Annotated in this window: 54 protein-coding genes and 1 tRNA gene (1 of these 55 only partly in view); 19 read left to right on the forward strand and 36 right to left on the reverse strand. The window is 60.9% G+C overall.

Annotation, left to right across the window (positions count from 1 at the left end; all coding sequences use genetic code 11):
* Nucleotides 1-335 precede the first annotated feature (335 nt).
* The 5 genes from lon (at nt 336) to cmoB (ending at nt 5,899) form a co-directional block, all read left to right on the forward strand.
* On the forward strand, nt 336-2,753 hold the full coding sequence (gene lon, locus KVQ74_RS24320; RefSeq protein WP_225930165.1) for an endopeptidase La: 2,418 nt from the start codon (nt 336-338) through the stop codon (nt 2,751-2,753).
* Between the two features lie 281 nt (nt 2,754-3,034).
* Nucleotides 3,035-3,427 carry a protease inhibitor I42 family protein gene (locus KVQ74_RS24325; protein ID WP_217833914.1) on the forward strand — a complete coding sequence of 131 codons (393 nt, stop codon included), beginning with the start codon at nt 3,035-3,037 and terminating at the stop codon, nt 3,425-3,427.
* Nucleotides 3,428-3,429: 2 nt separating this feature from the next.
* Entirely contained in the window at nt 3,430-4,074 is a 645-nt protein-coding gene (locus KVQ74_RS24330; protein ID WP_217833915.1) for a lysoplasmalogenase, read from the forward strand.
* 92 nt (nt 4,075-4,166) lie between these two features.
* Nucleotides 4,167-4,946 (forward strand): carboxy-S-adenosyl-L-methionine synthase CmoA, encoded by a 780-nt coding sequence (cmoA, locus tag KVQ74_RS24335; RefSeq protein ID WP_217833916.1) that lies wholly within the window; start codon nt 4,167-4,169, stop codon nt 4,944-4,946.
* Nucleotides 4,943-5,899: a tRNA 5-methoxyuridine(34)/uridine 5-oxyacetic acid(34) synthase CmoB gene (gene cmoB, locus KVQ74_RS24340; protein WP_217833917.1), complete on the forward strand. Its 957-nt coding sequence runs from the start codon at nt 4,943-4,945 to the stop codon at nt 5,897-5,899. The genes cmoA and cmoB overlap by 4 nt, the downstream gene beginning before the upstream one ends.
* A 52-nt stretch (nt 5,900-5,951) precedes the next feature.
* On the opposite strand, the gene tadA is transcribed toward cmoB, so the two are convergent.
* Together tadA and KVQ74_RS24350 are read right to left on the reverse strand one after the other, a co-directional pair.
* Nucleotides 5,952-6,449 (reverse strand): tRNA adenosine(34) deaminase TadA, encoded by a 498-nt coding sequence (tadA, locus tag KVQ74_RS24345; protein ID WP_217833918.1) that lies wholly within the window; start codon nt 6,447-6,449, stop codon nt 5,952-5,954.
* Nucleotides 6,449-7,825 (reverse strand): multicopper oxidase family protein, encoded by a 1,377-nt coding sequence (locus KVQ74_RS24350; protein ID WP_217833919.1) that lies wholly within the window; start codon nt 7,823-7,825, stop codon nt 6,449-6,451. The genes tadA and KVQ74_RS24350 overlap by 1 nt, the downstream gene beginning before the upstream one ends.
* A gap of 398 nt (nt 7,826-8,223) precedes the next feature.
* Here KVQ74_RS24350 and KVQ74_RS24355 point away from each other — a divergent pair, with 398 nt between their 5' ends.
* A complete protein-coding gene (locus KVQ74_RS24355) occupies nt 8,224-12,525 on the forward strand; it encodes a membrane-targeted effector domain-containing toxin (RefSeq protein WP_217833920.1) in 4,302 nt (1,433 codons plus the stop codon).
* An 82-nt stretch (nt 12,526-12,607) separates the two neighbouring features.
* Here the strand turns inward: KVQ74_RS24355 and guaA are convergent, their stop codons facing one another.
* The 4 genes from guaA to KVQ74_RS24375 form a co-directional block, all read right to left on the reverse strand.
* The gene (guaA, locus tag KVQ74_RS24360) at nt 12,608-14,185 is read right to left on the reverse strand and encodes a glutamine-hydrolyzing GMP synthase (RefSeq protein WP_217833921.1); all 1,578 of its coding nucleotides are present in this window, start codon (nt 14,183-14,185) and stop codon (nt 12,608-12,610) included.
* Nucleotides 14,186-14,283: 98 nt separating this feature from the next.
* Nucleotides 14,284-15,753, reverse strand: coding sequence for an IMP dehydrogenase (guaB, locus tag KVQ74_RS24365; RefSeq protein ID WP_217833922.1), 1,470 nt, complete (start codon nt 15,751-15,753; stop codon nt 14,284-14,286).
* Between the two features lie 116 nt (nt 15,754-15,869).
* The gene (locus tag KVQ74_RS24370; RefSeq protein WP_217833923.1) at nt 15,870-16,418 is read right to left on the reverse strand and encodes a sugar ABC transporter ATPase; all 549 of its coding nucleotides are present in this window, start codon (nt 16,416-16,418) and stop codon (nt 15,870-15,872) included.
* Nucleotides 16,419-16,509: 91 nt separating this feature from the next.
* Nucleotides 16,510-17,277, reverse strand: coding sequence for a sulfite exporter TauE/SafE family protein (locus KVQ74_RS24375; RefSeq protein ID WP_217833924.1), 768 nt, complete (start codon nt 17,275-17,277; stop codon nt 16,510-16,512).
* 100 nt (nt 17,278-17,377) lie between these two features.
* Between KVQ74_RS24375 and KVQ74_RS24380 the strand changes: the two genes are divergently transcribed.
* The 4 genes from KVQ74_RS24380 to leuA all read left to right on the forward strand — a co-directional run bounded on the left by KVQ74_RS24380 (nt 17,378) and on the right by leuA (nt 22,680).
* The gene (locus tag KVQ74_RS24380; RefSeq protein ID WP_217833925.1) at nt 17,378-18,274 is read left to right on the forward strand and encodes a LysR family transcriptional regulator; all 897 of its coding nucleotides are present in this window, start codon (nt 17,378-17,380) and stop codon (nt 18,272-18,274) included.
* A gap of 41 nt (nt 18,275-18,315) precedes the next feature.
* Nucleotides 18,316-19,695, forward strand: coding sequence for an exodeoxyribonuclease VII large subunit (xseA, locus tag KVQ74_RS24385; protein WP_217833926.1), 1,380 nt, complete (start codon nt 18,316-18,318; stop codon nt 19,693-19,695).
* A 3-nt stretch (nt 19,696-19,698) separates the two neighbouring features.
* Nucleotides 19,699-20,520 carry a M23 family metallopeptidase gene (locus KVQ74_RS24390; RefSeq protein WP_217833927.1) on the forward strand — a complete coding sequence of 274 codons (822 nt, stop codon included), beginning with the start codon at nt 19,699-19,701 and terminating at the stop codon, nt 20,518-20,520.
* 480 nt (nt 20,521-21,000) lie between these two features.
* The gene (gene leuA / locus KVQ74_RS24395) at nt 21,001-22,680 is read left to right on the forward strand and encodes a 2-isopropylmalate synthase (protein WP_217833928.1); all 1,680 of its coding nucleotides are present in this window, start codon (nt 21,001-21,003) and stop codon (nt 22,678-22,680) included.
* A 100-nt stretch (nt 22,681-22,780) separates the two neighbouring features.
* Here leuA and KVQ74_RS24400 read toward each other — a convergent pair whose 3' ends face one another.
* The 21 genes from KVQ74_RS24400 to trmJ all read right to left on the reverse strand — a co-directional run bounded on the left by KVQ74_RS24400 (nt 22,781) and on the right by trmJ (nt 41,646).
* On the reverse strand, nt 22,781-23,572 hold the full coding sequence (locus KVQ74_RS24400; RefSeq protein ID WP_217833929.1) for an amidohydrolase: 792 nt from the start codon (nt 23,570-23,572) through the stop codon (nt 22,781-22,783).
* Nucleotides 23,560-24,708 carry a pyridoxal phosphate-dependent aminotransferase gene (locus KVQ74_RS24405; protein ID WP_217833930.1) on the reverse strand — a complete coding sequence of 383 codons (1,149 nt, stop codon included), beginning with the start codon at nt 24,706-24,708 and terminating at the stop codon, nt 23,560-23,562. Before KVQ74_RS24405 ends, KVQ74_RS24400 begins: the two co-directional genes overlap by 13 nt.
* A 222-nt stretch (nt 24,709-24,930) precedes the next feature.
* Nucleotides 24,931-26,403, reverse strand: coding sequence for a ribosome biogenesis GTPase Der (gene der / locus KVQ74_RS24410; RefSeq protein WP_217833931.1), 1,473 nt, complete (start codon nt 26,401-26,403; stop codon nt 24,931-24,933).
* Nucleotides 26,404-26,538: 135 nt separating this feature from the next.
* On the reverse strand, nt 26,539-27,690 hold the full coding sequence (gene bamB / locus KVQ74_RS24415; RefSeq protein WP_217833932.1) for an outer membrane protein assembly factor BamB: 1,152 nt from the start codon (nt 27,688-27,690) through the stop codon (nt 26,539-26,541).
* Nucleotides 27,683-28,324: a tetratricopeptide repeat protein gene (locus KVQ74_RS24420; RefSeq protein WP_217833933.1), complete on the reverse strand. Its 642-nt coding sequence runs from the start codon at nt 28,322-28,324 to the stop codon at nt 27,683-27,685. The genes bamB and KVQ74_RS24420 overlap by 8 nt, the downstream gene beginning before the upstream one ends.
* Nucleotides 28,325-28,364: 40 nt before the next feature.
* Complete coding sequence (gene hisS, locus KVQ74_RS24425; protein WP_217833934.1) at nt 28,365-29,654, reverse strand: histidine--tRNA ligase; 1,290 nt, start codon at nt 29,652-29,654, stop codon at nt 28,365-28,367.
* A 38-nt stretch (nt 29,655-29,692) separates the two neighbouring features.
* A complete protein-coding gene (gene ispG / locus KVQ74_RS24430) occupies nt 29,693-30,802 on the reverse strand; it encodes a flavodoxin-dependent (E)-4-hydroxy-3-methylbut-2-enyl-diphosphate synthase (protein WP_053152544.1) in 1,110 nt (369 codons plus the stop codon).
* Nucleotides 30,803-30,805: 3 nt separating this feature from the next.
* Complete coding sequence (locus KVQ74_RS24435; RefSeq protein WP_217833935.1) at nt 30,806-31,852, reverse strand: RodZ domain-containing protein; 1,047 nt, start codon at nt 31,850-31,852, stop codon at nt 30,806-30,808.
* Complete coding sequence (pilW, locus tag KVQ74_RS24440) at nt 31,852-32,610, reverse strand: type IV pilus biogenesis/stability protein PilW (protein ID WP_217833936.1); 759 nt, start codon at nt 32,608-32,610, stop codon at nt 31,852-31,854. Before pilW ends, KVQ74_RS24435 begins: the two co-directional genes overlap by 1 nt.
* Nucleotides 32,611-32,622: 12 nt before the next feature.
* Complete coding sequence (rlmN, locus tag KVQ74_RS24445; RefSeq protein ID WP_217833937.1) at nt 32,623-33,771, reverse strand: 23S rRNA (adenine(2503)-C(2))-methyltransferase RlmN; 1,149 nt, start codon at nt 33,769-33,771, stop codon at nt 32,623-32,625.
* 29 nt (nt 33,772-33,800) lie between these two features.
* Nucleotides 33,801-34,226, reverse strand: coding sequence for a nucleoside-diphosphate kinase (gene ndk / locus KVQ74_RS24450; protein ID WP_217833938.1), 426 nt, complete (start codon nt 34,224-34,226; stop codon nt 33,801-33,803).
* A gap of 88 nt (nt 34,227-34,314) precedes the next feature.
* On the reverse strand, nt 34,315-34,515 hold the full coding sequence (iscX, locus tag KVQ74_RS24455) for a Fe-S cluster assembly protein IscX (RefSeq protein ID WP_217833939.1): 201 nt from the start codon (nt 34,513-34,515) through the stop codon (nt 34,315-34,317).
* Between the two features lie 14 nt (nt 34,516-34,529).
* The gene (fdx, locus tag KVQ74_RS24460; protein ID WP_041071821.1) at nt 34,530-34,871 is read right to left on the reverse strand and encodes an ISC system 2Fe-2S type ferredoxin; all 342 of its coding nucleotides are present in this window, start codon (nt 34,869-34,871) and stop codon (nt 34,530-34,532) included.
* A complete protein-coding gene (gene hscA, locus KVQ74_RS24465; protein WP_217833940.1) occupies nt 34,871-36,736 on the reverse strand; it encodes a Fe-S protein assembly chaperone HscA in 1,866 nt (621 codons plus the stop codon). Before hscA ends, fdx begins: the two co-directional genes overlap by 1 nt.
* Nucleotides 36,737-36,787: 51 nt before the next feature.
* Nucleotides 36,788-37,309, reverse strand: coding sequence for a co-chaperone HscB (gene hscB / locus KVQ74_RS24470; RefSeq protein WP_217833941.1), 522 nt, complete (start codon nt 37,307-37,309; stop codon nt 36,788-36,790).
* A gap of 8 nt (nt 37,310-37,317) precedes the next feature.
* Nucleotides 37,318-37,641: an iron-sulfur cluster assembly protein IscA gene (gene iscA, locus KVQ74_RS24475; RefSeq protein ID WP_217833942.1), complete on the reverse strand. Its 324-nt coding sequence runs from the start codon at nt 37,639-37,641 to the stop codon at nt 37,318-37,320.
* A 34-nt stretch (nt 37,642-37,675) separates the two neighbouring features.
* A complete protein-coding gene (gene iscU / locus KVQ74_RS24480) occupies nt 37,676-38,062 on the reverse strand; it encodes a Fe-S cluster assembly scaffold IscU (RefSeq protein ID WP_003248539.1) in 387 nt (128 codons plus the stop codon).
* A gap of 96 nt (nt 38,063-38,158) precedes the next feature.
* Nucleotides 38,159-39,373 carry an IscS subfamily cysteine desulfurase gene (locus tag KVQ74_RS24485; protein ID WP_217833943.1) on the reverse strand — a complete coding sequence of 405 codons (1,215 nt, stop codon included), beginning with the start codon at nt 39,371-39,373 and terminating at the stop codon, nt 38,159-38,161.
* A gap of 50 nt (nt 39,374-39,423) precedes the next feature.
* A complete protein-coding gene (iscR, locus tag KVQ74_RS24490; protein ID WP_007956690.1) occupies nt 39,424-39,915 on the reverse strand; it encodes a Fe-S cluster assembly transcriptional regulator IscR in 492 nt (163 codons plus the stop codon).
* Nucleotides 39,916-40,096: 181 nt separating this feature from the next.
* Nucleotides 40,097-40,873, reverse strand: coding sequence for a serine O-acetyltransferase (gene cysE / locus KVQ74_RS24495; protein ID WP_217833944.1), 777 nt, complete (start codon nt 40,871-40,873; stop codon nt 40,097-40,099).
* 2 nt (nt 40,874-40,875) lie between these two features.
* The gene (gene trmJ / locus KVQ74_RS24500) at nt 40,876-41,646 is read right to left on the reverse strand and encodes a tRNA (cytosine(32)/uridine(32)-2'-O)-methyltransferase TrmJ (RefSeq protein ID WP_217833945.1); all 771 of its coding nucleotides are present in this window, start codon (nt 41,644-41,646) and stop codon (nt 40,876-40,878) included.
* Between the two features lie 145 nt (nt 41,647-41,791).
* Between trmJ and suhB the strand changes: the two genes are divergently transcribed.
* A complete protein-coding gene (suhB, locus tag KVQ74_RS24505) occupies nt 41,792-42,610 on the forward strand; it encodes a type III secretion system regulator SuhB (protein ID WP_085709393.1) in 819 nt (272 codons plus the stop codon).
* 134 nt (nt 42,611-42,744) lie between these two features.
* On the opposite strand, the gene KVQ74_RS24510 is transcribed toward suhB, so the two are convergent.
* The 6 genes from KVQ74_RS24510 to queA form a co-directional block, all read right to left on the reverse strand.
* Complete coding sequence (locus KVQ74_RS24510) at nt 42,745-43,293, reverse strand: glycine zipper 2TM domain-containing protein (RefSeq protein ID WP_217833946.1); 549 nt, start codon at nt 43,291-43,293, stop codon at nt 42,745-42,747.
* 119 nt (nt 43,294-43,412) lie between these two features.
* The gene (gene secF / locus KVQ74_RS24515) at nt 43,413-44,327 is read right to left on the reverse strand and encodes a protein translocase subunit SecF (RefSeq protein WP_217833947.1); all 915 of its coding nucleotides are present in this window, start codon (nt 44,325-44,327) and stop codon (nt 43,413-43,415) included.
* A gap of 9 nt (nt 44,328-44,336) precedes the next feature.
* Nucleotides 44,337-46,205 (reverse strand): protein translocase subunit SecD, encoded by a 1,869-nt coding sequence (secD, locus tag KVQ74_RS24520; RefSeq protein WP_217833948.1) that lies wholly within the window; start codon nt 46,203-46,205, stop codon nt 44,337-44,339.
* Between the two features lie 63 nt (nt 46,206-46,268).
* Nucleotides 46,269-46,604: a preprotein translocase subunit YajC gene (yajC, locus tag KVQ74_RS24525; RefSeq protein WP_217833949.1), complete on the reverse strand. Its 336-nt coding sequence runs from the start codon at nt 46,602-46,604 to the stop codon at nt 46,269-46,271.
* Nucleotides 46,605-46,647: 43 nt separating this feature from the next.
* Complete coding sequence (tgt, locus tag KVQ74_RS24530; protein ID WP_162803510.1) at nt 46,648-47,763, reverse strand: tRNA guanosine(34) transglycosylase Tgt; 1,116 nt, start codon at nt 47,761-47,763, stop codon at nt 46,648-46,650.
* A gap of 14 nt (nt 47,764-47,777) precedes the next feature.
* Nucleotides 47,778-48,827: a tRNA preQ1(34) S-adenosylmethionine ribosyltransferase-isomerase QueA gene (gene queA / locus KVQ74_RS24535; RefSeq protein ID WP_217833950.1), complete on the reverse strand. Its 1,050-nt coding sequence runs from the start codon at nt 48,825-48,827 to the stop codon at nt 47,778-47,780.
* Nucleotides 48,828-48,935: 108 nt separating this feature from the next.
* Here queA and KVQ74_RS24540 point away from each other — a divergent pair.
* Both KVQ74_RS24540 and KVQ74_RS24545 read left to right on the forward strand, forming a co-directional pair.
* Nucleotides 48,936-49,020, forward strand: a tRNA-Leu gene (locus KVQ74_RS24540).
* Between the two features lie 93 nt (nt 49,021-49,113).
* Nucleotides 49,114-49,443: a hypothetical protein gene (locus KVQ74_RS24545; protein ID WP_217833951.1), complete on the forward strand. Its 330-nt coding sequence runs from the start codon at nt 49,114-49,116 to the stop codon at nt 49,441-49,443.
* A gap of 4 nt (nt 49,444-49,447) precedes the next feature.
* Here KVQ74_RS24545 and KVQ74_RS24550 read toward each other — a convergent pair whose 3' ends face one another.
* Together KVQ74_RS24550 and KVQ74_RS24555 are read right to left on the reverse strand one after the other, a co-directional pair.
* A complete protein-coding gene (locus KVQ74_RS24550) occupies nt 49,448-49,816 on the reverse strand; it encodes a PH domain-containing protein (RefSeq protein WP_217833952.1) in 369 nt (122 codons plus the stop codon).
* Between the two features lie 36 nt (nt 49,817-49,852).
* Nucleotides 49,853-50,602, reverse strand: a complete 750-nt coding sequence (locus KVQ74_RS24555) for a hypothetical protein (RefSeq protein ID WP_217833953.1) — start codon at nt 50,600-50,602, stop codon at nt 49,853-49,855.
* A gap of 334 nt (nt 50,603-50,936) precedes the next feature.
* On the opposite strand from KVQ74_RS24555, the gene KVQ74_RS24560 reads away from it, so the two are divergent.
* From KVQ74_RS24560 to KVQ74_RS24575, 4 genes are all read left to right on the forward strand, one after another.
* A complete protein-coding gene (locus KVQ74_RS24560; RefSeq protein WP_217833954.1) occupies nt 50,937-51,689 on the forward strand; it encodes a hypothetical protein in 753 nt (250 codons plus the stop codon).
* Nucleotides 51,690-51,761: 72 nt separating this feature from the next.
* The gene (locus KVQ74_RS24565; RefSeq protein ID WP_217833955.1) at nt 51,762-53,681 is read left to right on the forward strand and encodes an alkaline phosphatase D family protein; all 1,920 of its coding nucleotides are present in this window, start codon (nt 51,762-51,764) and stop codon (nt 53,679-53,681) included.
* 200 nt (nt 53,682-53,881) lie between these two features.
* On the forward strand, nt 53,882-54,136 hold the full coding sequence (locus KVQ74_RS24570; protein ID WP_217833956.1) for a type II toxin-antitoxin system prevent-host-death family antitoxin: 255 nt from the start codon (nt 53,882-53,884) through the stop codon (nt 54,134-54,136).
* Nucleotides 54,133-54,387 (forward strand): Txe/YoeB family addiction module toxin, encoded by a 255-nt coding sequence (locus KVQ74_RS24575; RefSeq protein ID WP_217833957.1) that lies wholly within the window; start codon nt 54,133-54,135, stop codon nt 54,385-54,387. The genes KVQ74_RS24570 and KVQ74_RS24575 overlap by 4 nt, the downstream gene beginning before the upstream one ends.
* 7 nt (nt 54,388-54,394) lie before the next feature.
* Here the strand turns inward: KVQ74_RS24575 and KVQ74_RS24580 are convergent, their stop codons facing one another.
* Nucleotides 54,395-55,567 (reverse strand): aspartate aminotransferase family protein, encoded by a 1,173-nt coding sequence (locus KVQ74_RS24580; protein WP_217833958.1) that lies wholly within the window; start codon nt 55,565-55,567, stop codon nt 54,395-54,397.
* Nucleotides 55,568-55,669: 102 nt separating this feature from the next.
* Between KVQ74_RS24580 and KVQ74_RS24585 the strand changes: the two genes are divergently transcribed.
* Both KVQ74_RS24585 and KVQ74_RS24590 read left to right on the forward strand, forming a co-directional pair.
* Nucleotides 55,670-56,632 carry a LysR family transcriptional regulator gene (locus KVQ74_RS24585; RefSeq protein ID WP_217833959.1) on the forward strand — a complete coding sequence of 321 codons (963 nt, stop codon included), beginning with the start codon at nt 55,670-55,672 and terminating at the stop codon, nt 56,630-56,632.
* Nucleotides 56,629-56,772: the start of a GNAT family N-acetyltransferase gene (locus tag KVQ74_RS24590; protein WP_217833960.1), read on the forward strand. 261 nt of this gene lie beyond the right edge of the window; only the first 144 of its 405 coding nucleotides appear in the window; the start codon lies at nt 56,629-56,631; its stop codon lies beyond the right edge, outside the window. The genes KVQ74_RS24585 and KVQ74_RS24590 overlap by 4 nt, the downstream gene beginning before the upstream one ends.

The following is a 56,772-nucleotide window of genomic DNA, read 5'->3' on the forward strand; positions in this document are numbered from 1 at the left end:
AGCAAACCGTAGGCGATGCCCCCGGATGAATCCCGTAACGAAGGAACCCCGAGCCTAGGCGAGGGGCCGTACGCCGGGGCAAAGCCTTTTGGGTTACCTTTTTGGCGTCTGAAAAAGGTGACTCGCCGTAAGGGCGAAACCGCCAGCAAAAACACCCGCAGAAACGGATATTCACCCCAACCCCCAGAGCCTGGTCGGCCCAGAGGCCGCCAAGCCCAAAGCAAAAGCCCAAAAACTGTCAAAACCCTGAACACACAACCAGAAACACCCAGCCCCATTGAAACCACCAAACCCGCGCCCCATCTAAGACCCATACCCCATTGCGCAGGTGCCCCATGAGCGACCAGCAAGAATTCCCGGACAGCCCCGACGACTACACCCAGACCGACCACATCGAACACCACTCCACCGGCAAAGGCCTGGCCCTGCCCGGCCAGAACCTGCCGGACAAGGTCTACGTCATCCCGATCCACAACCGCCCGTTCTTCCCGGCCCAGGTCCTGCCGGTCATCGTCAACGAAGAACCCTGGGCCGAAACCCTCGAACTGGTCAGCAAATCCGAACACCACTCCCTGGCGCTGTTCTTCATGGACACGCCCCAGGAAGACCCGCGCCACTTCGACACCAAAGCACTCCCGCAGTACGGCACCCTGGTCAAGGTCCACCACGCCAGCCGTGAAAACGGCAAACTGCAATTCGTCGCCCAGGGCCTGAGCCGCGTGCGCATCAAGACCTGGCTCAAGCACCACCGTCCGCCGTATCTGGTGGAAGTCGAATACCCGCACCAGCCGACCGAGCCGACCGACGAGGTCAAGGCCTACGGCATGGCGCTGATCAACGCGATCAAGGAACTGCTGCCGCTCAACCCGCTGTACAGCGAGGAGCTGAAGAACTACCTCAACCGCTTCAGCCCCAACGATCCGTCGCCGCTGACCGATTTCGCCGCCGCCCTGACCTCCGCCACCGGCCCCGAGCTGCAAGGCGTACTCGACTGCGTGCCAATGCTCAAGCGCATGGAAAAAGTCCTGCCGATGCTGCGCAAGGAAGTCGAAGTCGCGCGGCTGCAGAAAGAAATCTCCGCAGAAGTGAACCGCAAGATCGGCGAACACCAGCGCGAGTTCTTCCTCAAGGAACAGCTCAAGGTTATCCAGCAGGAACTCGGTCTGACCAAGGACGATCGCAGCGCCGACCTCGAACAGTTCGAGCAGCGTCTGGAAGGCAAGGTCCTGCCGGCGCAGGTGCAGAAACGCCTCGAAGAAGAAATGAACAAGCTGTCGATCCTCGAGACCGGCTCGCCGGAATACGCGGTCACCCGCAACTACCTCGACTGGACGACCTCGGTGCCCTGGGGCGTGTATGGCGAGGACAAGCTCGACCTCAAGCACGCACGCAAGGTGCTGGACAAACACCACGCCGGCCTCGACGACATCAAGGACCGAATCCTGGAATTCCTCGCGGTCGGTGCCTACAAAGGCGAGATCAGCGGCTCGATCGTGCTGCTGGTCGGCCCGCCGGGCGTGGGCAAGACCAGCGTCGGTAAATCCATCGCCGAATCCCTCGGCCGGCCGTTCTACCGCTTCAGCCTTGGCGGCATGCGTGACGAGGCCGAGATCAAGGGTCACCGCCGCACCTACATCGGGGCCCAGCCGGGCAAACTGGTGCAGGCGTTGAAAGACGTCGAGGTGATGAACCCGGTGATCATGCTCGACGAGATCGACAAGATGGGCCAGAGCTATCAGGGCGACCCGGCCTCGGCGCTGCTGGAAACCCTCGATCCGGAGCAGAACGTCGAATTCCTCGACCACTACCTCGACCTGCGCATGGACCTGTCGAAAGTCCTGTTCGTCTGCACCGCCAACACCTTGGATTCGATTCCCGGCCCGTTGCTGGACCGGATGGAAGTGATTCGCCTGGCGGGCTACATCACCGAAGAAAAAGTCGCCATCGCCAAGCGCCACCTGTGGCCGAAGCTGTTGGAGAAGGCCGGCGTGTCCAAGGGCAGCCTGAGCATCAGCGACAGCGCCCTCAAGGCTTTGATCGACGGTTATGCCCGTGAAGCCGGGGTGCGCCAGCTGGAAAAACAGATGGGCAAACTGGTGCGCAAAGCGGTGATGAAGCTGATCGACGACCCGAAAGCGGTGATCAAGCTCGGCCCGAAAGACCTCGAAGCGTCCCTCGGTCATCCGGTGTTCCGTAACGAGCAAGTGCTGTCCGGCACCGGCGTCATCACCGGGCTGGCCTGGACCAGCATGGGCGGCGCGACATTGCCGATCGAAGCGACGCGGATCCACACGTTGAATCGCGGTTTCAAACTCACCGGGCAACTGGGTGACGTGATGAAAGAATCGGCGGAGATCGCCTACAGCTACGTCAGCTCGCACCTGAAGTCGTTTGGCGGTGATCCGAAATTCTTCGACGAAGCCTTCGTCCACCTGCATGTGCCGGAAGGCGCGACACCGAAGGACGGCCCGAGCGCCGGGGTGACCATGGCCAGCGCCCTGCTCTCCCTGGCCCGCAACCAGCCGCCGAAAAAAGGCGTGGCGATGACCGGCGAACTGACGCTGACCGGGCATGTGCTGCCGATTGGCGGGGTGCGCGAGAAGGTGATCGCGGCGCGGCGGCAGAAGCTTTTCGAGCTGATCCTGCCGGAAGCGAACCGGGGCAACTTCGAGGAGTTGCCGGATTACCTGAAAGAAGGCATCACCGCGCATTTTGCCAAGCGCTTTGCGGATGTGGCTAAGGTGCTTTTCTGATGACGGCTTGAGCGATCAGGGGCTTCGACATCGTCTCCCCAGCCCTCTCCCAAAGGGAGAGGGCGCCGATTGTGCGATGCTTCAGAGATGCGTCGACCTGAAAGCTCTTCGCTGAATCCATAATCCACTCGATCTTCCAGGTCGATGTATAACGCCAGACACCTTGGTCAGTCCCCTCTCCCTCCGGGAGAGGGTCAGGGTGAGGGGCTTGGCGTTGTCACACTTTGTCTCATCTTCAGTTATGCTCGCCGTTCGTCGCCAACGTCGGAGCTGCTGCCCCCATGTCCCCCATTCGCCTGCTTGTCCCCCTGTCCCTCGCCCTGCTGGCCGCCTGCGCCACGCAACCGAAAACCAACCTGACGGTGGAAAAACAGAGCGAATGCCCGGTGCGGCTGGTCAATGGGCAAAACCTGATCGTCACTCTGCCGAGCAATCCCACCACCGGTTACCGCTGGGCGATCCAGGATTCCGCTGGCGGCGTGTTGCGCGCCCTGAGTCCCGAGGTCTACAGCAATCCAGAGGACGCCGGTGTGGTCGGTGCCGCCGGCCTTTCGACCTGGCGCTTCCAGGCTTTCGCCACCGGCACCGGGCGCCTGCGCCTGACCTCGCAGCAGCCGTGGGCGCCGGAAGTGCTGCCGGTGGAAACCTTTGACTGCGCCATTACGGTGAACTGAGCATGGGCTGGCTGATTCTGGCGCTGATGGGCGCGGTGACGTTTCTCTACGGATTGAGCACCCACGCGGCGCTGCTCTGCCTGCTGGTCAAACCGTTGCCGGTGCTGGCGCTGCTCGGCTGGCTGCATGATGCTCCGGCCAGCGACTATCGGCGCTGGATCAGCCTCGGCCTGATTTTTTCCCTGGTCGGCGATGTATTGCTGGCGTGGCCGGGGGATTTGTTCGTGTTTGGCCTCGGCGCGTTTCTGGTTGCCCATCTGGCCTACCTCAAAGCCTATCTCAGCGATTGCCGGCGCCTGGCACTGCTGCCGCTGATGCTCGCGATTGCGTTGGGTGCCGTTCTGCTGGGGATTCTGATTTCCCATGGTCTGGGTCCATTGCTGGTGCCGGTGATCGTCTACGGCACCGCCATCAGCGCGATGCTCTGGCGCGCCCTCGCCCGACTCGGTAGCGGCGTGCCGCAGCGTTCGGCGTTGCTGGCGGCGGCCGGTGCGGTGGCGTTCGTGTTCTCCGACAGCGTGATCGGCATCAACCGCTTCGTGGCACCGTTCAATGCCGCGCCCTACGTCATCATCCTCAGCTACTGGCTCGGCCAGTGGGGGATCACCGCTTCGGCGTTCTCGCAGAGCAAACGCGCGACCCCATAAAGGGCGATGCTCGCTCCCGCCCGAGGGAGGCGAGCATCGCCAGAAAGCGCTTTATCCGCCAACCCGCGCATCCCCGCGTCAATTTGGCTAAAATGCCGGCCCTCTCCACCGACACCGCCGGAACCGCCGTGAGCAAAGAACCCGATCGCATTTTCGCCCAGCCCCTGGCCCAGGTGCCCGACTTCGCCTTCAACGAGGACGTGGTGCGGGTGTTCCCGGACATGATCAAGCGCTCGGTGCCGGGTTACCCGACCATTGTCGAAAACCTCGGCGTACTCGCGGCGCAGTTCGCTCAACCCGACAGCGTGCTTTACGACCTCGGTGCGTCCCTCGGCGCCGTGACCCAGGCCTTGCGCCGGCACGTACGCAGCGACGGCTGCCGGGTGATCGCGGTGGACAACTCGGCGGCGATGGTCGAGCGCTGCCGCGAATACCTCAACGCGCAGAACTCGATGTTCCAGGAGCTGCTGCCGGTCGAGGTGATCGAGGGCGATATCCTGGCCCTGGAATTTCAACCGGCCTCCGTGGTGGCGTTGAACTTCACCCTGCAATTCATCGCCCCGGAGCAACGCACCGCGCTGCTCTCGCGCATCCGCCAGTCGTTGTTGCCGGGCGGCGCCCTGATTCTCTCGGAGAAGCTGCGTTTCAACGACGCCGAAGAACACGCGCTGCTCACCGACCTGCACGTTGCGTTCAAGCGCGCCAACGGCTACAGCGAACTGGAAATCGCCCAGAAGCGCAGCGCCATCGAAAACGTCATGAAGCCCGACAGCCTCGAAGAACACCGCGAACGCCTGTTGGCCGCCGGGTTCTCGAAAGTCGTGCCGTGGTTCCAGTGTCTTAACTTTGCTTCGTTGATTGCCTTGCCATGATTGATCTGTCCCCCCTCGCCCGCCGCCTGGCCGGCACCCCGCTGGCCGAATGGGCCAACACCCTGCAAGTGCAGCTCGACAAGAAAATGGAGAAAGGTCACGGCGACCTGGAGCGCTGGCAAAGTGCGCTGGACGCCCTGCCGAAGATCCAGCCGAGCGAAGTCGATCTGCTCGACGGCCTGAAACTGGACACCGACTGCGACGAAGCCACCCGCGCACAGATGCACACCGCGCTGATGGGCCTGTCGCCGTGGCGCAAAGGGCCGTTCGATCTGTTCGGCGTACATGTCGACACCGAATGGCGCTCGGACTGGAAATGGTCGCGGGTCGCCCCGCACCTGGACCTCAAGGGCAAGCGCATCCTCGATGTCGGCTGCGGCAACGGCTACTACATGTGGCGCATGCTCGGCGCCGGCGCGGACAGCGTGATTGGCGTCGATCCGAACTGGCTGTTCTTCTGCCAGTTCCAGGCCGTGCAGCGTTACCTGTCGGAACCGAACGCCTGGCACCTGCCCTTCCCGTTCGAAGACCTGCCGCCGAACCTCGAAGGCTTCGACACGGTGTTTTCCATGGGAGTTTTCTACCACCGTCGCTCGCCGATCGAGCATCTGCTGGCGCTCAAGGACTGCCTGGTCAAGGGCGGCGAACTGGTGCTGGAGACGTTGGTGGTCGAAGGCGATCAACAGCAGGTGCTGGTGCCGGAAGATCGTTACGCGCAGATGCGCAACGTGTGGTTCCTGCCTTCGGTGCCGGCGCTGGAGTTGTGGCTGCGCCGCGCCGGTTTCACCGACGTGCGTTGCGTGGACGTGAGCTTCACCACCGTCGAGGAACAGCGCAGCACCGAGTGGATGAAGTATCAATCGCTGAGCGACTTCCTCGACCCCGAGGATCACAGCAAGACCATTGAAGGGTTGCCGGCGCCGATGCGCGCGGTGATCGTCGCGAAGAAATAATCCGGGTTACCTTGTGGGAGCGGGCTGCCCGCTCCCACATTGAGTTTTGTATTCAGTCAGAAGACTTGGCGCGCCTTGCTCTGAAGAACTCGGTCAGCACCGCCCCGCACTCCTCCGCCAGCACGCCCCCCTCATACAACACCCGATGGTTGAGAAAGCCCTGGGTGAAGAACTGCCCCTGGCTCTGCACGATCCCCGCCTTGGGCTCCAGCGCACCGTAGACCACCCGCGCGATGCGCGAATGGACGATCAAACCGGCGCACATGCTGCACGGCTCCAGGGTCACGTAAAGGGTGCTGCCGGGCAGACGATAGTTGCTGACCGCCTGGGCGGCCGCGCGGATCGCAACCATCTCGGCGTGGGCGCTGGGGTCGTTGCCGCTGATCGGGCAATTGAACCCGCGCCCGATGATCTCGCCATCCTGCACCAGCACCGCGCCCACCGGCACCTCGCCAAGCGCCGCGCCTTGCGCCGCGAGGGCCAGGGCTTCGTGCATGAAGTCGCGGTCGCGGCTGCGGTCGATGATCGCCGCCGGGCGAATCTGGCGCATCACTTCACCTCGATGGCGGCCATCAGGCCGGTTTCCATGTGGTCGATCACATGGCAATGGAACATCCACACCCCAGGGTTATCCGCCACCAGCGCCACTTGCGCGCGCTCGTTCTTGCCCAGCAGATAGGTGTCGGTGAAATACGGCACGATCTTGTGCCGGTTCGAGGCGATCACCTTGAAACTCATGCCGTGCAGGTGGATCGGGTGCTGGTACTGGGTCATGTTCTTCAGTTCGAAAATGTAGCTCTGGCCCAGCTTCAGGCTGGCGATCGGCCGGTCGGCGCAGGTCTTGTCGGTGATGTCCCAGGCCTTGCCGTTGATCTGCCACAGGCTCGGCGGCTTGCCGTTGTCGACATTGACCGACACCGAACCGACCCATTCGAAATTGAAGTTGAGTTTCTCGGCATTCGCCAGATCCGGCTCGGCCACCGGGTTGGCGGGCAACGCAGGGGGCCAGTCCGTCGGTGCATCCGTGTTGGCCACCGAACGCAACGTCCCCAGGCGTACCGGGCCGTTGCGCAGCGACAGCTCTTCGCCCACCGCCGGAGCCTTGATCGCCAGGCAGATGCGCATGCCCGGCCCGAGCCAGTATTCCTTGCCCAGCGGGCGCGGCTGCACCGGGTTGCCGTCCAGCGCGTAGATCTGCGCTTCGACTCCAGGAATGTTGATGCGATAGGTCAGGGTGTTGTCGAGGTTGAGCAGCCGCACCCGGGTGATCTGCCCGGCCGGCAATTCGATCACCGGTGACGGCACACCATTGATCGTCGACAGACGCCCCGCCGTACCGCCACGGGCCGCTTCACGGGGGATGCTGAACTCGACGAAATTACCTTCGTCGTCGATGTGCCAGTTCTTCAGGCTCAGGGTCTTTTCGTATTTGAAGCCGGTGGGCTCGCGCTCTTCGACAATCAGCGGCCCGACCAGCCCGCGCCCCAGCTCTTCGCTGCTGCTGACGTGCGGGTGATACCAATAGCTGCCGGCATCCGGCACGCGGAATTTGTAGTCGAAGTATTCGCCCGGCAGCACCGGCAGTTGCGAGACGTAAGGCACGCCGTCCATTTCCAGCGGTAGACGGATGCCATGCCAATGGATGGTGGTGGCGACCGGCAGATGGTTGATGAAGCGCACCCGCAGCCATTCACCCTGGCGCACGCGCAATTCGGTGCCCGGCGCCGAGGGGCCGAAAGCCCAGGCTTCGGTCTTGTGCCCCGGCACCAGCTCAACGTCCAGGGGTGCCGCGATCAGCTCGTAGTCATGACCCGCGTTGGCATCGGCCATTTTACCGAGCCAGTAACGCGAAGCGCCCCCTGCGCCAACACCTACGACAACAAGACCGGCCAGGCCTCCGAGAATTTGGCGACGGGTAAAGGACATGAACTCAACTACCTCACGAATCAGCCGCAGGCCTGGGCGCCCGCAAAAGGCGAATACGATACACCTGCGCTTGCGAAACAGTAAGGGCAGCGCGGCGGATGGCCGCAGCGACCCGTCCGCCCATAGCTCGGGAACGCGCCTGGCAGGTAGTACATATGCACCGCACTTCGAGCACGCCAGCGGGCAATGATCGGCTATCAGGTCGCCAGTGAGTTGCCCCCCCGGGCGGAACACTCAGGCTCCGCCCGGGTGCTGGTTTCGTTCGCTGGCAGCGGAGTTTTCCTATGCACCCCATCACCTCATACGACAACACGTCGTCCTGCGGTCTGACAGACGTATCACCCGCCACCCTGAAATGATCGTCGCTGCGTTCAACCACCCACGATCAAGGAAAGACTGTGGACACCCTTCAAGACAGCAAACTACCCAACACCGGTGACCGAGAGGCACTCAAGTTATTGGTCCCGAACCTGGTCGAAGCCTGCCCCGACCTGTATGAAATGGCCTGCGCGATCGCCCGGGAGATTCTTGCCAGCCATGACCTCGCCCATCTGGAACCGGAACAGGTCTATTTCCACCGTTTTCACTCGGCTCAGAGCAGTTCGCGAACCTTCACCGGTTGGGAACATCGGCTGGAAACCCCACGCCTGTCGATGACCCTGCCGCAACTGGTCATTCAGCGTTTCAGTGTGCACGACCAGGACAACGCCGATCTGCTCGACGCCGATGCCGGGTTCTACACCGCCGGCCCGAACGCTGGAAATTACGACGAAAGCAACGAAGTACGGCTGCACGCCAATGACGTGCTGAAGGCGTTCTGGGCCATCAACTTTTCCGATCGCTACCAGAAAAAGATCAAGTCGTTCTGGAACAAACACAGCAAGACCTTCCGTGCGCTAGCCAAATGCACCTTCCTCGCCAAGGCCATGGAAGACCGCGAAAGCGGCCGGCTCTCGGATGAAAACTTCAAGACCGTGGTCAAGGCCGTGGCCGGCAATGTCAGCTGGCCGGTGCCCCGCCAGATGCTCGAAGACGAGGTTCCGCCAGCCAGGGAAATTCGCGTCAGCCTGCTGAAGATCGGCGGATTCGTGGCGACCGACATCCTGTGCATCATCGATGCCCAGGGCCGAAAAATGATCTATGTCCCCGGAGAAGCCTGGGGCGTGCATGCCTTGCAGTCCGACCGCCATGTGCACTGGTGGGTGCTGTCGAAAATCAGGAAGCCTGATGACCGCAAACGCTTCATGGCGCATTTTCAGGTCGCCGACCACGACATCATGGAGGACACCGCCTGGCGACAGAACGCCAAGAAACAATGGCTCGAAGCGTTGAATCCCGGGGCAAACCTGGCCTCAATGTTTTTCCGTGAACCGCATATCGAGAACGTCGGGCTCAATCACGTCCTCGACCTGCTGGTGACCACTTGGGACAGCAACGATCACAAACTGGTCGAGAGCACCGCCGAAACCCTGACCGGTGACGCCTTCACCTTCCTCGCCAGCGCCACCCACGCGCGCATGCTCAGCGACGCCACGTTCATGATGCATACCAACGGCGATCTGCGTAAAAAGCTGTGGATCGGCTACCTCAACGCCTTCAACCGGATGTTCGGCCCCATGGCAGCCGTGGGTTGGCCGGTGGCGCTGGCGGTGGTCGGTGCGGGCATCGCCAACGTCGGCCTGCAGATCGATCAGGCGGTCAACGGCAAAACCCCGCAAGCCCGCAAGTCGGCGGTGACCGCTGCGATCTTCACGGCCATCGATACCCTGTTCAACGCAACGTTCCTCAGGGGGGAAGGCGCACTTCCGGAAATTGCCGAAACCTCCATGGTCATCGAGGAAGAAGAACATCTCGTCGGCACGACACCGACTCGCACGCCATTGCCGCCGCTGGAGGAAATCGCGCCGAAACAGGTGCTCCCGGCTGCACCGGAGGATTTTCTCGAATCGTTCAAGACCACCATCAACGAACCCACGCTCATCGACCCCGAACATCCGAAGCTTCAGGAGATCATTCAGACCCCTTCGGGCAAGCGTTACATTTACATGCGGCGCGCCGGTGGCGACGGTTTCTATGAAGTCCGTTATGTCGAGCAGATGCGCAGTTGGGTCATCATCGATCCGGTTCATCCTTACTCGTTCTATCGCAACGTGCCGGTACGCCTGAACGAGGCACTGAAATGGGAACCGGCTGCCCGCCCCGGCCTGCGGGGCGGCATGAAAATCTTCGGCGAATGGCCCTGGGGACACACGTCCAGCCCGCTGCCGGAGCTTGCGAGCGAACCGCTGCCGTATGACGTTGCGCAAACGTCGGCAACGGAACTGCGACCACTGGCCGAAAACCGCCTCGATGACTTTCCGCTGGACCGCGTGGAGCACAGCGACAGCCTCTATCAGGACTTCAAGACGCTGCGGCGCAGCCTGTATGACGACGCCATCGACTTCTATTCCACCCCAAGCCTGCCCTCACGCCCGATGGTGCCAACCTTCAAGCCCTCGACTTCGTTCGCCGACATGAGCAAACGACTGCTCAAGGAGATACCCGGTCTGGTGATCGGCCAGGAAAACGCTACCACCGGCGCCCGGCAACTGCTGATCGACAACTTCAAGACACTGAACAAGCAGAAAGTCAGAACCTTGTACCTGGACCAGTTGCTGACCGACTTCCATCAGGCCGACCTCGATGTGTTCCACCGGACCGGGAAGCTGCCGACTTCTCTGGAAGAATCCCTGAAAGCCATCGATATCCACCTGGGCACTGATCCGACAGGTCCCCACAGTTATCTGGAACTGGTGAAGGCCGCACAGAAAAATCATATCCGCGTACAAGCCATCGACTGCATGGCCAGTCGCCGCTTCCCGACCATGGAGCACACTTCGCAGGTCAGCAGCCGCAAGATGCTGAACTACTTTTCCGACACCGCGATCCGCGCCGACCAGGCTGCCCACGGCGCCAACCCCTGGGTGGCATTGGTCGACGAAGAACGGGCCAGCGTTCTTGAAGGTGTTCCCGGCCTCGGCGAGCAGCAAGGTGTCGTTGCGATTCGGGTAGAAGAAGTGCCGGTGGGCAAGGCTGGTGGAGTGTCGACCGATCCGGGCAAAAAGGTCCACGACCTGCTGGGCCAGACCGTTGATCTGATCAAGAGCGACCTGCGCCTGCAACTGGAGGCCTCGCCAACGATCACGGCCCGCAACATCGAGGAGGCCTTGCCCAGAGGTGGCATGTTCATGATCGAGGAATCCACCACGCTGATTCATCGCAGCGGCGACGGCACACTGGTTCGCACACCGATCCAGCACGATGCCGGCGGTTTTTCCATCGTTCGCCCGCGCTGGACTTCGGTCAGCGGACGCCACTTCGACAGCGTGCATGAACTCGCCATCGCGCTGGAAGATGAAGGTCTGTCGCTGAGACGCGTGCGCATCGATCCAAAGGCAGGCCAGTCGCCGGTCATCGAGACGTCCGCCACCGCTACCGCCACGAGTGCGACCGCCGACCCGGAGTCCATGATGCCCGACAAGGCGCTGTTCGATTCGCCGTATGAAATTCCACAAGCGTTTCGCGGGGAATTAAAGCCGTCGGCCTTGAACCCTGACAGCCGCACACTCGGCGATCAATTCGTCAGCCTGGACGAAGACACCGGCATGGAAACCTTCCGGGCCCTGCGCCAAAAACTGCATCAGGAGGCCACACGTTTTTACGCCGAACTGGAACTCCCGCCCCGTCGGGCAGTGCCGCCAGTCGACCCGGCCGCCGACCCCGAGGCGTTCATCGACTGGTGGATCAATCACTACGACGGATTGGCCATCGGAGAGAGCCACGGCGATGTCGGCAGCAAACGCTGGCTGATCGAAAACATGCCGGAACTCAGCCGCCGGGGCGTGCAGACGCTGTATCTGGAACACCTGATGACCGATTTCCACCAGGTATCGCTGAACAACTATTACCGCACCGGCGTCATGCCCCGGGATCTGGAGCGTTACCTGCAATTGCTGGATCAGGGCCACATGACCGATCCGATGGGGCGCTACACCTTCCTTGAGCTGGTAAAGACCGCGCGCAACAAAGGCGTGCGGATTCAGGCAATCGACTGCATGGCCAGTTATCGTCTGAGCGGCATGAAAGGCCTACAGCGCACGACCCGCCAGAAAATGATGAACTACTACGCCCACACGATCATCGAGGCCGACCGCGCTGCGAGGGGGCCACAAAAGTGGATCGCGCTGATGGGTAACTCCCATGCCAACACCTATGAAGGCGCCATCGGCGTCAGCGAAACGGAAGGCGCTCTCGGGCTGCGAATAGAGGACGTGCCCAAGAGCCAGGCCAGCGGATACCAGCCAGACCCAGGCCGAACGTTCGTTTACCAGGACGGCAGGCCCACGGGCGTGGTCAAGAGCGATCTGCGCCTGCAAATGGAAACCCCGTGGGCTGCCCGGTCGATCGAGAACACCGAGAAACTGCTGACCCGTCCGGGGATGTACACCCTGACGAGAGAGCCTGGCGGTACATCGCTGCTGCATCGCGGGCGCGACAACCTCATCGTCAAGACACGCATCAACCACGAATCCGGCCGCTACTTCATCGAGCGCCCGGCCTGGCCGACGCTGCATGAAAAACGCTTCGACAGCATGCTCGGCTTGATTGATGCGCTGAATGGCCGGGGCCTGACCCTGGCCGGCTGGTCGGGCGCGTTGTAACCGCCAACAAAAAGGCCGCGTGAACAGTGTTCACGCGGCCTTTTGCGATACCTGCAGTTACGCCGTCAAGACGTGGGCAGGATCATTCCCACTCAATGGTCGCCGGCGGCTTGCTCGACACGTCGTAGGTGACGCGGGAGATGCCTTCGATTTCATTGATGATGCGGCCGGAAACGGTTTCCAGCAGTTCGTAAGGCAGGTGTGCCCAACGCGCGGTCATGAAGTCGATGGTTTCCACCGCACGCAGGGCCACGACCCAGGCGTAACGACGACCATCGCCCACCACGCCAACCGACTTCACTGGCTGGAACACCACGAATGCCTGGCTGACCTTGTGATACCAGTCGGCCTTGCGCAGTTCTTCGATGAAGATGTGGTCGGCACGACGCAGCAGGTCGGCGTATTCCTTCTTCACTTCACCGAGGATCCGCACACCCAGGCCTGGGCCCGGGAACGGGTGACGGTAGACCATGTCGTACGGCAGGCCCAGCTCCAGGCCCAGACGACGGACTTCGTCCTTGAACAGTTCGCGCAGTGGCTCGACCAGTTTCAGGTTCATTTCTTCCGGCAGGCCGCCCACGTTGTGGTGCGACTTGATCACATGAGCCTTGCCGCTTTTCGCGCCAGCCGATTCGATCACGTCCGGGTAGATGGTGCCCTGGGCCAGGTACTTGATGTTTTCCAGCTTGCAGGATTCGGCGTCGAACACGTCGATGAAGGTACGGCCGATGATCTTGCGCTTCTTCTCCGGGTCGGCTTCGCCGGCCAGGTTGCCGAGGAACTGGTCTTCAGCGTTGGCGCGGATCACCTTGACGCCCATGTTCTCGGCGAACATGGCCATCACTTGCTCGCCTTCGTGCAGACGCAGCAGGCCGTTGTCGACGAATACGCAGGTCAGTTGGTCGCCGATGGCCTTGTGCAGCAGCGCCGCAACCACCGAGGAGTCGACACCGCCGGACAGACCCAGCAGCACGTTGTCGGTGCCGACCTGGGCACGGATGTTGGCGATGGCGTCTTCGGCAATCTTCGACGGCGTCCACAGGGCTTCGCAACCGCAGATGTCGAGGATGAAGCGCGACAGGATGCGACCGCCCTGCTTGGTGTGGGTCACTTCCGGGTGGAACTGCACGCCGTAGTAGGCCAGATCGTCGTTGAACATGCCGGCGATCGGGCAGCTCGGGGTGCTGGCCAGAACATGGAAGTCGCCCGGCATCTTGGTGACCTTGTCACCGTGGCTCATCCAGACGTCGAGGCCGAATACGCCGTCGGCATCGACGTGGTCTTCGATGCCATCGAGCAGACGGCTCTTGCCAACCACGTCAACGCGGGCATAACCGAACTCACGCAGCTCGGAACCTTCGACCTTGCCGCCCAGTTGCTCGGCCATGGTCTGCATGCCGTAGCAGATACCGAAGACCGGTACGCCCAGATCGAACACGGCCTGTGGGCAGCGCGGGCTATTGGCTTCGTGCACGGACTCGGGGCCGCCGGCGAGGATGACGCCTTTTGGAGCGAACTCACGGATCGCATCTTCGTCCATGTCGAACGGGTGCAGTTCGCAGTACACGCCGATCTCGCGCACGCGGCGGGCGATCAGTTGGGTGTACTGGGAGCCGAAGTCGAGGATCAGGATGCGGTGAGCGTGAATGTCGAGGGCCATGATTCAGTCTCGTCTAAGTAATTCAGAAACAGTCTTGATTCAGAAACAACTCGGGGCTGAATAAAACAGCCCCGGTCGTTAACTTTTTGCTTGAAGGCTCAACCTACGCGGTAGTTTGGCGCTTCCTTGGTGATCTGCACGTCGTGAACGTGGGATTCGGCCATGCCGGCACCGGTGATCCGCACGAACTCAGGCTTGGTGCGCATCTCTTCGATGTTGGCGCTACCGGTGTAGCCCATCGAGGAGCGCAGGCCGCCCATCAACTGGTGGATGATCGCGGTCAGGGTGCCCTTGTACGGAACACGCCCTTCGATGCCTTCCGGAACCAGTTTCTCGGCACCCGCCGAGGAGTCCTGGAAGTAACGGTCGGAAGAGCCTTGCGCCTGGGACATTGCCCCCAGCGAGCCCATGCCGCGATAAGCCTTGTACGAACGGCCCTGGAACAGTTCGATTTCGCCCGGCGCTTCTTCAGTACCGGCGAACATCGAGCCCATCATCACTGCCGAGGCACCGGCCACGATGGCCTTGGACAGGTCACCGGAGAAACGGATGCCGCCGTCGGCGATCAACGGAACACCGGTGCCTTCGAGGGCGGCGGCGACGTTGGCGATGGCGCTGATTTGCGGCACGCCGACACCGGCGACGATACGGGTGGTGCAGATCGAGCCAGGGCCGATACCGACCTTGACGGCGTCGGCGCCGGCTTCGGCCAGCGCCTTGGCGGCTGCGCCGGTGGCGATGTTGCCGCCGATCACCTGCACTTCAGGGAAGTTCTGCTTGACCCAGCGAACGCGGTCGATCACACCTTTGGAGTGACCGTGCGCGGTGTCGACCACCACCACGTCCACGCCGGCATTGACCAGGGCGGCGACGCGGTCACCGGTGTCTTTACCGGTGCCGACCGCAGCGCCGACGCGCAGACGACCTTGATCGTCCTTGCTCGCCAGCGGGTAAGCCTTGGCTTTTTCGATGTCGTTGACGGTCATCATGCCCTTGAGGGCGAATTTGTCGTCGACGATCAGCACGCGCTCGATGCGGTGCTTGTGCAGCAGTTCGCGGGCTTCGTTCTTGTTGGCGCCTTCCTTGACGGTGACCAGACGCTCTTTCGGCGTCATCACGTCGCGGACCAAGGCGTCCAGACGGTTTTCGAAACGCACGTCACGGGAAGTGACGATGCCGACCAGGTCGCCATCGTGCAGTACCGGAACGCCGGAAATGTTGTGCATGCGGGTCAGTTCGAACAGATCACGCACCGTGGCATCGGCCTCGATGGTGATAGGGTCCTTGACCACACCGGCTTCGAACTTCTTGACCTTGCGCACTTCGGCAGCTTGCTGCTCGATGGTCATGTTCTTGTGGATGATGCCGATGCCACCTTCCTGAGCCATGGCGATTGCCAGACGGGCTTCAGTAACGGTGTCCATGGCGGCAGAAACCAGAGGAATGTTCAGCTCGATGCCACGGGTAAGGCGGGTCTTCAGACTGACTTCGTTAGGAAGAACCTCGGAATAACCGGGCACTAGGAGAATGTCGTCGAATGTCAGAGCTTCTTGGCTGATACGCAGCATCGCGGGGGCTCCCGAGCGGGAAAATGGAAGCGCGCCATTATACTCAGACACCCCACCGGGCTCAATGTAAAACTCTGTCGAATATCAATGTTGCTGATGTACGGGAATGAGCGCCCTCACAACTCCACTTTCACCCAGCTCACCGGCTGGTCGAGCCAGTCGGCGAATTCGTCGATAAAACTCTGCTTGAACCCCGCTTCCAGCCAGTTATTGAAGATGAACCCGAGGTTGGAAAACGCACACGGCTGCAAATACAGAAAGCCATTGATGTCGTCTTCGTGCCCGCATTCGGGGCAGGTGAAGTTGTCGGTGCGCCCCGGCATCCAGTCTTCGAGGCTTTCGAACAGCGCCTCTCCCACCTCCTGCCGACACTCGGCGCAACCGGCCTCTTCGAGAAAGCCCTTGGCCGGGGTGTAGATGCAACGTTTTACGATGATCTCCAGACCATTGACCGGCTCACCGAACGGCAGCGCTTCGGGATGCAGCACCACGGCACGCGCGCCCTCGGCCAGGGCATGACCCATGCGGTTGCCGGTGCGCCCGCAGGTGGTCAACTCTTCCTGCACGATGTTCTTGCGCACCAGCCAGCGCACGATCGCCCGCGCCCGGGGTTCGTGGACCGGCAGCGTGGAGATTTTCGGGACGAGGATGCTTTGCGAATTCATGGATAGTCCTGCGGCATGGCTTCTGACGTCTTTGCGGGCTTGCCCGCGAAGCGTCTTGACGGCCGGCAGCTTAATCCCTGACGCAATCCGGTCAAGTACTCAAATAGCGACCGATCAGCGCAATCCCGCTCGCCAGCACCAGCCAGGTCACCAGCCGCACGAAAGCCTCGCGGGACAGGCGCATGGTCAGCCGCCGTCCGATCCACAAGCCCAGCGCCATCGCCGGCAGCAAACACAGCGCGAGCATCAACAAGGGCAGCTCGGCATAAACGCCGGCGATGGCGAACAGACTCAAGCGCACCACCGTGCTGCAACTGATCAGCGCACTCTGCGTCGCCCGGGCCGCGTCCTTGGGCAGACGACTGTTGAGATAGATCGCGTATAAAAAGCCGCCGCTGCCGAACAACGCACCGAACAACCCGCCCACGGTGCCCATCGGCACTGCCCATGCGGCAGATAACTGCGCCGGCCGGGTTTTGACCCACAGGCTATAAACCGCATAGGCGCTGATGAACAACCCCATCAACAGCAGCAACAGATCCGACTTGAGGTTGAGCAGAAATATCACGCCCAGCGTGCAGCCCACCGCCATGCACGGCAGCAGTCGCAGCAGTTCGGGCCTGGCGACGTCTCGCCGCGATGGCAGCAGATTGCCGAACGCCGCGACGAAATCCAGTAACACCAGCAGCGGCACGATCTTCGACAGCGGCATGAACAGAATCAGGATCGGCCCCGCCACCAGCGCCGTGCCAAAACCGGCAATGCCAAACACGATGTAGGCCAGCGCGATACCGAGCCCGACCACCGCCCAGCCGCCTGCGCCCCACGACCACTCACTCAACAAACCCGCCACGCTCATCAATCCGCTTCCTTTATAAGCCTGCGATGACTTTAGCCAGCGCCGAAGGTTGCGACTAATATCTTCAAGGCCGACTACTCATCTCGAAAAGGCATACCTCGTGCTTTCAACCCGTCAATTGCGTTACTTCGTGGAAATCGCCGAGTCCGGCAGCTTCAGCGCGGCGGCCGAACGCCTGTTCATCGCGCAATCGGCACTGAGCCGGCAGATCAAGGACATGGAAACCCGCCTGCAAACGCCACTGTTCGAACGCACCGCCCGCCAGCCCCGTCTCACGGCAGCAGGCGAAGCCTTTCTGCCACGGGCGAGGAATCTGCTCAATGAACTGACCCAGGCCAGCGCCATGGCCACCGACATCGGCCACGGCCAGCTCGGCACCTTGCGCCTGAGCCATTCCAGCACCGTGCCGATCAGCGGGCGTCTTTTGACCGATATCAGCACCTATCTCGAGCGCCAGCCCGGCGTGTCGCTGGACATCGGCAAACTGTCCTCGGAAGCGCAACTGGAGGAACTGGCCGAGGGCCGTCTCGACCTTGGCCTGCTGCGTCTGCCGGTATTGCGTCAACGCGAAGGCGTGCAGATCGTGCCGCTGTTCACCGAACGCCTGTTGCTCGCGCTGCCGGCCAGTCATCGGCTGGCCGGCGCGCGCACTGTCGAACTGGCGCAATTGCAAGACGAAGCGTTCATTTCCATTCCCCATCCGCAACGGGGCGGCCTGAGCTATTTATGCGCGGACTTGTGCATGCGTCAGGGCTTCTTTCCGAAAGCGGCGCGAGTGATGTCGCGCAAGACCACTCAGTTGCAATTGATCCAGGCTGGATTCGGCATCGCCCTGCTGCCGGAGTCGATGCAGGACATCGCACCGTCCGGCGTACGCTTTCTGCCGCTGGCCGACGCCGACTGCCAGAGCACCGTCGCCCTCGCCTATCGCCAGTCACCCTCGGCCCTGCTCCAGCAGTTCATCCAGGCCCTCACACGAAAAAGCGATTTGTGCTGACTCATGGAGATTGATCGCCGAATGCCTTTAAACTGCGCCCCATGATTAAAGATCCCTTTTCAAGACTCGGCCTGGACCGTGAAGTCCTGACCGTCAGCCAGCTCAACGGCCGCGCGCGGGTGTTGCTCGAAGACGTGTTCAGCAACATCTGGGTCGAAGGCGAAATCTCCAACCTCGCCCGCCCGGCGTCCGGCCATGTGTATTTCACCCTGAAGGACAGCGGCGCCCAGGTGCGTTGCGCGCTGTTCCGCCAGAATGCGGCGCGGGTGCGCCAGGCGCTCAAGGACGGCCTGGCGGTCAAGGTGCGCGGCAAAGTCTCGCTGTTCGAAGGACGCGGCGACTATCAGCTGATTCTCGACACCGTTGAACCTGCCGGCGACGGTGCGCTGCGCCTGGCCTTCGATGCCCTGAAGGAAAAGCTCAGCGCCGAAGGCCTGTTCAGCGCCGAACGCAAAGTGCCGCTGCCGGCGCATCCGCAGCGCATCGGTATCATCAGTTCGCCGACCGGCGCGGTGATCCGCGACATCATCAGCGTATTCCGCCGCCGCGCGCCGCAGGTGCAGTTGACCCTGATCCCGACAGCGGTGCAGGGCCGCGAGGCCACGGCACAAATCGTCCGCGCGCTGAAACTGGCGGACGCCCGGGGCTTCGATGCGCTGATCCTGGCCCGTGGCGGTGGCTCGCTGGAGGACCTCTGGTGCTTCAACGAAGAAGCCGTGGCACGGGCCGTGGACGCCTGCGTGACGCCGATTGTCAGCGCGGTCGGCCATGAAACCGACGTCTCGATCAGCGACTTCGTGGCCGACGTGCGTGCGCCAACCCCCTCCGCCGCTGCCGAGCTGCTGGCGCCCGACTCCAGCCACCTGATCCGCCAGGTCGAAAGCCTGCACCGGCGTCTGGTGATGCGCATGCGCGACCGCTTGATGCGTGACCGTCTGCGTCTTGAAGGCATGGCCCGTCGTCTGCGCCATCCAGGTGAGCGTCTGCGTCAGCAGGCACAACGTCTGGATGACCTGGACATGCGCCTGCGCCGGGCGTTCGAGCGTCAGCTCAATACCCGCCGCGAACGGCTGATCCGCCTGGAAACCCGTCTCGCCGGGCAACATCCCGGCCGGCAACTGGCCCTGTTGCGCCAACGTCTCGACAGCCTCGCCGAACGCCTGCCACGGGCCATGCGCGAAGGTTTGAAAAGCCGTCGCCTGCAACTGCACAGCCAGATGCAGACCCTGCATGTGGTCAGCCCGCTGGCGACCCTCGGCCGGGGCTACAGCATTCTGCTGGACGAGCGCGGCAACGCGATCCGCAGCGCCGAACAGACCCACACCGGCCAGCGTCTCAAGGCCAGGCTGGGCGAAGGCGAACTGCAAGTGCGCGTCGAGGACAACCACCTGACGCCCGTCACCCTCTCTTTACTGGACTGATCCATGCCGCGTTTTCTCGCTCCGCTGCTGTTGCTGTGCCTGACCTTCAATGCCCACGCCGACAGTTACATCACCCGGCTGCTGAACAAACCGGTGCCGGGCGGCGTGGCGGTGGTCGATCTGGGCACCGCCGCCCAGGCGCCGAAAGCCACGTATCAGGGCAAACCGGTGCTGGTGGTCAAGGAACAGAACAACTGGCTGGCGATTGTCGGCGTGCCGCTGACGGTCAAACCCGGCGTTCAGCAGATCAGCAGCACCGGCCGTACCTTGAGTTTCAACGTCGGCAACAAGAAGTACCCGGAACAGCACATCACCCTGAAGAACACGCAGCAGGTCAACCCGAACCCGGCGAACCTCAAGCGCATCGAGGGTGAACTGGCCGAGCAGATCAAGGCCTACCGCAGCTTCAGCCCCAACACCCCAAGCAACCTGCTGCTGGACAAACCGGTCAACGGACCGCTGTCGAGCAAGTTCGGCGTGCGCCGCTTCTTCAACGGTGAAGAGCGCAATCCTCACGCGGGCCTCGATTTCGCGGTGCCGGCCGGCACGCCGATCAAGACCCCGGCGGCGGGCAAGGTGATTCTGATCGGCAATTACTTCTTCAATGGCAACACGGTGTTTGTCGACCATGGCCAGGGCTTCATCAGCATGTTCTGCCACATGTCGAAAATCGACGTGCAAAATGGCCAGCAACTGGCCCGTGGCGCCGTGGTGGGCCGGGTGGGCGCCACCGGTCGCGCGACCGGCCCGCACATGCACTGGAACGTCAGCCTGAATGATGCACGGGTGGATCCGGCGATTTTCATTGGAGCCTTCCAGCCCTGAGTCATCGGCGGCGGCCACCGGCCTCTTCGCGAGCAAGCCCGCTCTCACGGTTGGAATGCGTACTCCCTGTGGGAGTGGGCTTGCCCACGAATACGGCCTCAAGGTCACGGCAAAATCCGCTGACAAACCGGCCACTCTCCCTTCGCCCGAATGCTTTTTCGTCGATTGCGCCGGCTTGAAACACTGCGCAAACATCCCGACGATCAACAGCATTACGCACAATAAAATCTCGCAAAACCTCGCTTTTCGAGTATTCCTCTCAAATTTCCCCGACTGCTTGCCATACTCAATCCTCGCGGTTAGGGTTGAGGGCATGAAAACCTCTCACACCCTCATTCAGCTTCGCCAGCACCGCAGCCTGTGCCTCGTCAGCGCACGACTGCCGGGCTGAATCGCTGCGCCTCGTCCCACGCTTTTCCCAGAACATTCGTTCCACCGGCAGGCCGCCTTCTTTCGGCCCTCACAACAAGGATTATTCCGATGAGCATGCTCAAAGACCCGTCTTCGAAATACCGCGCGTTCCCCGTGATCAACCTGCCGGACCGTACCTGGCCGTCGAAAACCATCGATGCCGCGCCGATCTGGTGCAGCTCCGACCTGCGTGACGGCAACCAGTCGCTGATCGAACCGATGGACTCGGTGAAAAAGCTGCGTTTCTGGAAAACCCTGGTGCAAGTCGGCGTGAAGGAAATCGAAGCCTCGTTCCCCGCCGCGTCGCAAACCGACTTCGACTTCGTGCGCACCCTGATCGAAGACGGCCACATTCCCGACGACACCACCATCCAGGTGCTGACCCAGGGCCGTGAAGACCTGATCGCGCGCACTTTCGAATCCCTGCGCGGGGCGAAAAAAGCCATCGTTCACCTGTACAACGCCACTTCGCCGTCGTTCCGGCGTATCGTCTTCAACCAAGACAAGGACGGCATCAAGGCCATCGCGGTCGACGCCGCCAAGCTGTTCGTCAAATACGCCGCCCAGCAGCCGGAAACCGAGTGGACGTTCGAATACTCGCCGGAAACCTTCAGCGCCACCGAGCTGGAATTCGCCAAGGAAGTCTGTGACGCCGTGGTCGAAGTCTGGAACCCGACGCCTGAGCGCAAGGTGATCCTCAACCTGCCGGCCACCGTGGAATGCGCGACCCCGAACGTCTATGCCGACCAGATCGAATGGTTCCACCGCAACATCAACCGTCGTGACAGCGTGCTCATCAGCCTGCACACCCACAACGACCGTGGCACTGGCGTAGCCGCCACCGAGCTGGGCCTGATGGCCGGTGCCGACCGTGTCGAAGGCTGCCTGTTCGGCAACGGCGAGCGTACCGGTAACGTCGACCTCGTCACCGTCGCCCTGAACATGTACACCCAGGGCCTCGATCCGCAACTGGACTTCTCCGACATCGACGGCGTGCGCAAGGTCGTCGAAGAGTGCAACCAGATCCCGGTTCACCCGCGCCACCCGTACGTCGGCGACCTGGTCCACACTGCATTCTCCGGCTCGCACCAGGACGCGATCCGCAAGGGCTTTGCCCAGCAGAAATCCGACGCCCTGTGGGAAGTGCCGTACCTGCCGATCGACCCGGCCGACATCGGCCGCAGCTACGAGGCGGTGATCCGCGTCAACAGCCAGTCGGGCAAGGGCGGCATCGCCTACCTGCTGGAGCAGGAATACGGCATCAGCCTGCCACGTCGCATGCAGATCGAGTTCAGTCAGGTCGTGCAGCGTGAAACCGACCGCCTCGGCCTGGAAATGACCGCCAAGCAGATCCACTCCCTGTTGATCAGCGAGTACCTGCAAGCCAACACCCCGTATGCGCTGGTCAGCCATCGCCTGCAGGAAGAAAACGGCAACAGCGCCGTCGAAGTGGAAGTGGCGAGCAAGGGTCAGGGCGAAACCAACCTGCACTGGCGCGGCAAGGGCAACGGCGCCCTCGAAGCCCTGGTGGCCGGCCTGCCGATCCCGGTGGAAATCATGGACTACAACGAACACGCCATCGGCGCGGGCACCAACGCCAAGGCAGCGGCCTACATCGAGCTGCGCGTGAACGGTGAGCGTGCGGTACACGGCGTGGGCATCGATGAAAACATCACCACCGCCAGCTTCAAGGCCCTGTTCAGCGCGCTGAACCGCTCCCTGAGCCAACCGGAAGCGAAAGCAGCCTAAGCCTTCGCTGCAACGCAAAAGGCCCCGAAGTGAAAACTTCGGGGCCTTTTTTTGCCTGATGGTTCTGTGTGGTTTGTCCTGATTTCAGGCAGTGAAGGGCTCAGGTGAACTCAAAGGTGTCCGCATCCAGATTCGCCGGGAAGCGTTCCCGGTAAGCCGCCAGTGGCGCCGCTTCCAGTGTCACTTTGAACACGCCGTCCGCCTCCCCCGCCGCGAGCAATGTCTCGCCCTGGAAGTCCAGCACCTGACTGTCGCCGGTGTAGGCGAAGCCCTTGCCATCGGTGCCGACGCGGTTGACCGCCGCCACGTAGCAAAGGTTTTCGATCGCCCGTGCCGGCAGCAGCCGATTCCAGTGCAGACGCCGTGCCCCCGGCCAGTTGGCGGTGTACAGCAGCAGATCGGTGTCCTGCGCGTCGCGGCTCCACACCGGGAAACGCAGGTCATAGCAGACCAGCGGACGAATCCTCCAGCCCTTGAGCTCGAACTGCACCTGCCGCTCGCCTGGGGTGTAGTGGTTGTGCTCGCCCGCCATGCGGAACAAGTGACGCTTGTCGTAGTGCCAGACCTCGCCGTCCGGCCGCGCCCACAACAAGCGGTTGCGATGGCTGCCGTCAGCGGCCTGGATGATCACGCTACCGGTGATCACCGCATTCAGTTTTGCCGCCTGAGCCCGCAGCCATTTGCTGGTCGGGCCGTTTTCGGCTTCGGCGAGGGTTTCGGACTCCATGGAGAATCCGGTGGTGAACATTTCCGGCAGGACGATCAGGTCGGTCCCCTGCGCCTGCTCCAGCAGTTGCTCGAAATGCTCGAGGTTGGCCTGACGGTCATGCCAGACCAGGGTGGTCTGGATCAGCGCCAGTTTGAGATCAGGCAACGCACTCAGATCACGCATAGTTTCGCCGCTGCTTCGCGCAGCGTCTCCTCGCGTTTGGCAAAGCACAGCCGCACCAGCCGCTGGCCTTCAGGTGGATTCTGATAGAACACCGACACCGGGATACTCGCCACGCCATGCTCACGGGTCATCCACATGGCCATCTCGACGTCGTTCAGATCGGGGCGGATCTGCGAGTAATCGACCAGCTGGAAATAGGTGCCGGTGACACGGGTGAAGCTGAAGCGCGACGGCGCCAGCAAATCGCAGAACAGATCGCGCTTGGCCTGATAGAAGCCCGGCAGCTCTTCAACGTGTTCCGGGTGCTCGGCCATGTAGTCGGCCAGGGCGAACTGCAGCGGCGTCACCCCGCAGAAACTGACGTACTGGTGAACCTTGCGCAACTCGGCGGTCAGGGCCGGTGGCGCCACGACGTAGCCGGTTTTCCAGCCAGTGACGTGATAGGTCTTGCCGAACGAGCTGACCACGAAGGCGCGCTGATACAACTCTTCATGGGCCAGCACACTCACATGGGGCACGCCGTCGAACACCAGATGCTCGTAGACTTCGTCGCTGATCACATAAATGTCGCGATCGCGGATCAGCGCCGCCAACTGGTCGAGTTCGGCACGGCTGATGAGCGCGCCACTCGGGTTGTGCGGGGTGTTGAGGATGATCATCCGCGTGCGCGGGCTCAAGGCTGCGCCGAGTTTTTCGAAGTCGATGGAGAAATCGTTCAGCCCCAATTGCACATGCACGCAACGCCCGCCGGCCAGCTCAACCGCCGGCTCGTAGCTGTCGTAGGCCGGGTCGAACACGATGACTTCGTCGCCGCTGTGGATAACCGCCTGAATGGCGCAGAAGATGGCCTGGGTCGCGCCCGGGGTGACCGTCACTTCAGTGTCGGCATCGACATGGGCGCCGTAGCTGCGGGCGATCTTCGCCGCGATCTGCTGACGCAACGCCGGCAGGCCGGTCATCGGCGAATACTGGTTGTGGCCGCTGGCGATATGCCGACCGACCGCATCCCGCAGTTCCTGCGGGCCATCGAAATCGGGAAAACCCTGGGAAAGGTTGATCGCTCCGGTCTGCACCGCGAGCTGAGACATCTGCGTGAAAATAGTGATGCCGACATTCGGCAGCTTGCTGGTGATCATCGGGGTTCCCTGCTCTGCCCCGGCTCTGACGACGGCGCGGGAGAGCCCGAGGATAGCCCATCCGGCGCCCATAAAAAAAGGGCGCCGCCAGCGCCCTTTCTGTAACCCGGCCTCGTGGGGGCGGGCTTGCCCGCGAAGGTTGCAACGGGGTGTGACACATACCCCCGTTATCGTCCTTCGCGGGCCAGCCACGCTCCCACGGGAGCCAGGCAAGCTGCAAGATCAGCGCTTGTCGCGGCGCTTCTTCTCGGTCTTCTTGTGGTGCGACATCAAACGACGCTTCTTGTTGACCTGGCGGTCGGTCAGCGTGTTCTTGTTGCCTTCGTACGGGTTCTCGCCGCCCTTGAACTCGATGCGGATCGGCGTACCGACCAGCTTCAGCACGCGGCGGTAAGTGTTTTCCAGATAACGCACGTACGACTTCGGCACTTTCTCGATCTGGTTGCCGTGGATCACGATCAGCGGCGGGTTCGCGCCACCGAGGTGGGCATACCGCAGCTTGATCCGGCGACCATTGACCATCGGCGGCTGGTGCTCGCTGACCGCATCTTCGAGGATCTGGGTCAGGCGGCTGGTCGGCCAGCGGGTGACCGCCGACTTGAACGAGTTCTGCACCGAACCGTACAGGTTGCCCACACCAGTGCCGTGCAGCGCCGAAATGAAGTGAATGTCGGCAAAGTCGACGAAGAACAGCCGGCGTTCCAGCTCGGTCTTCACGTAGTCGCGCTCACCCGGCGTCATGCCGTCCCACTTGTTGAGCGCAATGACCATCGCACGGCCCGACTCGAGCGCGAAGCCCAGCAGGTTGAGGTCGTGGTCGACCACGCCTTCGCGGGCATCCATCACAAAGATCACCACGTTGGCGTCTTTGATCGCCTGCAGGGTTTTGACCACGGAGAACTTTTCGACTTCTTCGTGGATCTTGCCGCGCTTGCGCACACCGGCGGTGTCGATCAGCGTGTACTTCTCTTCATTGCGCTCGAACGGAATGTAGATGCTGTCGCGCGTGGTGCCGGGCTGGTCGTATACGATCACCCGTTCTTCACCAAGCATGCGGTTGACCAGCGTCGACTTGCCGACGTTCGGCCGGCCGATGATGGCGATCTTGATGCCGTCCTTCTCGCTCGGGCCAGGAATGCGCTTGGCTTCCTCGCCTTCGGCAACTTCTTCGTCCTCTTCGCCTTCCTGCGGCTCGTCCTCATCCTTCGGAAACTCGCTCAGGGCGATTTCCAGCAGTTGAGTGATACCACGGCCATGGGCACCGGCGATCGGGATCGCGTCACCCATGCCCATCGGGGCGAATTCGGCGCGGGCCATTTCCGGGTCGATGTTGTCGACCTTGTTGGCGACCACGTAGGAACGCTTGTTACGTTTGCGCAAGTGTTCGCCGATCATCTGGTCGGCAGCGGTGAAGCCGGCCTTGGCATCCACCAGGAACAGAACGACATCCGCTTCTTCAATGGCCAGCAGCGACTGCTCGGCCATTTTTTCGTCCATACCGTATTCGTCACCGGAGATACCGCCGGTGTCGATCAAAATGTAGGAACGCCCTTGCCACTTGGCCTCACCGTACTGGCGATCACGGGTCAGACCGGACAGGTCGCCGACGATGGCGTCGCGGGTCCGGGTCAGGCGGTTGAACAAGGTGGACTTGCCGACGTTCGGTCGGCCCACCAGGGCGATTACGGGAACCATGCGGCTCTCCACTTCGTTATTTCAGAAAATACAAAAGCCGCTGCGAGGCAGCGGCTGGTGCTCGGGGCAACACCCATGGGTGCTGCAAACCCTGCAAATGCAAGGCCGCTTGGGGATCAACCCCAAGCATAGTTGTTACTTGATGGTCAGGGCTTCCAGTTTGCCGCTGTTGCCATACACATAAATCGTGTCGCCCACCACCAGCGGACGGGCACGCAGGCCGTCGCTGTCGATGCGCTCACGGCCGACGAAGCGACCGTCCACCTGGCTCAGCAGGTGCAGGTAACCTTCCAGGTCACCGACAGCAACGTAGCTGGAGAACACTTCCGGGGCCGACAGTTGACGACGGGCCAGCGAATCGTTGCTCCACAATGCGGTGGTGGAACGCTCGTCGACGCCTTCAACGGTGCCCGAGGACAGGCTCACGTAGACGCTGCCGAAGCCCTGGGCCAGACCGGCATAGCTCGACGCATCGCGCTGCCAGAGTTGACGACCGCTTTCCAGGTCCAGTGCCGCCACGCGACCCTGATAGCTGGCGACGTACAGCGTACCGCCGGACAGCAGCAGGCCACCGTCGATGTCGACCACACGCTCCAGCTCGGAACGACCTTGTGGAATCGCGATACGCTGTTCCCATACCGGCACGCCGTTGGAAATGTCGACCGCGACCACTTTACCGGTCGACAGGCCAGCCACCGCGAGGCGGTTGGTGACGATCGGCGCGCTGGTGCCGCGCAGGGTCAGCACGGCTGGCGTGCTGTCATACACCCAGCGCTGGTTGCCGGTGGAAGCGTCCAGACCGATCAGACGATCGTCCTGGGTCTGCACCACCACCACGTCACCGTTGTTGGCCGGTGGCGCGAGGACTTCGCTGTTGACGCGCGCGCGCCACTTCTCTTCGCCATTGATGGCGTCGAGGGCAATCACGTCGCCGCGCAGAGTGCCGATCAGGACCAGACCGTAACCCACGCCCACGGCGCCGGACACAGGCAGTTCAAGATCCTTTTTCCACTTCACGTCGCCGTTGCTGCGATCCATCCCCATCACGATACCGGTCACATCGGCCGCATAGATGGAATCACCATCGATCGCCGGCACCAGCATGTTGTAGGTTTCGCCCTGACCGTCACCGATCGAACGGCTCCACTGCTTGTGCAGAACCACTTCTTCTTTGAAGTCGGTCAGTTCGGCCGGTGGCAGTTCTTTCTTGCTGTTGCTGCTGCAACCCGCGGCCAGAATGGCCAGAGCCAGCAATGCTGCATGCTTCCAACGGATCACGTCACGCATCCCCTTTGGCCAGGTCGTCCAGCTTGATTTGAAGGCCACCAACCGCCGCTTCATCCGACAGTGCCGCCTTGGCTTTTTGATACGCAGCGTTCGCTTCATCGGTACGGCCCAGCTGTACCAGCAGGTCGCCCTTGAGTTCTTCGCGAGTCGCCAGGAACGACTTGTCGGCATCGCCTTCAAGCAGTTTCAGGCCTTCTTCCGGCTTGTTCTGACCACCCAGTACCTGCGCCAGACGCTGACGGGCGATTTCGCCCAGCGCCGGGTTGGCAGGTTTGGCCACAATGGCCTTGAGCTCGGTCACCGCGTCGTCCAGCTTGCCGCTGTCAACCGCGACCTTGGCCACGAACAGGCTGCCGTACTGCGCGTAGGCAGTGCCGCCGAACTCGCTGTTGAGCTTGCCGGCCAGATCCGCGACGCGCGCGGCGTCAGGCTTGCCATCCGGGGTCAGCGTGGTTTCCAGCAGTTGCTGATAGAGCACCGAGGCACCTTGCGACTGGTTGCTCTGATACTTGTGAAAAGCCTGCCAGCCGAACACGATGACCAGCGCCAACAGGCCGCCAGTGACCAGAGGTTTGCCGTTGCGTGCCCACCAGTCCTTCAAATCCGCCAACTGTTCGTCTTCGGTACTCGACACCCCAATACTCCTTAATCGCTAAATCGGCTGTTTGACAGCTTCAAGCCTGCACGACGCAGGTGGCCAGGTGTGCAGCGAGCGCATCCCAGGCAATGTTTTGTTGTTCGCCCTGACCACGCAGGGGTTTGACACCTACCACTTGCTGAGCCATTTCGTCGTCACCGAGGATCAGTGCGAACAGCGCACCGCTCTTGTCGGCTTTCTTGAACTGGCTTTTGAAACTGCCGGCACCGGCATTGACTTGCAGGCGCAGGTTCGGCAACTGGTCGCGCACGCGCTCGGCCAGGGCCAGACCGGCCAGCTCCGCGGCTTCCCCGAAGGCGCAGAGATAGACGTCGACCTGACGGGAGATTTCCTCCGGAATCTGCTCAAGGGTTTCCAGCATCAATACCAGACGTTCGATGCCCATGGCGAAACCAACGCCGGTGGTCGGCTTGCCGCCCATCTGCTCGACCAGACCGTCGTAACGGCCGCCGGCGCATACCGTGCCCTGGGCGCCGAGCTTGTCGGTGACCCATTCGAAAACGGTCTTGCTGTAGTAATCCAGGCCGCGCACCAGTTTCGGATTGAGCACGTAAGGAATGCCGACGGCATCCAGACGCGCCTTCAGACCTTCGAAGTGCTCACGGGACTCGTCATCCAGGTAATCGGCCATTTTCGGCGCATCGACCAGCACCGCCTGAGTGTCGGCATTCTTGGTGTCGAGCACGCGCAGCGGGTTGGTCTTCAGACGGCGCTGGCTGTCTTCGTCGAGCTTGTCGTGATGCGCCGAGAGATACTCGACCAGCGCTTCCCGATAACGCCCACGGGACTCGCTGGTGCCCAGGCTGTTGAGTTCAAGCTTGACCGCATCGCGAATGCCCAGCTCGCCCCACAGGCGCCAGGTCAGCACGATCAGCTCGGCGTCGATGTCCGGGCCGTCGAGGTTGAAGACTTCCAGACCGATCTGGTGGAACTGGCGATAACGGCCTTTCTGCGGACGCTCGTGGCGGAACATCGGGCCGATGTACCAGAGCTTCTGAACCTGGCCGCCGCCGGTGATACCGTGTTCGAGTACGGCACGCACGCAGGCGGCGGTGCCTTCCGGACGCAGGGTCAGGGAGTCGCCGTTGCGGTCGTCGAAGGTATACATCTCTTTTTCGACGATGTCGGTCACTTCACCGATCGAGCGCTTGAACAGCTCGGTGAACTCGACGATCGGCATGCGGATCTGGCGGTAACCGTAGTTATCCAGCAAACGGGCGACGGTGCCTTCGAAATAACGCCATAGCGGAGTCTGTTCGGGCAGGATGTCGTTCATGCCACGGATGGCTTGCAGAGACTTGCTCACTTTAAATCCTTAAATTCGTTCGGCGCTGTCAGTCAGGTTCAGCCGCGCGCGATAACTGCTGCGTCAGCTTCGACCTTCTCGGCCGCTTTCTCGCGGATCAGCTTTTCCAGCTCGTCCACCAGATTGTCATTCGTCAGTTTCTGCGACGGCTTGCCGTCGATGTAAATCAGGTTCGGCGTGCCGCCGGTCAAGCCGATATGGGCTTCCTTGGCTTCGCCGGGACCGTTGACCACACAGCCGATCACCGCGACATCCAGCGGCACCAGCAGGTCTTCAAGCCGTCCTTCCAGCTCGTTCATGGTCTTGACCACATCGAAGTTCTGCCGCGAGCAGCTCGGGCAGGCGATGAAGTTGATACCACGGGAACGCAGATGCAGGGACTTGAGAATGTCGTAACCGACCTTCACTTCCTCGACCGGATCGGCCGCCAGCGAGATGCGGATAGTATCGCCAATCCCCTCGGCGAGCAGCATACCTAGGCCCACGGCGGATTTCACCGTACCCGAACGCAAACCACCGGCTTCGGTGATGCCCAGGTGCAGCGGCTGGACGATTTCCTTGGCCAGCAAACGGTAGGCTTCGACGGCCATGAACACGTCGGAAGCCTTCACGCTGACCTTGAAGTCCTGGAAATTCAGGCGTTCGAGGTGTTCGACGTGACGCAGGGCCGATTCGACCAGCGCGGCTGGCGTCGGCTCGCCGTATTTCTTTTGCAGGTCTTTTTCCAGGGAACCGGCGTTGACGCCGATGCGGATCGGGATCCCGCGATCACGGGCGGCATCCACCACCGCGCGCACGCGGTCTTCGCGACCGATGTTGCCCGGGTTGATCCGCAGGCAATCGACACCCAGTTCGGCCACACGCAGGGCGATCCGGTAGTCGAAGTGAATGTCGGCAACCAGCGGCACCTTGACCAGTTGCTTGATCTTGCCGAACGCCTCGGCGGCGTCCATGTCCGGCACCGATACCCGCACGATGTCGACACCGGCCGCTTCCAGACGATTGATCTGGGCGACGGTGGCCGCGACGTCATTGGTGTCGCTGTTGGTCATGCTCTGCACAGCGATAGGCGCATCGCCGCCAACCGGTACGTTACCGACCCAGATCTTGCGCGATTCGCGACGTTTGATTGGAGATTCGCCGTGCATGACTTATTGACCCAACTTCAGGCGAGCAGTCTCGCCACTGGTGAACGGAGCGACATCGACCGGCTGGCCGTTGTAGCTGACCTGCGCGCCACGGGCAACGCCCAGACGCACGGCAAACGGCGGCTTGCCGACAACCGACAGGCTGTCGCCTTTGCGCTTGAGGCCGCTGTAGAGCACTTTACCGCTGCCATCGGTGACCTGAGTCCAGCAATCGGCGATGAACTGCACCGAAACCTGCCCTTGGCCCGCGACCGGAACGGCCGGTGCAGGAGCAGGAGCCACAGCCGGAGCTGTTGGAGCGGCCACGGTCGGAGCCGGTGTAGCCGGAGCCGCCGGTGCCGGAGTGGCCGGGGCAGCAACGACAGGAGCCGGGGTGTGAACCGGCGCGGCAGGCGTTGCCGCCGGGGCGACAGGCGCCGGAACAACCGGCTCGGCGGCCGGAGCGGCAGCTTCGGTGCCGGTCGACTCAGCGGTGGTTTCGGATTGTGGCAGCGCCAGGGCGGTCGAACCCTCAGCCTGACCTTCCGCGACAGCCTGGTCTTCCGGCTCGTCCAGCGGATGAATCTGGGTGGTGCCGTCGGCGCCTTCGACTTCGACATGCTCCGGCGCCAGGCTCATCAGATCCTTGGTCCGCAGCGAAGTCTGATCCTGCCACCAGACGAAACCGCCGCCGATAACGGCGACCAGCAGCAACAGGCTGACGATGCGCAAAATGGTGTGGGAAACCCGTACCGGTTCCTCGATGCGGCCCAAGGCGTGGACATTGCTGCCTTGAGAGTCGGTGCCGGTGGACTGGTCGAACTGCTGGACCAGAACGGTCTGATCCATACCGAGCAACTTGGCGTAGGCGCGAATGTAACCGCGAGCGAAGGTGTGCCCCGGCAGTTTGTCGAACGCGCCGGCTTCAAGATTGCTCAGGGAAGTCACAGTGAGGTTGAGCTTGAGGGCCACTTCAGCCAGCGACCAGCCATTGCTTTCGCGGGCCTGGCGCAGGGTCTCACCGGGGTTAACGCGATTCGCTGCTACAACTTCGGGATGCGCCGCTTTCATCATTGCTCCGACAGGTATTGCTGATATTCCGGCGTACCGGGATAGAGTCGTTTTAATTGCAGGCCATAACTGGCGGCCTTGTCGCGATCTTCAAACACTTTTGCCAACCGGACGCCGAGCAACAGACTACGTGCATTTTGTTCGGCAAGCAGGTTGTATTGGTCGTAATAGTCACGCGCGGGCACATAATGCCTGTCTTCGAATGACAACTCAGCCATTTCCAGCAAGGCGCGCGGTTGTTGGCGGTTCAGACGCAACGCTTTTTCCAGCTGTTGCTGCGCCACATCCCGCTGACCGAGCTTGGCGGCCGTCATGCCGAGGTTTTCGAACACTCGCGAACGCTCAGGATACAGGGTATCGGCGGCGGCCTGTTCAAAACGCTCGTAGGCTTCCTTGTAACGCTGTTCTTCGTAGAGAAAACTGCCGTAATTGTTGAGGATACGGGCATCGGCGGGACGCGAGGACAAGGCCTTGCGGAAATGCTCGTCAGCCAGCTTTGGCTCCATCTCGGCCTGAAACACCAGCGCCAGGGCGGCGTTGGCGTCCGGATCCGAGCCGTCGAGCTCCAGCGCCTTCTTCAGCGGCACCTTGGCACGCTCGGTCATGCCTTGCTGCAAATACCCCAGCCCCAACTGCACGTAGGCAGTCCGCGCCTCATCGCGGCCCTTGCTGGTCTTCATCGGGTTGTAGTCGCCCGACAGAACACAACCAGCACACAGGCTGGCCCACAGCAACAGCAGCGCAAAGCGCAGGGACATAGAGATCCTCTCTTAGTTAGTGTTCGCGGCGTTCTGCGCCAGATCGCTGTCGGCGCTCAACTCACGCACGGCGATATAACGTTCGCTGCGACGGGTGCGATCCATCACCTGCCCTACCAATTGACCACAGGCCGCGTCGATGTCTTCACCACGGGTGGTGCGGACGGTGACGTTGAAACCGGCCTGGTGAAGCTGATCCTGGAACCGGCGAATAGCATTGTTGCTCGGCCGCTCGTACCCGGAATGCGGGAACGGGTTGAACGGAATCAGGTTGATCTTGCACGGAATATCCTTGAGCAGCTCGATCATCTCCACCGCGTGCTCAAGCTTGTCGTTGACGTCCTTGAGCAGGGTGTACTCGATGGTCAGCACGCGCTTTTCGCCAAGGGCGGACATATAGCGCACGCAGGAGTCGAGCAGCATCTTAAGCGGATATTTCTTGTTGATCGGCACCAATTGGTTACGCAATGCGTCATTCGGTGCATGCAGGGACAACGCCAGGGATACATCGATGTGCTTGGCCAGCTCATCGATCATCGGCACCACACCCGACGTGGACAGGGTCACGCGGCGCTTGGAGATCCCGTAGCCCAGATCATCCATCATCAGATGCATGGCGGCCACGACGTTGTCGAAGTTCAGCAGCGGTTCGCCCATGCCCATCATCACCACGTTGGTGATGGCACGGTCGATGGTGGCCGGAACACTGCCGAAGGATTTGTTGGCAATCCACACCTGGCCGATGACTTCGGCGGCGGTGAGGTTGCTGTTGAAGCCTTGCTTGCCGGTGGAGCAGAAACTGCAGTCCAGGGCACAGCCTGCCTGGGACGAAACGCACAGAGTGCCGCGTTTGCCCTGGGGAATGTACACGGTCTCGACACAGCTGCCGGACGCCACGCGCACCACCCACTTACGGGTGCCGTCGCTGGAAATGTCCTCGCTGACCACTTCGGGACCACGGACCTCAGCAACAGCCTTGAGCTTTTCACGCAAGGCCTTGCTGACGTTCGTCATGGCGTCGAAATCATCGACGCCAAAGTGGTGAATCCATTTCATTACCTGACCGGCACGGAAACGCTTCTCCCCGATTGAGTCGAAGAATTTTTCCATTTCCGGCTGGGTCAGACCCAGCAGGTTGGTTTTAACAGTCGATGTAGTCATGGATTCACCTTCACTCATCAAGCCAATGCTTAGCGAGTGGTTACTTCAGTAGCTGCGAAGAAGTAAGCGATTTCGCGAGCAGCAGCGGCTTCGGAGTCCGAACCGTGAACGGCGTTGGCGTCGATCGACTCGGCGAAGTCAGCACGGATGGTGCCTGGAGCAGCTTCTTTAGGGTTGGTAGCGCCCATCAGCTCACGGTTGCGAGCGATGGCGTTTTCGCCTTCCAGAACCTGAACGACAACCGGACCGGAAGTCATGAAGGCAACCAGGTCACCGAAGAAGCCACGAGCGCTGTGCTCGGCGTAGAAGCCTTCAGCTTCGGCTTTGGACAGTTGCTTCAGTTTCGAAGCTACAACGCGCAGGCCAGCTTCTTCGAAGCGAGTGGTGATCTTGCCGATCACGTTTTTGGCAACGGCGTCAGGCTTGATGATGGAGAAAGTACGTTGAACAGCCATGGTGTAACTCCAGAAACGGTAATTTGCGAAAAATTAAACCCGCGAATTATACGCGGGTTCTTGGGTATTGCCTAACCTGCGAGGACGATCAGTCTTTTTCTTCGATCCAGAGTGCCTGAACCGCTTCCAACACCTTCTCGCCAACCCGGCCAGAGGTGTTGTCGAAGTCAGGCAGCTCCATGATCCAACGCTGCAGGTCGACGAAATTGACAGAAAGCGGATCTACATCCGGCTTGGCATCCGCCAATTCTTCTGCAATGCGTTGAACATCATTCCAACCGTAGCTCATGACAGTCGTACCAGTCAGTGCGGCGCTTCGGCCGCATGGTTAAGCGAATATTTCGGAATCTCGACGGTGAGGTCTTCCTCACCCACGATAGCCTGGCAGGCCAGACGCGATTGGGCTTCCAGACCCCAGGCACGATCGAGGAAGTCTTCTTCCAGCTCGTCAGCCTCTTCCAGCGAGTCAAAACCCTCGCGGATAATGCAGTGGCAAGTGGTGCAGGCACAAACGCCGCCGCAGGCGCTTTCCATCTCGATGTGGTGTTCGTGGGCCAACTCGAGAATCGAAGTGCCGGGCTCAGCCTCGACCACCATGCCTTCCGGGCAGAACTTCTCGTGTGGCAGAAAAATGACCTGCGGCATCAGATATCCTCGATTTCATTCAGATTGCGCCCCGACAGAGCGGCTTTCACCGTCAAATCCATGCGGCGGGCAGCAAAAGCATCGGTCACTTGCGACAGACGTTTGGTCTGCTGCTCGATGGCATAACCATCAGTACCTTTCATCAGTTCGGTGAGCTCCTGCACTTGCAGCTCGATGACCATGCGCTCGTCGGCATCGAGCAGACGCTCGCCATCAGCTTCCAGAGCGGCCTGCACCGCTTCGATCAGACGCTGGGCGTCGACCTGCTGCTCGCGCAGGACGCGGGCGACCTTGTCATCATTGGCGTGCTGGAACGAATCCTTGAGCATTTTGGCGATTTCGCCGTCGGTCAGGCCGTAGGACGGCTTGACCTGAATGCTCGCCTCGACGCCCGAACCCAGTTCACGGGCGGAAACGCTGAGCAGGCCGTCGGCGTCGACCTGGAAGGTCACGCGAATCTTCGCCGCACCGGCGACCATCGCCGGAATGCCGCGCAGTTCGAAGCGCGCCAGGGAGCGGCAGTCGCTGATCAGCTCGCGCTCGCCCTGCAACACATGGATCGCCATGGCCGACTGGCCATCTTTATAAGTGGTGAAGTCCTGAGCGCGAGCGACCGGGATGGTGGTGTTACGCGGAATCACCTTCTCCATCAGGCCACCCATGGTTTCCAGCCCCAGGGACAGCGGAATCACGTCGAGCAGCAGCAATTCACCGCCATCGCGCTTGTTGCCGGCCAGGGTATCGGCCTGGATCGCAGCGCCGATGGCGACCACCTGATCCGGGTCGATCTCGGTCAACGGCTGACGGCCAAAGGCTTCGGCGACCGCTTCGCGAACACGCGGAACACGGGTCGAACCGCCCACCATGACCACGGCGTGTACGTCTTCCAGCTCGATACCGGAATCGCGAACGGCGCGGCGGCAGGCTTTCAGGCTGCGCGCGACCATTGGCTCGATCAGCGCATTGAAGGCCTCCCGGGTCAACTGCGCTTTCCAGTCGCCGTAGACGACTTCAACAGCAGCGGAATCGGTCAGCGCTTCCTTGGCCGCGCAGGCGGTCTGCAGCAGATTGCGTTGCGCACCCGGATCGAGATCGGCGGACAAACCGGCGCTCTCGATGATCCAGCCGGCAATGGCGTGATCGAAGTCATCGCCGCCCAGGGCGCTGTCGCCACCGGTCGCCAGAACCTCAAAGACACCGCCGGTCAGACGCAGAATCGAAATATCGAAAGTGCCGCCGCCCAGATCGTAAATCGCCACCAGACCTTCGGCATGCTGATCCAGACCATACGCCATCGCCGCAGCGGTCGGTTCGTTGAGCAGACGCAATACGTTCAGACCGGCGAGCTTTGCCGCATCTTTGGTGGCCTGGCGCTGGGCATCGTCGAAGTACGCAGGCACGGTGATCACCGCGCCGACCAGCTCACCACCCAATGTCGCTTCAGCGCGCTGGCGCAGCACTTTCAGGATGTCGGCGGAGACTTCAACCGGGCTTTTCGGGCCTTGAACGGTTTCGATGAACGGCATGTGCGATTCACCGCCGACAAAGCGGTATGGCAGTTGCTCGCCCAATTGCTTGACGTCGGACAGACCACGCCCCATCAGGCGCTTGACCGACAGCACGGTATTCAGGGGATCGGCGGAAGCCGCCAGTTTGGCCGACTCGCCAACCTCGACGCGGTCGGCGTGATAACGCACGGCGGACGGCAGGATGACCTGCCCCTGGGCATCGGCCAGCGGCTCGGAAAGACCACTGCGCAACGCAGCGACCAGCGAATTGGTAGTGCCCAAGTCGATCCCCACAGCCAGGCGACGCTGGTGCGGTTGAGGACTTTGGCCGGGTTCGGCGATCTGCAGTAGGGCCATCGTGATCAGGACTTATCTGTATATCAGGCGTGCGACCGGAGCGGCACTGGGTTAATCGTCGAGGCGCTCTTCTAACTGGCGCACTTCGTAGGTGAGCTTGTCGAGGAACTGCATGCGCCGCATCAGGCGTTCGGCCTGTTCGCGTTGCGCTGCATCATCCCAACAGGCTGCGAAGCTTTCGTTCAGCTCGTCCTGGGCGGTTTTCAGACGACGCTTGAAGGTCGCGACACCGGCCAGATCGGCGCTGTCCTGCAAGTCTTCGAGTTCTTCGCGCAACGCCATCTGTTGCAGCAGGAACTCGGGATCATGCACCGTGACCTCCAGCGGCAGCTCACGCCCGCCCATGGCGAGCAGATAACGCGCGCGCTGCGGGGGACTCTTGAGTGTCTGGTAGGCCTCGTTCAGTCGCGCGGACTGTTCGAGCGCCAACCGCTGCTCACGCTCGGAAGCGTCGGCAAAACGGTCGGGATGAACACCGCGCGCCAACTCACGGTAGCGTGCGCCCAACTGCTCGAGATCCAGGCGGAAGCTCGGTTGCAGCTCGAACAAAGCGAAATGACAAGGAATACCCACGAGCAGCCTCAGATGTTGAAGCTTTCGCCGCAGCCACACTCACCGCGCACGTTGGGGTTGTTGAACTTGAAGCCTTCGTTCAACCCTTCCTTGACGAAATCGAGCTCGGTGCCGTCCAGGTAGGCCAGGCTTTTCGGATCGATGATCACTTTTTCGCCGTGACTCTCGAACACCTGATCCTCGGTATCCACCTGATCGACAAACTCCAGCACGTAGGCAAGGCCGGAACAGCCTGTGGTGCGAACGCCCAGACGGATCCCTTCACCCTTGCCGCGCCCGTCGAGGGAGCGGCGAATGTGTCGAGCAGCCGCTTCTGTCATGCTGATAGCCATCGTTGACTCCTTACTCGTCGCCAAATCTTGAAAGTCAGATCAAGCCTTTCTTCTGCTTGTAATCGCGAACGGCCGCCTTGATAGCGTCTTCGGCGAGTACCGAGCAGTGGATTTTCACTGGCGGCAGCGCCAGCTCTTCGGCCAACTGGGTGTTCTTGATGGTTTCAGCTTCGTCCAGGGTCTTGCCCTTCATCCACTCGGTGGCGAGGGAGCTGGAAGCGATGGCCGAACCGCAGCCGTAAGTCTTGAACTTGGCGTCTTCGATCACGCCCTGCTCATTGACCTTGATTTGCAGACGCATCACGTCGCCGCATGCCGGCGCGCCGACCATGCCGGTGCCGACATCCGGGTCTTCGGCATTCATCTTGCCGACGTTACGCGGGTTTTCGTAGTGGTCGATGACCTTTTCGCTGTAAGCCATGATTCTCAATCCTCACTCATCAGGGCCGCTCTTGAGACCCTGCAGCTGCGTCAAACACCGCGTCGCTACAGGATCTGTATTCGGCGGCTTCTATATTTAGTGTGCCGCCCACTCGATCTTCGAGATATCGACGCCGTCTTTGTACATGTCCCACAGCGGCGACAGAGCGCGCAGCTTGGTAACGGCCTCGCAGACTTTCTGCGCGGCGTAGTCGATTTCTTCTTCGGTGGTGAAACGACCGAAGGTGAAACGGATCGAGCTGTGTGCCAGTTCGTCGTTGCGGCCCAGGGCGCGCAGCACGTACGAAGGCTCGAGGGACGCCGAGGTGCAGGCCGAACCGGACGAAACCGCCAGATCCTTGAGCGCCATGATCAGCGACTCGCCTTCAACGTAGTTGAAGCTCAGGTTCAGGTTGTGCGGAACGCGGGCGGTCAGGCTGCCGTTGACGTACAGCTCTTCCAGGTGCTCGACCTGCTCGTAGAAGCGATCGCTCAGGGCCTTGATGCGAACGTTCTCGGCCGCCATGTCTTCCTTGGCCACACGGAACGCTTCGCCCATGCCGACGATCTGGTGGGTCGCCAGGGTGCCGGAACGCATGCCGCGCTCGTGACCGCCGCCGTGCATGGTCGCTTCGATGCGCACACGCGGCTTGCGGCTGACGTACAGCGCGCCGATGCCTTTAGGACCATAGGTCTTGTGGGCGGAGAACGACATCATGTCGACTTTCAGCTTCTGCAGGTCGATGTCGACCTTGCCGGTGGACTGAGCGGCGTCGACGTGGAACAGGATGCCCTTGGAACGGGTCAGTTCGCCGATCGCTGCGATGTCGTTGACGGTGCCGATTTCGTTGTTCACATGCATCACCGACACCAGGATGGTGTCTTCGCGCAGCGCGGCTTCGATCATGGCCGGCGTGATCAGACCGTCTTCGGTCGGCTCAAGGTAGGTCACTTCGAAACCTTCGCGCTCCAGTTGGCGCATGGTGTCGAGGACAGCCTTGTGCTCGATCTTGGAGGTGATCAGGTGCTTGCCCTTGGAGGCGTAGAAATGTGCCGCACCCTTGATTGCCAGGTTGTCGGACTCGGTGGCACCGGAGGTCCAGACGATTTCACGCGGATCGGCATTGACCAGGTCGGCCACCTGACGACGGGCGTTCTCGACGGACTCTTCGGCCTTCCAGCCGAACACGTGTGAGCGGGACGCCGGGTTACCGAAGTTTCCGTCGACCAGCAGGCATTCACTCATTTTCTGCGCAACGCGCGGATCGACCGGGGTGGTCGCAGAGTAATCAAGGTAAATCGGCAATTTCATGGACTATCTCCTAAATCAGGCTGGCTGGCGTGCCGCTAGCTCTCTGGCTGTCATTCGACGGCGGACGCTTCAATCTTGTCCAGGCGCGGCGCCTTGCCATTGCAACGACGCTGATCCTGACGCTGGGCCACTTCCTGCACCTCACGGCGAGTTACGAGGTCGGCCAAGCTGATACCGCTGAGAAATTCGTGAATCTGCAGGCTCAGGTCGCACCACAGGTGATGGGTCAGGCAGGTGTCGCCGGAGTGGCAATCGCCCTGGCCCTGGCATTTGGTTGCATCGACCGATTCGTTCACCGCATCGATCACCTGAGCGACCTGGATGCCCTGCATGTCGCGGGACAACTGGTAGCCACCGCCCGGACCGCGAACGCTGGAAACCAGGTTGCTGCGGCGCAGCTTGGCGAAAAGCTGTTCGAGATAGGACAGGGAGATGCCTTGGCGCTCGGAGATATCGGCCAGGGACACCGGCCCGTGCTGCGCGTGCAACGCCAGGTCAAGCATGGCGGTCACGGCGTATCGGCCTTTTGTAGTCAGTCGCATGGACAATTACCACGGAGTTCGGAATGGGTGCGAGTATGCAATTCCCGAGTATTTAAGTCAACTTTAAGACCTAGTACTTTAGTCAGGTTTACCCGCAAAAGAGCGCGCGAATGATAGCAGGGTCTGCAACTTAATGGCATACCGGTCAGCACGCAGCCCTGCCAGGCACTTTCTACAGGTATCAGTGGACCTTGGGCTCTTCCTTGCCCTTGACGCAGGCGAAGTCCTCTTCACGCAGCTCAGGCAGATCTTTCGCACAATAATTGCTGCCCAGATCCTTCAGCGCACCGCACATCCCTTCCAGACGCCCGTCCACCGCTTGCAGATGATCGAGCAACTGACCAATGGCGCGCGCCACCGGGTCAGGCATGTCTTCGCTGACGCCGTAGGCATCGAAACCGATCTTTTCCGCCATGGCCTTGCGCTTGGCGTCCTGCCCTTCGTCGGATTTGACGATGATCCGCCCCGGAATGCCCACCACCGTGGCACCGGGCGGCACTTCTTTGGTCACTACGGCATTGGAGCCGACCTTGGCACCGGCACCGACAGTGAACGGCCCGAGCACTTTGGCGCCGGCGCCGACCACAACACCATCCCCCAGGGTCGGGTGACGCTTACCCTTGTTCCAGCTCGTCCCCCCCAGGGTCACGCCCTGATAGATCGTGACGTCATCGCCGATTTCAGCGGTTTCACCAATGACGATGCCCATGCCGTGGTCGATGAAGAACCGCCGCCCGACTTTCGCACCGGGGTGAATCTCGATCCCGGTCAGCCAGCGACCGAAGTTCGACACCAGCCGCGCCAGCCATTTCAGGTCGGCGCGCCACAACATTGCCGACAATCGATGGAGCCAGATCGCATGCATGCCGGGATAGCAAGTCAGAACTTCAAAAGCGTTACGCGCCGCCGGGTCTCGGTGGAATACGCTTTGGATATCTTCACGCAAACGCTCGAACATCATTAGTCCTTCCGGTTAAGAAGCTCACCACGGGCCGCTTTTTGGGTTTCCGTGAGGATGCCACGCAAAATATTCATTTCCGCCCGGCTGACCGAGCTGCGTCCGTACAACCGGCGCAGGCGCGCCATCAAGTGCCGTGGCTTTTCCGGGTCGAGGAATTCGATGGCCACCAGAGTCTGCTCCAGGTGCTCATAGAATCGCTCCAGCTCATCCATGGTCGCCAGCTCGGTACTTTTCACCGAGGCCACTTCTTCCTTTTCGAACTTGGTCGGCTGACCCTGTGCGGCCAGCCAGGCCATGCGCACTTCGTAGCTCAACACCTGCACCGCCGCCCCCAGGTTCAGCGAACTGAATTCAGGGTCGGAAGGGATGTGTACGTGAAAGTGACATCGTTGCAACTCGTCGTTGGTCAGGCCCGAATCCTCGCGCCCGAACACCAGGGCGATTTCCGCGCCCTGCCCGGCCTCCTCGACCACTTTGCTGCCGCACTCGCGGGGATCCAGCAGCGGCCAGGGAATGCGTCGGTCACGGGCACTGGTGCCGAGCACCAGATTGCAGCCGACCAAAGCCTCTTCCAAGGTGGCGACGACTTGCGCTTTTTCAAGGATATCGTTGGCGCCGGAGGCGCGCGCATCCGCTTCATGGTGCGGAAACACCCGTGGATCGACCAGCACCAGCCGCGACAACCCCATGTTTTTCATGGCGCGCGCAGTCCCGCCGATGTTCCCCGGGTGACTGGTATTGACCAGGACGACACGAATGTTTTGCAGCACGGCACGGGCTCTCGAACACGGAAATGGGGCGCAAATCTTACAGAACAGCCTACCGTTAAGCTATGAAAGCGAACAGCGTCCTTCACCTGAAGAAAAGTTCTGATAGAATGCGCGGCTTTCTTTAACAACCTTAGGTGACACATCCATGCAGCCCATGCTGAATATCGCGCTGCGCGCCGCCCGCAGCGCCAGTGAACTGATCTTCCGCTCCATCGAGCGCCTGGATACCATCAAGGTCGACGAAAAAGACGCCAAGGATTACGTATCCGAGGTGGATCGCGCCGCCGAACAGAAAATCATCGACGCCCTGCGCAAGGCTTACCCGAATCACTCGATCATGGGTGAAGAGACCGGCATGCACGCTGGCTCCGGCATCGAAGGCGAAGAATACCTGTGGATCATCGATCCGCTGGACGGCACCACCAACTTCCTGCGCGGCATTCCTCACTTCGCTGTCAGCATCGCCTGCAAATACCGTGGCCGCCTGGAGCACGCCGTTGTTCTGGACCCGGTTCGCCAGGAAGAATTCACCGCCAGCCGTGGTCGCGGCGCTCAACTGAACGGTCGCCGCCTGCGCGTCAGCGGTCGCACCAGCCTCGACGGCGCCCTGCTCGGCACCGGTTTCCCGTTCCGCGACGACCAGATGGACAACCTCGACAACTACCTGGGCATGTTCCGCGCCCTGGTCGGCCAGACCGCCGGCATCCGTCGCGCCGGCTCGGCAAGCCTGGACCTGGCTTATGTAGCCGCCGGTCGCTTCGACGCTTTCTGGGAGTCGGGCCTGTCCGAGTGGGACATGGCTGCCGGCGCCCTGCTGATTCAGGAAGCAGGTGGTCTGGTCAGCGACTTCACCGGTGGTCACGACTTCCTTGAAAAAGGCCACGTCGTTGCCGGCAACACCAAATGCTTCAAGGCAGTGCTGACCGCAATCCAGCCGCACCTACCGGCCTCGCTGAAGCGTTAAGCGTCCCGCGAGTCCAAAAAACACCCTTCGGGGTGTTTTTTTATGCCTGAAGAAAAGCCCTCGTTTGGCAAAACAGAAATCGCAGGCATAAAAAAAGCACTCCGAAGAGTGCTTTTCTTCCAGCAATCAGCCGATTACTGACCCGGCTCATTCTGCGACAGGATCAGCTTGCCTTCCTTGTCGACCGGAATCTGGTTGCCCGGATCACGATCCATCCGCACCTTGCCTTCCTTGCCATCCAGCGAATAACGCACGTCGTAACCGACTACCTTGTCGCTGATGTCATTCACCGTGTTACAACGAGTCTGCGTGGTGGTGTAGGTATCGCGATTCTGCATGCCTTCCTGCACCTTGTTACCGGCATAACCGCCACCGACCGCACCGGCCACCGTGGCAATCTTCTTGCCGGTGCCGCCGCCGATCTGGTTACCCAGCAAGCCACCCGCCACGGCACCAATGGCCGTACCGAGAATCTGGTGTTGATCCTTGACCGGCGCCTGCCGGGTCACGGTGACATCCTTGCACACTTCACGTGGAGTCTTGATCTGTGTCTTGACCGGCTCGACGGCCAAAACCTGCGCATACTCAGGGCCGCTTTTAACCAGGCTGTAGGTGGCAACAGCACCCCCGGCAGTCACACCGACAGCACCCAATACCGCACCAACCAGTAACGACTTGTTCACATGAACCTCCTGACCATCACATGCGGGACGCGCCCGCGCTTCTCCCAGCCTTGGAGCAAAAAAAAGGGCGCGAGTTCAACTCGCGCCCTTTTCATGTGACACCGTTCAAAAGTTTTACCTCAAGGACGGTCGTCGATTTCCTTCTCGGTATTGGCCGGCGGAATCAAGTCTTCGGTCGACAGGTTCAGCCAGATCAGCACCACGTTGGCGATGTAGATCGACGAGTAAGTACCCGCCAGAACACCCACCAGCAGTGCCAGGGAGAAGCCGTACAGGTTGTCACCGCCGAAGAACAGCAGTGCCGCGATCGCCAGCAAGGTGGACACCGAGGTCGCAATGGTCCGCAGCAGCGTCTGGGTGGTCGAGATGTTGATGTTCTCGATCAGCGAAGCCTTGCGCAGCACGCGGAAGTTCTCACGAACCCGGTCGAATACCACGATGGTGTCGTTCAGCGAGTAACCGATGATCGCCAGTACCGCCGCCAGCACCGTCAGGTCGAAGGTGATCTGGAAGAACGACAGGATACCCACGGTCACGATCACGTCGTGAATCAGCGAAACAATGGCGCCGACGGCAAATTTCCACTGAAAGCGGAACGCCAGGTAGATCAGGATGCCGCCCAGTGCCAGCAGCATGCCCATGCCACCCTGGTCGCGCAGTTCTTCACCGACCTGCGGGCCGACGAACTCTACGCGCTTGACGGTCGCCGGGTTGTCGCCGCCGACCTTCTGCAGCGCATCGGCTACCTGATGGCCCAACTGCGGATCCTCACCCGGCATACGCACCAGCAAATCGGTAGTCGCACCGAAGTTCTGCACGATGGCTTCGTGATAACCGGCCGTGGTCAGTTGCTCACGCACCTTGGTGACGTCGGCCGGACGCTCGTAGGTCAGCTCGATGAGCGTACCGCCGGTGAAGTCCAGGCCCCAGTTCATGCCCTTGTGGAACACGCTGAAAACGGCCAGCAGCGTAAGGAACACGGTGACGCCGAACGCAAAGTTGCGGACGCCCATGAAATTGATTGTACGTAACATGGCAGCCCCTTAAATCCACAACTTCTTGAAGTCACGACCGCCGAAGATCAGGTTGACCATCGCGCGGGTGACCATGATGGCCGTGAACATCGAAGTCAGAACCCCGAGGGACATGGTGACTGCGAAGCCTTTCACCGGGCCGGTGCCCATGGCGAACAGAATCCCGCCGACCAGCAAGGTGGTCAGGTTGGCGTCGAGAATCGCAGTGAATGCCCGGCCGAAGCCTTCGTTGATTGCACGTTGCACAGTCATGCCGGCGGCGATCTCTTCACGGATCCGCGAGAAGATCAGCACGTTGGCGTCGACCGCCATACCCATGGTCAACACGATACCGGCGATACCCGGCAGGGTCAGCGTTGCCCCCAGCAGCGACATCAGCGCCAGCAGCAAGACCATGTTCACCGCCAGTGCGACGGTAGCGATCAGACCGAAGAAACGGTAGATAGCGATGATGAACAGCGAGACGAACAGCATGCCCCACAGCGATGCATCGATACCCTTGGTGATGTTGTCGGCACCCAGGCTCGGGCCGATGGTACGTTCTTCAGCGAAGTACATCGGAGCGGCCAGACCACCGGCACGCAGCAGCAGTGCCAGCTCGGACGACTCGCCCTGACCGTTCAGGCCGGTGATACGGAACTGCGCGCCCAGCGGCGACTGGATGGTCGCCAGGCTGATGATTTTCTTCTCTTCCTTGAAGCTCTGAACGGCGACGTCTTTCTCGACACCGTCGACCACTTGCTTGACGTAAGTGGTGACCGGACGCTGCTCAATGAAGATCACCGCCATGCTGCGACCGACGTTGCTGCGGGTCGCGCGGCTCATCAGCTCGCCACCGTGACCATCCAGGCGGATGTTCACTTCAGGTGTGCCGTGCTCGCCAAAACCGGCCTTGGCGTCAGTCACCTGGTCACCGGTGATGATCAGGCCACGCTCGATCTGTGCCGGCGGACGCTTGCCTTCACGGAACTCGAAAGTCTCGGAAGTGGCTTTCGAAGCACCCGGCTCGGCGGCCAGACGGAATTCCAGGTTGGCGGTCTTGCCGAGGATTCGCTTGGCTTCGGCAGTGTCCTGCACGCCCGGCAGCTCAACCACGATGCGGTTGGCGCCCTGACGCTGGACGATCGGTTCGGCAACACCCAGCTCGTTGACGCGGTTACGTACCGTGGTCAAGTTCTGCTTGATGGAGTATTCACGGATTTCCGCCAGCTTGGCCGGGGTCATCGCCAGACGCAGCACCGGTTGACCGTTGAGGTCGGCCGGAACAATGTCGAAATCGTTGAAATTCTTGCGGATCAGCGCACGGGCCTGTTCGCGGGAGTCAGCGTCGCTGAAGCCCAACTGAATGGCACCGTTGAGTTGCGGCAAGCTGCGATAACGCAGTTTCTCTTTGCGCAACAGGCTCTTGACGTCACCCTCGTAGACTTTCAGACGTGCGTCGAGGGCTTTGTCCATGTCCACTTCGAGCAGGAAGTGCACACCACCGGACAAGTCCAGACCCAGCTTCATCGGGTGCGCGGCCAGGCTGCGCAGCCATTGCGGGGTGGTTTGCGCCAGGTTCAGCGCGACGACGTAGTCATCACCCAATGCCTTGCGCACAACGTCCTTGGCCGGCAGCTGGTCTTCAGCCTTGACCAGACGGATCAGGCCGCCCTTGCCATTGGCCGCCAGACTCGACGCCTTGACGTTGATCCCGGACTCACGCAGCGCGGTGCTCGCACGATCCAGGTCGGCCTGATTGACCTGCAGGGCCGTGCTGGCACCGCTGATCTGAATGGCCGGGTCATCGGGGTATAGATTGGGAGCGGAATAAATCAGACCGATCGCCAGCACCGCCAGGATCAGAATGTATTTCCACAGAGGATATTTGTTCAGCATCACGCCGCCCGTTTATGACGCGGGGCGCCTTGCGCGCCCCGTCGATTGAGTAGAAGTTGAAACTTAGATCGCTTTCAGCGTGCCTTTTGGCAGCGTGGCGGCGATGGCGCCCTTCTGGAACTTCATTTCCACGGTGTCGGAAACTTCCAGAACCACGAAGTCATCGGCCACTTTGGTGATCTTGCCAGCGATGCCGCCGTTGGTGACCACTTCGTCACCCTTTTGCAGGCTGCTCAGCAGGTTCTTCTGCTCTTTGGCGCGCTTGGCCTGTGGACGCCAGATCATCAGGTAGAAGATGACCAGGAAGCCGACCAGGAAAATCCACTCAAAGCCGCCGCCCATAGGCGCTGCAGCCGGTGCAGCCGCGTCAGCCATGGCATTAGAGATAAAAAAGCTCATTTAGCACTCCAGTTGCAAATGTTGAATCTTGGGGTCAGAAAACTCAGTCCAAAGGCGGAACGGGGAGCCCGCGTTTGGCGTAGAAGGCATCGACAAAGGCGGCCAATGTACCCTGTTGAATAGCCTCGCGCAAACCAGCCATCAGCACCTGATAATGGCGCAAATTGTGGATGGTATTGAGCATGCTGCCGAGCATTTCGCCGCACTTGTCCAGATGATGCAGATAAGCGCGGGAGAAGTTCTGGCAGGTATAGCAATCGCAGGTCGGATCCAGCGGCGAATCATCATGGCGATGGAACGCGTTACGGATCTTCAGCACGCCTGTATCAATGAACAGATGCCCATTGCGGGCATTACGGGTTGGCATCACGCAATCGAACATGTCCACACCGCGGCGCACACCCTCAACCAGATCTTCCGGTTTGCCAACGCCCATAAGGTAACGAGGTTTGTCAGCGGGCATCATCCCAGGCAGATAATCCAGCACCTTGATCATTTCGTGCTTTGGTTCGCCTACCGACAGACCGCCGATGGCCAGGCCATCGAAGCCGATCTTGTCCAGGCCTTCCAGCGAACGCATGCGCAGGTCCTGGTGCATGCCGCCCTGGACGATACCGAACAGCGCCGCCGTGTTGTCGCCATGGGCGTTTTTCGAACGCTGGGCCCAGCGCAACGACAGCTCCATCGATACCCGGGCGACGTCTTCGTCGGCCGGGTACGGGGTGCATTCGTCGAAGATCATCACGATGTCCGAGCCCAGGTCACGCTGGACCTGCATCGACTCTTCCGGGCCCATGAACACCTTCGAACCGTCGACCGGGGAAGCGAAGGTCACACCCTCTTCCTTGATCTTGCGCATCGCGCCGAGGCTGAACACCTGGAAACCACCGGAGTCGGTCAGGATCGGGCCTTTCCACTGCATGAAATCGTGCAGGTCGCCGTGGGCCTTGATCACTTCGGTGCCGGGACGCAGCCACAGGTGGAAGGTGTTGCCCAGAATGATTTCCGCGCCAATCGCCTCGATATCCCGTGGCAGCATGCCCTTGACCGTGCCGTAGGTGCCGACCGGCATGAAGGCCGGGGTCTCGACGGTGCCACGGGGAAAGGTCAGGCGACCACGACGAGCCTTGCCATCGGTGGCAAGCAGCTCAAACGACATACGGCATTGGCGACTCATACTGTTTCCTCAGGGCCACGTGGTGCGGGGTTACGGGTAATGAACATCGCATCACCGTAGCTGAAAAAGCGGTATCCGTTGTCGACCGCAGCCTTATAGGCCGCCATGGTCTCCGGATAACCGGCGAATGCCGAAACCAGCATCAACAGCGTGGATTCAGGCAAATGGAAATTGGTGACCAGGGCGTCGACCACATGAAACGGCCGGCCCGGGTAGATAAAGATGTCGGTGTCACCGCTGAACGGCTTGAGCACGCCATCGCGAGCGGCGCTTTCCAGCGAACGCACACTGGTGGTGCCCACCGCGATCACCCGACCACCGCGCGCACGGCACGCAGCGACCGCATCGACCACATCCTGGCCGACTTCCAGCCATTCGCTGTGCATGTGGTGATCTTCGATCTTGTCGACACGCACCGGCTGGAACGTCCCCGCGCCCACGTGCAGCGTGACGAAAGCGGTTTCGACGCCCTTGGCGGCAATCGCTTCCATCAGCGTCTGGTCGAAATGCAGCCCCGCCGTCGGCGCCGCCACCGCGCCCAGGCGCTCGGCGTACACGGTCTGATAGCGCTCGCGATCCGAGCCCTCGTCCGGGCGATCTATATAAGGAGGCAGCGGCATGTGCCCGACGCGATCGAGCAACGGCAGCACTTCTTCGGCAAACCCCAGTTCGAACAGCGCGTCGTGACGCGCCAGCATCTCGGCTTCGCCACCACCGTCGATGAGGATCTTCGAACCCGGCTTCGGCGACTTGCTGGAGCGCACATGGGCCAGCACGCGATGCGTGTCGAGCACCCGTTCGATGAGAATTTCCAGCTTGCCGCCGGACGCTTTCTGGCCGAACAGCCGTGCCGGAATCACCCGGGTATTGTTGAACACCATCAGATCGCCCGGGCGCAAATGCTCAAGCAAATCAGTGAATTGACGGTGTGCCAGGGCGCCGCTGAGCCCATCAAGGGTCAACAGGCGACTACCGCGACGCTCGGCCAGTGGATGGCGGGCGATCAGCGAATCAGGAAGCTCGAAGGTAAAGTCAGCAACGCGCATGATGGGGTTCGTCTAGCAGGGCCGGAAAGTCTAGCGGAAATATCGAAAATTGACCATGAAACGTGATTGACCAACGGTAGGCACCTCTCTATACTTCGCCGCCATTGAGCCCTGATGGCGGAATTGGTAGACGCGGCGGATTCAAAATCCGTTTTCGAAAGGAGTGGGAGTTCGAGTCTCCCTCGGGGCACCAAAATCAAGAAAGGTCTTGCTTTGCAAGGCCTTTTTTTTCGTCTGCCGGAAAGTGCCGATGGCCATCCGGCGAGATCTCACAAAGGTTCACCCCATGGAATCGTCCCTGGAAACAGTCGCTCTTTTCTCCCTCAAACTCGCTTATGAGGAAGAAGGCCTGAGCCCGATCCTGCGGGACGATCTGGTCATGGGCGATTACGAGAGAGACGTGTTCGAACTGCTGGTGCGCCGGGGAGATGTCGAGACGATTCAGCTCAAGATGAAAGAGTGTCTGACTCTGGCGCTGGATGCCTTGGGCGGCGTAGACAAGCCATTGGGGCGTGAGCTGCACAAACTGTCCGTCGACTTCAGCCAGGCAAGGTCGATGGAGCTGCTGGATGCGCCGCTCCTCGCCCTCAAGCGTTATTTGAAAGACGTGCTGTAAGGCCTCACAGAAGATGCCGGGAGATGTGCTTCGAGATCTCCACCATCGACGTCTTTCCGGTGAATTCGAACTTCACCTTCCCCAGCGACGAAAAGTAAATTTCCAGTTCCGAGTCCAGATCAAACGTCCCCGACGTTTCGACGGAGTACGCGACGATGTTCTTGTACGGCAAGGAGGTGAAATCCTTTTTGCTACCGGTAATGCCCTGGACGTTGACCGCAATGATGCGTTTGTTGGTGAACACCACGCCATCGCGCATGGCCTTGTAGGAGTCGATCACCTCTTCGCCATCCAGCAACAGCGCGGTCACGCGTTCGGCGTACTCGTCGTTCTGCTTGAGTTTGAAGAAGCCTTTATTGTTGAAGTCGATCATCTGAGCATCCTCCGGATAAAGAACAATATTTGATGCTCAGTCGAGCGCCTTGACGACTCGAATGTCGACGGGAAACCCACCCGCTCCCGCCAGCGTCTTCCACCCGACATACTGAAAGATCCCGTCCCGGTCAATGTTGTCGCCTCTTTCCACCATTTTTCCGTTCAGTACCGCGACGTTTTTATGGACGGCACAAGCGCCATCCGACGCACCGACGGTGTAGATCACATAGGGTTTGACGTATTGCGCGGCGCGAAAATGTCGGCCGCATCCGAAATCGACGGTGATCATCAACGTCTTCAGATTCGCTTCGCCATCCAGCTCTGCGTGCTGGTCGAGCTGGCCGATCTCGCCGACGTCGCTGAAACCCAGAGCCCGAGCGCGTTTGTACTCCGGGGAGCTCAGGTGAGCGGCTTGGGCTTGTCGGAGATGTTGATCGATCTCGTCGTCGTATACCGCGCGCTCCTTGGTGACGATATCTTGCGCCCGAGTGATGAGTTTTTCGCAGCGTGCGTAATCGGGGGAACCGAGTTTTGACGGGGCGAGGTGTTTACGGTGTACCGAAACGGTTCGCAGCGGACTCTCGATATAGAGCATGGAATCCCTTGCGGACTGGCTACCGTTCTGCAGATTGGTTATCGCCCGCTGCAGGTGCTGGCAATCGGAGAGGTAGGTCTTCCAGGCGTACTCCGGCGTTTCTTCCCAGTCGTCGGCATACGCCGGGGTCATCACGACAGCGAGGGTGGTCGCGCAGAGCAGGCGAAAGGCCGCGGTGAAAATGGGCATGTGTAATCCGTTACGGTGATGAGGAATGGCGCGACGCTACTATTTTGTCATCTGGCCGTCCAATAGAACGGAGTGCCTGGACGGTTGCTCCGTACTCGCGCCGGATTAAGGAAAGTGCTCGATGAAAACCCTGTGGCGACCGGAATCTGTTTCTCGCCAATCTCGCCGAGGCGGGTGCCGGTCTGGTCACGATCATGGTGGAGTCGATCCTGTTCGACTCTGCTTTTCATTTCTCTCAATTTTTAACGGGTTTTTGCTATCTTGCTGGCCACTATTGCAGCGGGCTCGACGCGTGCTGACTTGAGCAATTTTGAAGGTTAAAGGAAAGGATCGAATGGAGTTTCTGCGTTTTCTGGCATTTGTCGCGGCCTGGGGTTTCATGTGGCGCTGGGTGGTGAAGAATCGCGGCAGCTGGAATCTGTTCATCGGCAACCTGATCGGTGCGGTGGGCGGTTTCATTGTCGGTGTCGTGGTGTTGTCCATTACCCTGTCGCTGTTTCCGTCTGCGCATAAAACGGAACAACAGCAACCAGAGAGGGCCGCGACCTCGGAAGCCAGGCCAGCCGTGACGAAGGTCGAGCCTGCTCCTGTACTGATCCCACCTTCCGAGTCCGCTCCCGCTGTGGCATCCGACAACCTGCCGGTATTTGTCGCCAGCGCAGCGCAGAATCAGCCTTCACCGCCCGACTCCGCTCTCCTGCCCAACTTCAGTAAACGTCTGACAGCCTCGGTGTCGGAAAAGAAGGTCGAGGAGACTGTCGGCGCCAATTTCGTCGCCCTGCGCAAGGCGATCGGCAGCGATCCGAATGGCGACAAAGCGATACTGGCCTCGGTCATGTGCCTGCCGTTCATCCAGGGCGCCATGCGTTTTCCGGCAGCGGCGGTCGTGACACCTCAAGCCAAGACCAACAGCACGCGGTTCAAGGATCAGATCTACACCATCAGCAACACAGTCACCGCCCGCAACATGCTCGGTGACGACGAACTCTACCGCTTCGATTGCTCGATTCAGCGACTGCCGGCCAACGATTCCGGTTATGCCGAATGGCGCCTGCTGGGGTTGAAACTGGAAAAAGCCGGTTCTTAAGCCTCGTTTAAGGGTTGAAGGCGCCGGCTGCGCTATCATCGCCGGCCTGTGCGCCTTGAGCCTTGCCCGCTGATGTCTCGACCCTCCCCTGACCTCCATCCGTTGCCAGCCGTATTGGCCGGCCCGCTGTTGCGACGGCTGGAGCCAACACGACTGGTGCTGTGGCTGGTCGGCACGCGACCGCTGGCGCTGACCTTGCGCCTGCAAGGTGTAGGAAACGTCCCTCTCGACACGACGACGTGCACGGTCATTCCCGTAGGCACTCAAGCGTTCATCCATCTGATTGATGTCCGTCTCGAAAACGCCCTGCCCTGCGACACCCGCATCGACTATGACCTGCTGATTGACGGCCAGACACCCATCGCCGATTGGGCGCCACACCTGCTCTACGGGGAGGCCGCAAGTCCGAACTTCGTTCTGCGTTCGCGGATCGACCAGTTGCTCCATGGCTCTTGCCGCAAGCCCCATCACCCGGCGGCGGACGGTCTGTTATGCGTCGATCAATTGCTCGCCGCTGAATCCGATCCGCAACAACGTCCCGCCCTGCTGATGATGAGCGGTGATCAGATCTACGCCGACGATGTGGCCGGTCCGATGCTGCGGGCCATTCACACGCTGATCGAGCGCCTGGGTTTGTTCGACGAATACCTCGAAGGCGCAGTGGTCAGCGACAGCGCCCGACTCTACGAACACCCGGCCAGTTACTACCATCGCGCGGATCTGTTACCGGCGCTCGAGAGCAACGAGACATTGCGCGAGCGATTTTTCGGTGGCGCGCGTAAGCCGATCTTCACCAGCAGCAACGCCGACAATCATCTGGTGACGTTTGCCGAAGTCATGGCGATGTACCTGCTGGTGTGGTCGCCTACCGCATGGACACTGATCAATCCGCAAGCGCCAATGCTGACGCCAGAGCGGCTCAAGCGTTATCGCCTCGAACAGACCCGACTCGACGGGTTCAAGGCTGGCCTGGGCAACGTCGCCCGCGCATTGGCGCATTTGCCCAGCCTGATGATTTTTGACGACCACGACATCACCGATGACTGGAATCTTTCCGCGCAATGGGAGGAAACGGCCTACAGCCATCCGTTCTCCCGGCGGATCATCGGCAATGCGTTGATCGCCTATATGTTGTGCCAGGGTTGGGGCAATAACCCGGAGGCTTTCAGCGAGGTGCTGGAGAAAACCCGTCAACTGAGCGTCAGCGGCGACGACCAATACCTCGACAGCCCGCTGCAGAATGAACTGATCGATGACCTGCTGCGCTTTCAACACTGGCATTTCGTGTTGCCCACCAGCCCCGCACTGGTGGTGCTCGACACCCGCACCCGCCGCTGGCGCAGTGAGATGGCGCTCAAGCAACCGTCAGGCCTGCTGGATTGGGAAGCCCTGTGTGAGCTGCAACAGGAACTGCTCGATCACCCTTCGGCGATCATCGTCTCGCCAGCGCCAATCTTTGGTGTGAAGCTGATCGAAACCGTGCAACGGGTCTTCAGTTGGTGCGGTTATCCGCTGCTGGTGGATGCAGAAAACTGGATGGCCCATCGTGGCGCCGCCCAGGTCATCCTGAACATTTTCCGACACTCGCGTACACCCGGCAGTTACGTGGTGCTGTCAGGCGATGTGCATTATTCCTTCGTCTACGAAGTGCTTATCCGACACCGCAAGGCCGGCCCACGGATCTGGCAGATCACCAGCAGCGGGATCAAGAACGAATTCCCGCCGACCCTGCTGGAGTGGTTCGACCGCCTCAACCGCTGGCTCTACTCGCCTCGTTCGCCACTCAACTGGCTGACCAAACGCCGACGCATGCGCATCGTGCCGTACGTCCCCGAGCATGCCGAAGCAGGTGAAAGGCTGTGGAATTCGGCGGGTATCGGCCAAGTGTTTTTCAATGATCGGGGGCAGCCGCAGGACATCATCCAGCACAACGCGAACGGCGCGCCGAAGACACGCATGCTGGCGCCGGATTTGACGGATTATCCAGATTAGGCACAAGTCCTACATCAGCCTGTATTGGATGGCAGACTTGCCGGAAAGAGCTTACAAAAGTCGCAGAAACGTCTCGAAGAGACTTCGGTGATACTCAGTGCATCGCAGATAGCCCGTCTGTGACACAACCACTGGTAGGTATCGTCTTGTCATCATGTACTCATTTCTGTACGTTCTTCGCATCAGGCGAGGACTACAATATGCACACCATCAACTACACCACAGCCCGTGCACATCTGGCTGAAACCATGGATCGGGTCAATGAGGATCAAGCACCTCTATTGGTAACGCGCCAAAAAGGCGAGCCTGTTGTGATGATGTCTCTGGCTGAATACAACGCACTCGAAGAGACGGCGTATCTGCTGCGCTCTCCAGCCAATGCCGAACGGTTAATCAAGTCGATTGGCGAAATGCGCGCTGGAAAAGCCAAAGCCAGGCAATTGATCGAAGAATGAATATCGAGTTCACGCCAACGGCCTGGGAAGACTACTTATGGTTTCAGCAAAACGATAAAACCGGTCTTAAGCGCATCAATCTATTGATCAAGGCGATCCAACGCCAACCATTCGAGGGGGTAGGCAAACCTGAGCCGCTCAAGCACAACATGAGCGGCTTATGGTCACGGCGAATAACTGCAGAGCATCGTTTGGTCTATGCAGTCGATGGCCCAGAAGTCTGCATCATTTCGTGCAAGTATCACTACTGAACAAAAGTCAATCACGACCCAACGCCCGCGCCACACCTCTTACAATCATCCCCACCTCCCGCTCATCAATCGTCAGCGGTGGCAGCAGCCGTATGGTCTTGCCCCGCGTCACGTTGATCAACAACCCATGATCCCGCGCGGCGATGAGCGTGAGATCGCGAATCGGCTGTTTCAGTTCGATCCCGATCATCAACCCTTGTCCACGAATCGCCAGCACATTGGGGTTGTCCGCCAGTTCCGCCTGCAGCCGGGTCAGCAAGCATTCGCCCTGAAGCCGGGCGTTTTCCAGCAGGCCTTGGTCTTCGATGATGTCGAGAACGGTGCAACCGACCCGGCAGGCCAGCGGATTGCCGCCAAACGTGCTGCCATGGCTGCCGGGGGTGAACAGATCCGCCGCCCGGCCCCGCGCCAGGCAGGCACCGATCGGCACGCCATTGCCCAGGCCTTTGGCGAGGGTCATCACGTCAGGGACGATGCCTTCGTGCTGGAAAGCAAACCAGCGCCCGGTGCGGCCGATCCCGGTCTGGATCTCGTCGAGCATCAGCAGCCAGGCGTGGCGGTTGCACTGTTCGCGCAGAGCCTTGAGGTAACCGGGCGGTGCCAGTTGCACGCCGCTTTCGCCTTGGATCGGCTCGACCAGAATCGCCACGATGCGCTCGCCATGCTTTTGCCGCACCTGCTCCAGCGCCGCCAGATCGCCAAATGGCACTTTGACGAAATCCCCCGGCAATTCGTTGAAACCCAGGCGCACCGCCGGGCCGTCACTGGCAGACAACGTACCCAGCGTTCGGCCATGAAACGCATTGGTCATCACCACCACCAACGGCCGTTCGATACCCTTGCGCCAGCCGTACAGGCGCGCCAGTTTCAGCGCGGTTTCGTTGGCCTCGGCGCCGGAGTTGTTGAAGAACGCCCGCTCCATCCCCGACAGTTCGGTCAGTTTCTGCGCCAGCCGCCGTTGCCAGTCGATGCTGTAGAGGTTGGAGGTGTGCAGCAGCAAACCGGCCTGCTCGCTGATCGCCGAAACGATCCGTGGGTGCGAGTGGCCGACGTTGGTCACCGCCACGCCAGCGACTGCATCCAGGTATTCGCGCCCCGCCTGATCCCACAGTCGGGTGCCCAGCCCCTTGGTGAAACTCAGGGCCAGCGGTTGGTAGGTGTTCATCAGGGCGGCAGTCATGACTTCAAACTCCAGTGAAGGTCGGTGTACGGGCAGTATGGTTAGCCACCTGAACTGGATAAACTCGGCAAAACTTCAATCATTTAAAAGCAGAGCTTGATAATGGACTTGTTTCAGTCGATGGGCGTCTACGTCAAAGTCGTGGAAACCGGCAGCATGACCGCCGCCGCCCTGCAATGCGAAATGTCCACGACCATGGTCGGCAACCACCTGCGGGCGCTGGAGCAACGACTCGGTGTACAACTGCTGCAACGCACCACCCGCCGGCAGCGCTTGACCGAGTTCGGTTCGGTTTACTACCAGCGTTGCCTCGAAGTGCTGGGTCTGGTGGCCGACTCCGAACGTCTCGCCGAACAGGCGCTCGATGAGCCGCGCGGCGTCCTGCGCATCACCGCGCCGCTGACCTTTGGCGTCGAGCGCCTGGCGCCGGCGCTCAGCGAATTTTCCCTGCAATGTCCACAACTCAAGCTCGATGTGGCGCTGACCAATCGCCGGCCGGATCTGCTGGAAAGTGGCCTCGACGTGGCGTTCCGTCTGGGCAATTTCGAGCAATCCAATCTGATTGCCCGGCCCTTGATCGATTACACCCTGACCGTCTGCGCCTCCCCCGCCTACGTCGCCCGGCGCGGCATGCCGCATACGCCGCAGGACCTGCAACAACATGACTGCCTGTCATTCGCCTACCCCGCCGGCGATGACTGGCAATCGGTGGAAAAGCAGTGGCGCCTCAGTGGCCCGGACGGCGAAATCATGGTCGACGTCAGCGGACCGATGCTGATCAACAGTTCCGCCGGTCTGCATCAGGCGGCACGTACCGGCATGGGCATCGTGATGCTGCCCGATGCGCTGGTGGAGCAGGATCTGTGCGAAGGCCATCTGGTGAAGGTGATCCCCGACTTCCAGCCACCCAGCCGCCCGATGCATCTGCTTTACGCACCGGATCGCTATCGGTTGCCGAAACTGCGCCGGTTCGTTGAATTCGCCGTGCAGACATGGGGGAAAACTGATTGCCATGGGGCATCAGCTACGCTCAAAAACAGCCTTCAAGGATTTGATCAGCAATGAACAGCAATCTGACCATACGCGACGTTCTGCCCTGCGAAGTGGAATCGGTGAGGATGTTTCTCGGGCAACACGGCTGGGCGCACCGAATCGGGTCTGCCGAATACTTTTCGCAGTTGGTCCACAACTCTCAACGAACCGCC

It is taken from the genome of Pseudomonas botevensis, from assembly GCF_019145475.1.
GTDB lineage: Bacteria > Pseudomonadota > Gammaproteobacteria > Pseudomonadales > Pseudomonadaceae > Aquipseudomonas > Aquipseudomonas botevensis.

Bases quoted from the DNA above. Each gene is read 5' to 3' on its own strand.
- lon (WP_225930165.1), top strand. From the start codon at position 336: ATGAGCGACCAGCAAGAATTCCCGGACAGCCCCGACGACTACACCCAG.
- KVQ74_RS24325 (WP_217833914.1), top strand. From the start codon at position 3,035: ATGTCCCCCATTCGCCTGCTTGTCCCCCTGTCCCTCGCCCTGCTGGCC.
- KVQ74_RS24330 (WP_217833915.1), top strand. From the start codon at position 3,430: ATGGGCTGGCTGATTCTGGCGCTGATGGGCGCGGTGACGTTTCTCTAC.
- cmoA (WP_217833916.1), top strand. From the start codon at position 4,167: ATGCCGGCCCTCTCCACCGACACCGCCGGAACCGCCGTGAGCAAAGAA.
- cmoB (WP_217833917.1), top strand. From the start codon at position 4,943: ATGATTGATCTGTCCCCCCTCGCCCGCCGCCTGGCCGGCACCCCGCTG.
- tadA (WP_217833918.1), bottom strand. From the start codon at position 6,449: ATGCGCCAGATTCGCCCGGCGGCGATCATCGACCGCAGCCGCGACCGC.
- KVQ74_RS24350 (WP_217833919.1), bottom strand. From the start codon at position 7,825: ATGTCCTTTACCCGTCGCCAAATTCTCGGAGGCCTGGCCGGTCTTGTT.
- guaA (WP_217833921.1), bottom strand. From the start codon at position 14,185: ATGGCCCTCGACATTCACGCTCACCGCATCCTGATCCTCGACTTCGGC.
- guaB (WP_217833922.1), bottom strand. From the start codon at position 15,753: ATGCTGCGTATCAGCCAAGAAGCTCTGACATTCGACGACATTCTCCTA.
- KVQ74_RS24370 (WP_217833923.1), bottom strand. From the start codon at position 16,418: ATGAATTCGCAAAGCATCCTCGTCCCGAAAATCTCCACGCTGCCGGTC.
- KVQ74_RS24375 (WP_217833924.1), bottom strand. From the start codon at position 17,277: ATGAGCGTGGCGGGTTTGTTGAGTGAGTGGTCGTGGGGCGCAGGCGGC.
- xseA (WP_217833926.1), top strand. From the start codon at position 18,316: ATGATTAAAGATCCCTTTTCAAGACTCGGCCTGGACCGTGAAGTCCTG.
- KVQ74_RS24390 (WP_217833927.1), top strand. From the start codon at position 19,699: ATGCCGCGTTTTCTCGCTCCGCTGCTGTTGCTGTGCCTGACCTTCAAT.
- leuA (WP_217833928.1), top strand. From the start codon at position 21,001: ATGAGCATGCTCAAAGACCCGTCTTCGAAATACCGCGCGTTCCCCGTG.
- KVQ74_RS24400 (WP_217833929.1), bottom strand. From the start codon at position 23,572: ATGCGTGATCTGAGTGCGTTGCCTGATCTCAAACTGGCGCTGATCCAG.
- KVQ74_RS24405 (WP_217833930.1), bottom strand. From the start codon at position 24,708: ATGATCACCAGCAAGCTGCCGAATGTCGGCATCACTATTTTCACGCAG.
- der (WP_217833931.1), bottom strand. From the start codon at position 26,403: ATGGTTCCCGTAATCGCCCTGGTGGGCCGACCGAACGTCGGCAAGTCC.
- bamB (WP_217833932.1), bottom strand. From the start codon at position 27,690: ATGCGTGACGTGATCCGTTGGAAGCATGCAGCATTGCTGGCTCTGGCC.
- ispG (WP_053152544.1), bottom strand. From the start codon at position 30,802: ATGCACGGCGAATCTCCAATCAAACGTCGCGAATCGCGCAAGATCTGG.
- KVQ74_RS24435 (WP_217833935.1), bottom strand. From the start codon at position 31,852: ATGAAAGCGGCGCATCCCGAAGTTGTAGCAGCGAATCGCGTTAACCCC.
- pilW (WP_217833936.1), bottom strand. From the start codon at position 32,610: ATGTCCCTGCGCTTTGCGCTGCTGTTGCTGTGGGCCAGCCTGTGTGCT.
- rlmN (WP_217833937.1), bottom strand. From the start codon at position 33,771: ATGACTACATCGACTGTTAAAACCAACCTGCTGGGTCTGACCCAGCCG.
- ndk (WP_217833938.1), bottom strand. From the start codon at position 34,226: ATGGCTGTTCAACGTACTTTCTCCATCATCAAGCCTGACGCCGTTGCC.
- iscX (WP_217833939.1), bottom strand. From the start codon at position 34,515: ATGAGCTACGGTTGGAATGATGTTCAACGCATTGCAGAAGAATTGGCG.
- fdx (WP_041071821.1), bottom strand. From the start codon at position 34,871: ATGCCGCAGGTCATTTTTCTGCCACACGAGAAGTTCTGCCCGGAAGGC.
- hscA (WP_217833940.1), bottom strand. From the start codon at position 36,736: ATGGCCCTACTGCAGATCGCCGAACCCGGCCAAAGTCCTCAACCGCAC.
- iscA (WP_217833942.1), bottom strand. From the start codon at position 37,641: ATGGCTATCAGCATGACAGAAGCGGCTGCTCGACACATTCGCCGCTCC.
- iscU (WP_003248539.1), bottom strand. From the start codon at position 38,062: ATGGCTTACAGCGAAAAGGTCATCGACCACTACGAAAACCCGCGTAAC.
- KVQ74_RS24485 (WP_217833943.1), bottom strand. From the start codon at position 39,373: ATGAAATTGCCGATTTACCTTGATTACTCTGCGACCACCCCGGTCGAT.
- iscR (WP_007956690.1), bottom strand. From the start codon at position 39,915: ATGCGACTGACTACAAAAGGCCGATACGCCGTGACCGCCATGCTTGAC.
- cysE (WP_217833944.1), bottom strand. From the start codon at position 40,873: ATGTTCGAGCGTTTGCGTGAAGATATCCAAAGCGTATTCCACCGAGAC.
- suhB (WP_085709393.1), top strand. From the start codon at position 41,792: ATGCAGCCCATGCTGAATATCGCGCTGCGCGCCGCCCGCAGCGCCAGT.
- secF (WP_217833947.1), bottom strand. From the start codon at position 44,327: ATGTTACGTACAATCAATTTCATGGGCGTCCGCAACTTTGCGTTCGGC.
- secD (WP_217833948.1), bottom strand. From the start codon at position 46,205: ATGCTGAACAAATATCCTCTGTGGAAATACATTCTGATCCTGGCGGTG.
- yajC (WP_217833949.1), bottom strand. From the start codon at position 46,604: ATGAGCTTTTTTATCTCTAATGCCATGGCTGACGCGGCTGCACCGGCT.
- tgt (WP_162803510.1), bottom strand. From the start codon at position 47,763: ATGTCGTTTGAGCTGCTTGCCACCGATGGCAAGGCTCGTCGTGGTCGC.
- queA (WP_217833950.1), bottom strand. From the start codon at position 48,827: ATGCGCGTTGCTGACTTTACCTTCGAGCTTCCTGATTCGCTGATCGCC.
- KVQ74_RS24545 (WP_217833951.1), top strand. From the start codon at position 49,114: ATGGAATCGTCCCTGGAAACAGTCGCTCTTTTCTCCCTCAAACTCGCT.
- KVQ74_RS24550 (WP_217833952.1), bottom strand. From the start codon at position 49,816: ATGATCGACTTCAACAATAAAGGCTTCTTCAAACTCAAGCAGAACGAC.
- KVQ74_RS24555 (WP_217833953.1), bottom strand. From the start codon at position 50,602: ATGCCCATTTTCACCGCGGCCTTTCGCCTGCTCTGCGCGACCACCCTC.
- KVQ74_RS24560 (WP_217833954.1), top strand. From the start codon at position 50,937: ATGGAGTTTCTGCGTTTTCTGGCATTTGTCGCGGCCTGGGGTTTCATG.
- KVQ74_RS24565 (WP_217833955.1), top strand. From the start codon at position 51,762: ATGTCTCGACCCTCCCCTGACCTCCATCCGTTGCCAGCCGTATTGGCC.
- KVQ74_RS24570 (WP_217833956.1), top strand. From the start codon at position 53,882: ATGCACACCATCAACTACACCACAGCCCGTGCACATCTGGCTGAAACC.
- KVQ74_RS24575 (WP_217833957.1), top strand. From the start codon at position 54,133: ATGAATATCGAGTTCACGCCAACGGCCTGGGAAGACTACTTATGGTTT.
- KVQ74_RS24580 (WP_217833958.1), bottom strand. From the start codon at position 55,567: ATGACTGCCGCCCTGATGAACACCTACCAACCGCTGGCCCTGAGTTTC.
- KVQ74_RS24585 (WP_217833959.1), top strand. From the start codon at position 55,670: ATGGACTTGTTTCAGTCGATGGGCGTCTACGTCAAAGTCGTGGAAACC.